The sequence below is a fragment of the Rhizobium sp. WSM409 genome, assembly GCF_057653825.1.
The window spans coordinates 110,362-167,094 of record NZ_JBYGKP010000004.1; the positions used below are offsets into that span (position 1 = coordinate 110,362).

At 58.7% G+C, this 56,733-nt stretch carries 49 protein-coding genes and 9 pseudogenes; 31 read left to right on the forward strand and 27 right to left on the reverse strand.

The window, feature by feature from the left end; all coding sequences use genetic code 11:
* Positions 1–181: 181 nt before the first annotated feature.
* Positions 182–1,188, reverse strand: a pseudogene (locus AC25BC_RS31425) (SDR family oxidoreductase).
* A 318-nt stretch (positions 1,189–1,506) separates the two neighbouring features.
* Between AC25BC_RS31425 and AC25BC_RS31430 the strand changes: the two are divergent.
* The 5 genes and pseudogenes from AC25BC_RS31430 to AC25BC_RS31450 all read left to right on the forward strand — a co-directional run.
* Positions 1,507–2,322: pseudogene (locus AC25BC_RS31430) on the forward strand (SIR2 family protein); the annotation flags it as partial.
* Between the two features lie 228 nt (positions 2,323–2,550).
* A complete protein-coding gene (locus AC25BC_RS31435; protein WP_260686164.1) occupies positions 2,551–2,934 on the forward strand; it encodes a DUF4267 domain-containing protein in 384 nt (127 codons plus the stop codon).
* Between the two features lie 90 nt (positions 2,935–3,024).
* Positions 3,025–3,423, forward strand: coding sequence for an alpha-amylase family glycosyl hydrolase (locus AC25BC_RS31440; protein WP_128439513.1), 399 nt, complete (start codon positions 3,025–3,027; stop codon positions 3,421–3,423).
* Positions 3,410–3,673 carry a hypothetical protein gene (locus tag AC25BC_RS31445; protein WP_003555419.1) on the forward strand — a complete coding sequence of 88 codons (264 nt, stop codon included), beginning with the start codon at positions 3,410–3,412 and terminating at the stop codon, positions 3,671–3,673. Before AC25BC_RS31440 ends, AC25BC_RS31445 begins: the two co-directional genes overlap by 14 nt.
* 758 nt (positions 3,674–4,431) lie before the next feature.
* A complete protein-coding gene (locus AC25BC_RS31450) occupies positions 4,432–4,848 on the forward strand; it encodes a response regulator (RefSeq protein ID WP_041935869.1) in 417 nt (138 codons plus the stop codon).
* Positions 4,849–4,979: 131 nt separating this feature from the next.
* On the opposite strand, the gene AC25BC_RS31455 is transcribed toward AC25BC_RS31450, so the two are convergent.
* The 3 genes from AC25BC_RS31455 to AC25BC_RS31465 form a co-directional block, all read right to left on the reverse strand.
* Positions 4,980–5,111, reverse strand: coding sequence for a hypothetical protein (locus AC25BC_RS31455; RefSeq protein ID WP_017997374.1), 132 nt, complete (start codon positions 5,109–5,111; stop codon positions 4,980–4,982).
* A 79-nt stretch (positions 5,112–5,190) separates the two neighbouring features.
* Positions 5,191–5,478, reverse strand: a complete 288-nt coding sequence (locus AC25BC_RS31460; RefSeq protein ID WP_041935868.1) for a patatin-like phospholipase family protein — start codon at positions 5,476–5,478, stop codon at positions 5,191–5,193.
* A gap of 123 nt (positions 5,479–5,601) precedes the next feature.
* Complete coding sequence (locus tag AC25BC_RS31465; protein ID WP_206642394.1) at positions 5,602–5,943, reverse strand: patatin-like phospholipase family protein; 342 nt, start codon at positions 5,941–5,943, stop codon at positions 5,602–5,604.
* A gap of 341 nt (positions 5,944–6,284) precedes the next feature.
* Here AC25BC_RS31465 and AC25BC_RS31470 point away from each other — a divergent pair, with 341 nt between their 5' ends.
* The 4 genes and pseudogenes from AC25BC_RS31470 (at position 6,285) to AC25BC_RS31485 (ending at position 8,435) form a co-directional block, all read left to right on the forward strand.
* A complete protein-coding gene (locus tag AC25BC_RS31470; RefSeq protein ID WP_128439515.1) occupies positions 6,285–6,593 on the forward strand; it encodes a DUF2934 domain-containing protein in 309 nt (102 codons plus the stop codon).
* Positions 6,594–6,607: 14 nt separating this feature from the next.
* A pseudogene (locus AC25BC_RS31475) lies at positions 6,608–6,742 on the forward strand (hypothetical protein); the annotation flags it as partial.
* A gap of 91 nt (positions 6,743–6,833) precedes the next feature.
* Positions 6,834–7,223: an SDR family NAD(P)-dependent oxidoreductase gene (locus AC25BC_RS31480; RefSeq protein ID WP_281024011.1), complete on the forward strand. Its 390-nt coding sequence runs from the start codon at positions 6,834–6,836 to the stop codon at positions 7,221–7,223.
* A 366-nt stretch (positions 7,224–7,589) separates the two neighbouring features.
* Entirely contained in the window at positions 7,590–8,435 is an 846-nt protein-coding gene (locus AC25BC_RS31485; RefSeq protein ID WP_245459848.1) for an alpha/beta fold hydrolase, read from the forward strand.
* 17 nt (positions 8,436–8,452) lie between these two features.
* On the opposite strand, the gene AC25BC_RS31490 is transcribed toward AC25BC_RS31485, so the two are convergent.
* Positions 8,453–8,674 (reverse strand): hypothetical protein, encoded by a 222-nt coding sequence (locus AC25BC_RS31490; RefSeq protein WP_012760442.1) that lies wholly within the window; start codon positions 8,672–8,674, stop codon positions 8,453–8,455.
* Positions 8,671–9,384 (reverse strand): Crp/Fnr family transcriptional regulator, encoded by a 714-nt coding sequence (locus AC25BC_RS31495; protein ID WP_487778587.1) that lies wholly within the window; start codon positions 9,382–9,384, stop codon positions 8,671–8,673. The genes AC25BC_RS31490 and AC25BC_RS31495 overlap by 4 nt, the downstream gene beginning before the upstream one ends.
* Before the next feature lie 214 nt (positions 9,385–9,598).
* Here AC25BC_RS31495 and AC25BC_RS31500 point away from each other — a divergent pair, with 214 nt between their 5' ends.
* Positions 9,599–9,838 (forward strand): DUF6894 family protein, encoded by a 240-nt coding sequence (locus AC25BC_RS31500; protein WP_128408029.1) that lies wholly within the window; start codon positions 9,599–9,601, stop codon positions 9,836–9,838.
* Between the two features lie 30 nt (positions 9,839–9,868).
* Here AC25BC_RS31500 and AC25BC_RS31505 read toward each other — a convergent pair whose 3' ends face one another.
* The 5 genes from AC25BC_RS31505 to AC25BC_RS31525 all read right to left on the reverse strand — a co-directional run bounded on the left by AC25BC_RS31505 (position 9,869) and on the right by AC25BC_RS31525 (position 16,739).
* The gene (locus AC25BC_RS31505; protein WP_012760439.1) at positions 9,869–10,594 is read right to left on the reverse strand and encodes a Crp/Fnr family transcriptional regulator; all 726 of its coding nucleotides are present in this window, start codon (positions 10,592–10,594) and stop codon (positions 9,869–9,871) included.
* 192 nt (positions 10,595–10,786) lie between these two features.
* Complete coding sequence (locus AC25BC_RS31510) at positions 10,787–10,921, reverse strand: DUF6894 family protein (protein ID WP_432431582.1); 135 nt, start codon at positions 10,919–10,921, stop codon at positions 10,787–10,789.
* Between the two features lie 227 nt (positions 10,922–11,148).
* Complete coding sequence (locus tag AC25BC_RS31515) at positions 11,149–13,275, reverse strand: ATP-binding protein (protein WP_487778588.1); 2,127 nt, start codon at positions 13,273–13,275, stop codon at positions 11,149–11,151.
* The gene (locus AC25BC_RS31520; RefSeq protein ID WP_128407009.1) at positions 13,268–14,758 is read right to left on the reverse strand and encodes an ATPase domain-containing protein; all 1,491 of its coding nucleotides are present in this window, start codon (positions 14,756–14,758) and stop codon (positions 13,268–13,270) included. The genes AC25BC_RS31515 and AC25BC_RS31520 overlap by 8 nt, the downstream gene beginning before the upstream one ends.
* Positions 14,759–15,179: 421 nt before the next feature.
* The gene (locus AC25BC_RS31525) at positions 15,180–16,739 is read right to left on the reverse strand and encodes a phospholipase D family protein (protein WP_128439557.1); all 1,560 of its coding nucleotides are present in this window, start codon (positions 16,737–16,739) and stop codon (positions 15,180–15,182) included.
* A gap of 282 nt (positions 16,740–17,021) precedes the next feature.
* On the opposite strand from AC25BC_RS31525, the gene AC25BC_RS31530 reads away from it, so the two are divergent.
* Entirely contained in the window at positions 17,022–17,333 is a 312-nt protein-coding gene (locus AC25BC_RS31530; protein WP_313903143.1) for a response regulator, read from the forward strand.
* Positions 17,334–17,567: 234 nt separating this feature from the next.
* Here the strand turns inward: AC25BC_RS31530 and AC25BC_RS31535 are convergent.
* The 3 genes and pseudogenes from AC25BC_RS31535 to AC25BC_RS31545 all read right to left on the reverse strand — a co-directional run.
* A pseudogene (locus tag AC25BC_RS31535) lies at positions 17,568–18,398 on the reverse strand (ATP-binding protein); the annotation flags it as partial.
* Positions 18,399–18,574: 176 nt separating this feature from the next.
* Positions 18,575–18,841 carry a hypothetical protein gene (locus tag AC25BC_RS31540; RefSeq protein WP_003555433.1) on the reverse strand — a complete coding sequence of 89 codons (267 nt, stop codon included), beginning with the start codon at positions 18,839–18,841 and terminating at the stop codon, positions 18,575–18,577.
* 172 nt (positions 18,842–19,013) lie between these two features.
* Positions 19,014–20,042, reverse strand: coding sequence for a zinc-dependent alcohol dehydrogenase family protein (locus AC25BC_RS31545; RefSeq protein ID WP_128439558.1), 1,029 nt, complete (start codon positions 20,040–20,042; stop codon positions 19,014–19,016).
* A gap of 106 nt (positions 20,043–20,148) precedes the next feature.
* On the opposite strand from AC25BC_RS31545, the gene AC25BC_RS31550 reads away from it, so the two are divergent.
* The 5 genes from AC25BC_RS31550 to AC25BC_RS31570 all read left to right on the forward strand — a co-directional run bounded on the left by AC25BC_RS31550 (position 20,149) and on the right by AC25BC_RS31570 (position 24,185).
* A complete protein-coding gene (locus AC25BC_RS31550; protein WP_128439520.1) occupies positions 20,149–21,084 on the forward strand; it encodes a LysR family transcriptional regulator in 936 nt (311 codons plus the stop codon).
* A gap of 57 nt (positions 21,085–21,141) precedes the next feature.
* On the forward strand, positions 21,142–22,032 hold the full coding sequence (locus AC25BC_RS31555; protein WP_128439521.1) for a LysR family transcriptional regulator: 891 nt from the start codon (positions 21,142–21,144) through the stop codon (positions 22,030–22,032).
* 177 nt (positions 22,033–22,209) lie between these two features.
* Positions 22,210–23,004, forward strand: coding sequence for an SDR family NAD(P)-dependent oxidoreductase (locus tag AC25BC_RS31560; RefSeq protein ID WP_487778589.1), 795 nt, complete (start codon positions 22,210–22,212; stop codon positions 23,002–23,004).
* Between the two features lie 33 nt (positions 23,005–23,037).
* The gene (locus AC25BC_RS31565; protein ID WP_003555162.1) at positions 23,038–23,811 is read left to right on the forward strand and encodes an SDR family oxidoreductase; all 774 of its coding nucleotides are present in this window, start codon (positions 23,038–23,040) and stop codon (positions 23,809–23,811) included.
* On the forward strand, positions 23,799–24,185 hold the full coding sequence (locus AC25BC_RS31570; RefSeq protein WP_244432293.1) for a hypothetical protein: 387 nt from the start codon (positions 23,799–23,801) through the stop codon (positions 24,183–24,185). Before AC25BC_RS31565 ends, AC25BC_RS31570 begins: the two co-directional genes overlap by 13 nt.
* Here AC25BC_RS31570 and AC25BC_RS31575 read toward each other — a convergent pair.
* Positions 24,154–24,771, reverse strand: coding sequence for a TetR/AcrR family transcriptional regulator (locus AC25BC_RS31575; RefSeq protein WP_003555158.1), 618 nt, complete (start codon positions 24,769–24,771; stop codon positions 24,154–24,156). The two genes, AC25BC_RS31570 and AC25BC_RS31575, sit on opposite strands and share 32 nt — an antisense overlap.
* Before the next feature lie 89 nt (positions 24,772–24,860).
* On the opposite strand from AC25BC_RS31575, the gene AC25BC_RS31580 reads away from it, so the two are divergent.
* Together AC25BC_RS31580 and ligD are read left to right on the forward strand one after the other, a co-directional pair.
* Entirely contained in the window at positions 24,861–25,634 is a 774-nt protein-coding gene (locus tag AC25BC_RS31580) for an SDR family oxidoreductase (protein ID WP_012760428.1), read from the forward strand.
* A 252-nt stretch (positions 25,635–25,886) separates the two neighbouring features.
* Positions 25,887–26,036: pseudogene (ligD, locus tag AC25BC_RS31585) on the forward strand (non-homologous end-joining DNA ligase LigD); the annotation flags it as partial.
* 28 nt (positions 26,037–26,064) lie between these two features.
* On the opposite strand, the gene AC25BC_RS31590 reads toward ligD, so the two are convergent.
* The 4 genes from AC25BC_RS31590 to AC25BC_RS31605 form a co-directional block, all read right to left on the reverse strand.
* On the reverse strand, positions 26,065–26,259 hold the full coding sequence (locus tag AC25BC_RS31590) for a hypothetical protein (protein WP_003555153.1): 195 nt from the start codon (positions 26,257–26,259) through the stop codon (positions 26,065–26,067).
* Positions 26,260–26,722: 463 nt separating this feature from the next.
* On the reverse strand, positions 26,723–26,980 hold the full coding sequence (locus AC25BC_RS31595; protein WP_128439523.1) for a thioredoxin domain-containing protein: 258 nt from the start codon (positions 26,978–26,980) through the stop codon (positions 26,723–26,725).
* Positions 26,981–28,265: 1,285 nt separating this feature from the next.
* A complete protein-coding gene (locus AC25BC_RS31600; RefSeq protein ID WP_128439525.1) occupies positions 28,266–33,803 on the reverse strand; it encodes an ATP-binding sensor histidine kinase in 5,538 nt (1,845 codons plus the stop codon).
* A 773-nt stretch (positions 33,804–34,576) separates the two neighbouring features.
* Entirely contained in the window at positions 34,577–35,215 is a 639-nt protein-coding gene (locus tag AC25BC_RS31605) for a response regulator transcription factor (RefSeq protein WP_128439526.1), read from the reverse strand.
* Positions 35,216–35,781: 566 nt separating this feature from the next.
* On the opposite strand from AC25BC_RS31605, the gene AC25BC_RS31610 reads away from it, so the two are divergent.
* From AC25BC_RS31610 to AC25BC_RS31630, 5 genes and pseudogenes are all read left to right on the forward strand, one after another.
* Positions 35,782–36,177, forward strand: a complete 396-nt coding sequence (locus AC25BC_RS31610; RefSeq protein ID WP_012760425.1) for a response regulator transcription factor — start codon at positions 35,782–35,784, stop codon at positions 36,175–36,177.
* A 481-nt stretch (positions 36,178–36,658) separates the two neighbouring features.
* Positions 36,659–37,174, forward strand: a complete 516-nt coding sequence (locus AC25BC_RS31615) for a hypothetical protein (RefSeq protein WP_245459850.1) — start codon at positions 36,659–36,661, stop codon at positions 37,172–37,174.
* A 57-nt stretch (positions 37,175–37,231) separates the two neighbouring features.
* Positions 37,232–37,413, forward strand: a pseudogene (locus AC25BC_RS31620) (hypothetical protein); the annotation flags it as partial.
* Between the two features lie 137 nt (positions 37,414–37,550).
* A pseudogene (locus AC25BC_RS31625) lies at positions 37,551–38,009 on the forward strand (NADP-dependent oxidoreductase); the annotation flags it as partial.
* A 5-nt stretch (positions 38,010–38,014) separates the two neighbouring features.
* Positions 38,015–38,356, forward strand: a pseudogene (locus AC25BC_RS31630) (HD domain-containing protein); the annotation flags it as partial.
* Positions 38,357–38,612: 256 nt separating this feature from the next.
* Here AC25BC_RS31630 and corA read toward each other — a convergent pair.
* Together corA and AC25BC_RS31640 are read right to left on the reverse strand one after the other, a co-directional pair.
* Positions 38,613–39,578, reverse strand: a complete 966-nt coding sequence (gene corA / locus AC25BC_RS31635; RefSeq protein ID WP_128439528.1) for a magnesium/cobalt transporter CorA — start codon at positions 39,576–39,578, stop codon at positions 38,613–38,615.
* A 313-nt stretch (positions 39,579–39,891) separates the two neighbouring features.
* Positions 39,892–40,137 carry a hypothetical protein gene (locus AC25BC_RS31640; RefSeq protein WP_245459851.1) on the reverse strand — a complete coding sequence of 82 codons (246 nt, stop codon included), beginning with the start codon at positions 40,135–40,137 and terminating at the stop codon, positions 39,892–39,894.
* Positions 40,138–40,177: 40 nt separating this feature from the next.
* Here AC25BC_RS31640 and AC25BC_RS31645 point away from each other — a divergent pair, with 40 nt between their 5' ends.
* The 3 genes from AC25BC_RS31645 to AC25BC_RS31655 all read left to right on the forward strand — a co-directional run bounded on the left by AC25BC_RS31645 (position 40,178) and on the right by AC25BC_RS31655 (position 45,150).
* Positions 40,178–41,620, forward strand: coding sequence for a DUF7125 family protein (locus AC25BC_RS31645; RefSeq protein ID WP_003555124.1), 1,443 nt, complete (start codon positions 40,178–40,180; stop codon positions 41,618–41,620).
* Positions 41,617–42,675, forward strand: coding sequence for a sensor histidine kinase (locus AC25BC_RS31650; RefSeq protein ID WP_012760419.1), 1,059 nt, complete (start codon positions 41,617–41,619; stop codon positions 42,673–42,675). The genes AC25BC_RS31645 and AC25BC_RS31650 overlap by 4 nt, the downstream gene beginning before the upstream one ends.
* Positions 42,676–42,966: 291 nt before the next feature.
* Positions 42,967–45,150: an ATP-binding protein gene (locus AC25BC_RS31655; RefSeq protein WP_128439529.1), complete on the forward strand. Its 2,184-nt coding sequence runs from the start codon at positions 42,967–42,969 to the stop codon at positions 45,148–45,150.
* Positions 45,151–45,436: 286 nt separating this feature from the next.
* Here the strand turns inward: AC25BC_RS31655 and AC25BC_RS31660 are convergent, their stop codons facing one another.
* From AC25BC_RS31660 to tnpA, 4 genes are all read right to left on the reverse strand, one after another.
* A complete protein-coding gene (locus AC25BC_RS31660) occupies positions 45,437–45,733 on the reverse strand; it encodes a hypothetical protein (protein WP_003554972.1) in 297 nt (98 codons plus the stop codon).
* Positions 45,733–47,355, reverse strand: a complete 1,623-nt coding sequence (tnpC, locus tag AC25BC_RS31665) for an IS66 family transposase (protein ID WP_017995947.1) — start codon at positions 47,353–47,355, stop codon at positions 45,733–45,735. Before tnpC ends, AC25BC_RS31660 begins: the two co-directional genes overlap by 1 nt.
* 63 nt (positions 47,356–47,418) lie before the next feature.
* Entirely contained in the window at positions 47,419–47,766 is a 348-nt protein-coding gene (gene tnpB, locus AC25BC_RS31670) for an IS66 family insertion sequence element accessory protein TnpB (RefSeq protein WP_128439530.1), read from the reverse strand.
* Positions 47,763–48,131: an IS66-like element accessory protein TnpA gene (gene tnpA, locus AC25BC_RS31675; RefSeq protein WP_128439531.1), complete on the reverse strand. Its 369-nt coding sequence runs from the start codon at positions 48,129–48,131 to the stop codon at positions 47,763–47,765. The genes tnpB and tnpA overlap by 4 nt, the downstream gene beginning before the upstream one ends.
* 329 nt (positions 48,132–48,460) lie before the next feature.
* On the opposite strand from tnpA, the gene AC25BC_RS31680 reads away from it, so the two are divergent.
* The 3 genes from AC25BC_RS31680 (at position 48,461) to AC25BC_RS31690 (ending at position 51,368) form a co-directional block, all read left to right on the forward strand.
* Positions 48,461–49,726 (forward strand): SMP-30/gluconolactonase/LRE family protein, encoded by a 1,266-nt coding sequence (locus AC25BC_RS31680; protein ID WP_003555120.1) that lies wholly within the window; start codon positions 48,461–48,463, stop codon positions 49,724–49,726.
* A gap of 228 nt (positions 49,727–49,954) precedes the next feature.
* Complete coding sequence (locus AC25BC_RS31685; protein ID WP_128439532.1) at positions 49,955–50,845, forward strand: alpha/beta fold hydrolase; 891 nt, start codon at positions 49,955–49,957, stop codon at positions 50,843–50,845.
* A gap of 163 nt (positions 50,846–51,008) precedes the next feature.
* On the forward strand, positions 51,009–51,368 hold the full coding sequence (locus AC25BC_RS31690) for a hypothetical protein (RefSeq protein ID WP_245459853.1): 360 nt from the start codon (positions 51,009–51,011) through the stop codon (positions 51,366–51,368).
* 71 nt (positions 51,369–51,439) lie between these two features.
* On the opposite strand, the gene AC25BC_RS31695 is transcribed toward AC25BC_RS31690, so the two are convergent.
* Positions 51,440–54,757 carry a DEAD/DEAH box helicase gene (locus AC25BC_RS31695; RefSeq protein ID WP_245459854.1) on the reverse strand — a complete coding sequence of 1,106 codons (3,318 nt, stop codon included), beginning with the start codon at positions 54,755–54,757 and terminating at the stop codon, positions 51,440–51,442.
* Positions 54,758–54,877: 120 nt separating this feature from the next.
* Here AC25BC_RS31695 and AC25BC_RS31700 point away from each other — a divergent pair.
* Positions 54,878–55,285 (forward strand): annotated as a pseudogene (locus AC25BC_RS31700) (transposase); the annotation flags it as partial.
* Positions 55,286–55,487: 202 nt separating this feature from the next.
* Here AC25BC_RS31700 and AC25BC_RS31705 read toward each other — a convergent pair.
* Positions 55,488–55,760 carry a helix-turn-helix domain-containing protein gene (locus AC25BC_RS31705; protein ID WP_003555113.1) on the reverse strand — a complete coding sequence of 91 codons (273 nt, stop codon included), beginning with the start codon at positions 55,758–55,760 and terminating at the stop codon, positions 55,488–55,490.
* A 79-nt stretch (positions 55,761–55,839) separates the two neighbouring features.
* Here AC25BC_RS31705 and AC25BC_RS31710 point away from each other — a divergent pair, with 79 nt between their 5' ends.
* Positions 55,840–56,730, forward strand: a complete 891-nt coding sequence (locus AC25BC_RS31710; RefSeq protein WP_487778590.1) for a LysR family transcriptional regulator — start codon at positions 55,840–55,842, stop codon at positions 56,728–56,730.
* The last annotated feature ends 3 nt before the right edge of the window (positions 56,731–56,733 follow it).

Sequence of the window (56,733 nt, forward strand, 5' to 3'; positions counted from 1 at the left end):
GTTCGGCTGCTTTGGCGGGTGACTGGATGGTCGTGGCATATCCCCTTTCGGGATTCGGTGATCGACATCACCCCGGGATGGGGCGCCATCAGCCAAAGTGGTGAGATCGATCTTATGAAGGGATTGGAGGGACTGCAGGCCGTCAATAGTGTGGTGCTGTCCCTCCTTCGCACAAAGCCCGTCAAGGTTCCGGATCGCGCCACCGCACCCGATGGCGGTGACGGTGCCCATTCAGGCCATAGATGAGAACGGCTCCGGTCAAGGCGATGGCGACAGCTGTGATCGTTTTTGCAGACGGCACACGCTTTCTCACGCGCCAGCCGCCGCTGGTCCCGGTTCCAGCAGCATTTGGTGACATCACGCTGCCGTCGGTGTGAGGCACTGGTTTGGCTTTCTTCCGGATCGCTGCAGCAGTGGCGCCGACGAGACGCTGGACGGGACCGCGTGCAACCGTATAGGCCACCTGACCGGCACGGGCCGGCCACCTAACGGCGACCTCGTCGCGCGGTATAAGAGCAACGCCGACGATGGCCTCGGCCACATCCTCAGGATCGTACAGGAAAGGGGGCGGCTCCAAAGCATGGCCAGTGTAGTTCGCACCGTGCTCGATAATCGGCGTGTCGATGACGGCGGGAAATACTCCGCAGACATGAATGTGGGGCATGCCTACCAGCTCCTGTCTCAGGCTGGCGGCAAAACCTCTCAGCCCGAATTTGCTGGCCGTGTAGGACGCGGCAAAGGGGTTCGGCACCCACACTGCCATGGAGACGACATTGATCAGGGTTCCTCGTTCTGTCGCATGAAGATCGGCAACACGGCGTAAGCACCGGACATCGCGCCAAGCAGATTTACCTCGATCGTCTTGCGATGCAGTTCGAGTGGCGCGTCGTGGTATGAGCCTGCGACGCCAGTGCCAGCATTGTTGATCCACACGTCAATCCCGCCGAACGCGACTTCGGCGGCATCGGCCAGCGCTGCCACTGCATCAGCATCCGTGACATCCATCGGTACTACGATTGCTTGAACACCCGGCGACTGACATTCGCGAGCCACTTGCTGCAAGACATCTGCGCGGCGCGCTGCAAGGCAGACACGAGCGCCACGTCTGGCGAAGGCGAGCGCTGTCGCACGACCAATCCCGCTCGATGCGCCGGTGATGACGACCGATGATCCGCGAAGATCCTGCACGCTTTTGGCTCCCACTTATTTTACAGTATTCGACTGTTTCCAAGAACCCTGTCGCCGGGCTGTGGTTCCGATCTTCGACTACGCGCTGCCGAAGGTCTTCCATTGGCCGATCATCCAGAAGAAAAATGTGTAGTGCCACTCCGCGAATTCGTCGGGATGGCGACTACCTTGTCCCTCACTGTGCTCGTTCCCGTTCGATGGCGAGACGTCGCCGGAGCCAATCAAAGCCACAACGTCGCGAGCTAAAGACCGCGGCTGCGTGCGTTATCGTACTGGAACGGCTGTTACCTGGCTTGGTTCGGCTGCCGAGGAGGATGCATGCAGTACCAAGAGGCAATTCGATCACTGACAGATGCGGTGGCGAGACGGCAGGCGATCCTATTCGTTGGAGCCGGGGTTTCCATGAGCGTTGGTCTTCCATCATGGGAAAGCCTGATTGCTCATATCCAGTCAGACCTTGGAATTGACTGTTCGACCAACGATTGTCATCGAATCTCGTACCAGGAGATTGCGGAGTTCTATCGTCTCAAGCATGGCTCGATTTGTCCGCTCGTCGAGTGGATGAGCCAAGAGTGGCGAGTCGATCCTGATTGTCTGCGGAAATCGCATCTGCACCGCCTGATAGTGGATGCCGATTTCCCGTTTATTTACACCACCAACTACGATGCTAATCTTGAAGCGGCCTATGAGGCGTTCGGCAAACCATACGTTAAGATAACGGGGGCCGCGGATCTGGCCGCAGCTTTGCCGGGCCTCACGCAGATCATCAAGTTCCACGGGGACTTTTCCAATCCCGAGGGTCTCGTCATCACTGAATCCGATTATTTCGACCGGCTGTCATTCGACGCTCCGATGGACATAAAGTTCAGGGGTGACGCATTTGCCTCGACGCTTCTTTTTGTCGGCTACAGCATGACGGATCTGAACATCCGCTTCCTGCTCCACCGGTTATGGAAGACGTGGCGCGATACCGGCCAGGAGCGGGCCCGACCCCCACTCTACATCGTGATGCACGACGCCGACGATGTGCAGAAGCATGTTCTTGACCGATGGGGCGTTACAGTGATCGAAGGAAGGGGTGGAAACGCTGAAGAGTCTCTTTTGCTGTTTCTACAGGAGTTGAAAAACTCTCTTGCGGCTCAGAGGGCGTCCTGTGGATCAGCGGACGCTTTGACTTTCAGCCGAGCCTCGCGACAAACGAAATCCGACAAACTGGTCTCCGATGAACCTCGTTCCTGTTCGACGACAGCCTCTTCGTTGCAAGGAACATCTGTCGCGGCTTTCGATGAGGCTTCGAAAACATGATTGGCGAGCTGGAAATCGATCTCGACGCGATAGCCTTCCCCATCGCATCGGTTCTTCATGAGGTCAGCACTGGAGGGCGAGCCGGATGTGGAAGACCGCGGTGCGTCTGGTCGGGTGCGGCCTGATGGGTCTGGGAATCGTATCATCATGACGCCCGAATTGGCCGCGCCTCTATTTGCGACGAGCAATTCATCCGGTGCCAGTGCTACATACATCCGCGCAATCGCAATTCGCGATATTGTCATCGGCCTCTGCTTGGTGGTTGGTCCTTATTTTTCGATTGCCGGCACAACTATGTCGATCGCTGCAATCAGCGTCATTCCCTGCGGCGATCTTGTTCTTGTCTGGCTCGCGGGTGGCGGGCTGCTTTCGCTTCTCCCTCATGTCGGGAGCGTGGTGTCGCTACTGGCGCTTGCTGCGTGGGGAAGCCGCGTTGCCTGACCCCCAGACGCTTGGTCATAGTACGATGTCGTACAGGAACAGCAACGACAAAAGTGACGTTCGGCAGCACGATATTTGAGGTTCCCAAGCATGATCGAATGGTGGCAACGTGCCGCGATCTACCAGACTTTCCCTCGATCATTCCAGGACAGCGACGGCGATGGAGAGGGGGACATTCAAGGTATCATCCGGCGCTTGGATTACCTCCCCTGGCTCGGCATAGACGCGATATGGCCAGGGCCGACCTACAGGTCGCCGCTCCTCGATAGCGGTTATGATGTCAGCGACTTCCGCTCCGTCGATCCTGTCTTCGGCAGCATGCAGGATTTCGATGCGCTGATCAGTGAAGCTCACGCCCATGGCGTAAAAAGTCATTCTCTTTCAGCTAAAGTGAAGAAGATTGAAGACAGGCAGGAACCTCCAGGCGCGATCAAAGTTCGCGTTGACATAAATGAGAACCCACTTGGAGAAAGCAATGAGCAGCTCTGACACGACAAACGATCACGGCACCATTCAAAAATGGGCAGAAGCGCGCGACGGTCGGCCCTCCGTTGTTCGTACTGGCGGAAAGGGTGGCGTCCTTCGGATCGATTTCGGCGAAAAGGAAGCGGATTTCGAGGAGGTCAGTTGGGAGGAGTTCTTCAAGATATTCGAGGAGAACAAGCTGAGCTTCCTTTACCAGGACAAGACAAAGGACGGGAAGACGAGCCGCTTCAACAAGTTTGTCGAACGTGAGTGACGTTTGTTTGCCCTTCATGAAGTCGCCGTCACCGGCGATAATGCGAGTGCCTGCAGATGCCCTGCGAGGATACCAGATAATGCTTGTTCGATCTTCGCCGGGCTGTCTTGGAGCAGCCGAACGACAAAGACGCGCCCCCTACCGCTTTTGGGCTACCCTTTACGATTAGATCCATGGCGGCGTTCTCCGCCCCGCCCACCGCGCAATCGTCGAGCTGATGCCAGCGCAAGAGGGACGCGTTCTCGAGGTGGGAGTCGGGCCCCGGCTGTTGCTGCTTCAATACCCGGCGCACCTGCAGGTGACCGGTCTCACATGCTCGCCAAAGCACGCCAAGGAATACAGGATCACCGGCTTGAACATGTCGTCCTGCAGGTGGGTGACGCGCAAAAGCTTGATTTCTCACCCGCGAGCTTCGGCGTTTTGGTGCTGCCGTTCGTGTGCAGGGAGCGATAGCGCGAGCAATCGCTCCGGCGTTCGAGCGGATCTGCTGGAGTGCGACATTTTGGTCTCGGCGTCTTTTGCGATGGATCGAGGGCCGAGGCGATTTCGAAGTCAGCGAATGGCGGCCTGTTTCCCCGCTTGGACTGTTGAAGGTGATCAAGTTGACACGGGTGTAGCGAGGTAGGCGAAGCCTGATACATTCTCTGCTTTCACCCAGCTTCACAGCGCGAGGGATCGCACGGTGCGAATTCCGACAATGCCGGACGAGGTCGCCAGGACGGTGTATAACTGTGGCGCTTGCACAGAAGGAGCTGAAAATGACGCTTTTGCCGACGGTGTTGCTGTTAGAGGACGAAGCTTTGATCGCGCTCGACATCCAACAGACTTTGCTGGGCGCCGGTGCGAAAGACATCGTACATCTCACGTCGTGCAGCGCCGCAACTGACTGGCTAGGGATTTACATGCCTGATCTTGTGATCCTCGATATATTCTTGCTCGACGGCGAAAGCACGGACATTGCGAGCCACCTCGTCGAGCGAGGCATTCCCTTTGTGGTCCATACGGCTCGTCGGAAGGTGACGCAGGAGAGCCATCAGGTGTTGCTCAATGGAGAATGGGTTTGCAAACCGGCACGACCTGACGAACTAATCCGGGCAATCGGTCGGTGCCTCGAACAACGGCGCGACAAAGGCGGGCTTGGCTGCCGCGATCTGAATACACGTCACGCGGCTTGATTGTGGCTAGTCGCGACAGTTGAGTCGTAGTTAGACCAAGGCGGCTGTGCCGGCATAGCCTGCGTTGCTGGCGACGGCCTCGAGGCGCTGCGGAACGACTTACAGCAGGTTTTTCAGGTGTTTTTTTGTGGTCAGCTTGTAGATGTCCAGCCGATTTCGCCGTGGCGGCATCTGATCGAGAGCACGATCAGCCGTGTTCCGTCCTGGTAGCCCCGGCCCCAACGCGCACCGATCGACTTCCGGGAGTAATCGAACGTCTTCATCCCGATTTCGCCTGCGGCGTTTTCGCAAGCCAGGGGGATGATCTCGATCTCGGGACCATCCTACCGGCGAACCGGCTTTTCAGCGCGGCAAGCCCATGCTCGCGCTCTTGGCAAAGAGGGGGTCGGTTGTCCGGCCTAGCGCTCCATCAAGCGAGGCCGGGACAGCGCCTTCTGTCGAAAAGAGATCGACGCGAATACACGTCACCGGATCGGTGGGTTCTTCCGATAGCAGGCAAGCTATTGGGAGGTTGGCTGACACTCCAACAAGTTCCCGACCGCCAATTTCGACCGGCGGGTAGAAGATTGGCAGCGCAGTACCTTTCATGATGTGATCGACGTTCAAAGCCACGATATCGCTGTCGAACACGATGTCCTCGCCCTTCATCCAAGGTGGTAACGACCAGAGAGATGCCGCCGCTGCCGATCCGGTCGAACTCGATCAGGCGTTCCAAGGTTTTGCGCTGGGGCTGGGTGTCGAATAGGCTGTCGTCTACGCCCATGAAGGGAAGCGTCGACCACAGCCGGGGAAGCCCGGCTTGTACAGCGCGGGTCGCCCCGTCAGCAATTCCCGCACGGTCACGGTCGAGCAGCTTTTACCAGGCGGCATGAACATCGCCGGACCGTCGTCGCTAACAAGCTGCCAGAACTCCCGCAGTCGCGCCATCCGCTGGTCGAGGGCGTTTCCGGCGATCAAGGCGCCAGTGACTGCTCCTATCGACGCGCCTGCGATCCGCGATGGTTCGACCCGAGCGTGCAGCGCCTGGTAGACTCCGGCATGGTAAGAGCCGAGAGCATTGTTAACGGAAAGACAGAGGCAAGGGCCGATCGTCATTTCGATGCCCCCAGAATGAACGGGAGGTCGCATCAGCCGCCATGGGCGTCATGCCTTGCTGGCCGCGCCTAACATTGTGGACGTGATCAAGCGTCATGATGGTTTGAAGACCTAGGCTTTGAATGGCCTCGATGTAATGAGCAGCGTGCGGCGAAAATGACCCTGAGGATGGATCGGCACCAAGTCATCGTCGTCATTCCCCTGGGCCGTCAAAAACTGCAGACAAACTTGATTTTGCCATTGTGGTTCCAACGAGGGCAGCCTTCGCTGAGCGGGAACATTGGGGCTCCGCAGAAGTTCGCGACCGATCATGAAACGTCACCGCTGTTCAGGAGGATAAGATGGGACAGGAAGGCAGAGAAGATCTCATACGGGATCGCGCCCAGCAGATATGGGAGCGAGAAGGTAAAAAGGATGGTGATCACGAACGCCACTGGAGGCAGGCTGAGCAGGAGATCAGAGAAGAGCAAGTCGGCGAGGAGGGGGCCAGTGATACCGGAAGCCAAACCGGCCGCAAAGCGGGTGGCGCGAAAGGCATCGCCAGCGGCGTGCAGCCAGGCGGGATGTCTCCAGGAGGAGGACCGGCAGCCGGCGCCGATAGCATGGACGTCAAGAATAAAGGCGGCAAAGGCATCTCCGGTCCGAATTAACAAGGCATACTGATATGAATGATGTTACCGAGAACGATGCTGAATTTCTCGAACCAGGTCCAGGCCGGCGGGTCGAGGCGCTCGCCGGTCGCGTCGCTGTGGTCACCGGCTCCGATTCCGGAATAGGCCGCGCAATTGCCGAAGCCTTCGCGCTGGAGGGTGCCGACGTTGCAGTTACCTATCACAGAGGAAGGCGCCTGAGCGACTGCGGCGCAAGTGGAAGCCGCCGGTCCACCCGCGATGATACAAAGTCGCGACGTGCGCGACGAGGCGAGCGTGATGATGTTCATGGGTTCATTCCAAGAAACGCTTGGGTTGCCCGATATTCTCGTCAACTGCGCCGGCATCGGCTGCTCCAAGCCCTTTGTAGAAACAAGGTTCGAGGACTTCGACAATGTCGTCAAGACGGATCTCTACGAAACGTTCTTCTTCTGCCGCGAGTTCGTGCGCCGCGGTCAGGGAAAGCTTGGCGGCAAGATCATCAACGTCACCTCTGTCCACCAGGCGATCCCCAGTCGGGGAAACCCCAGCTTGCGGCGCGGCAAAAGGGGGCTCCTGACGCTCACCAGAAGCCTGGCGATGGAACTGCCGAACAGAGGGTCAACGTCAACGCCGTTGCCCCAGGGCTGATCCGGACGCCAATGACGATGCAGCGCACGGACCATCCGCAAGCGCGGGCTAAGGAGATGCCACGCATCCCGTGGCGCGACTTGCCGTTTACCCTGCTTCTGACCATATGTCACCTGGCAAAGCTTCACTATCGACAGCAGGCTTGAGATGAACTAGGGCCAGGGCGCAAGCGGATCGGTTGAAATTTGGATGTACCCGCGGCTAGGCCGCCTGGATTTTACCTGCGATGGTTCTTGGGTCTCCGGCTGCTGTCCGCTTTCGCACAAAGGCGGAACCGGCGACTAGCAGCCCAGTTTGCTAGTAATGAAACCAACGCAGCCACACGCCCCGCTTCGGGGCTTCGACCGAGTCGTCAACGGACGCAACGTGCATCTCCTGAACGTCGGCGATGACGCCTATCCGCCCGTCGTCCTGCTGCATGGCTGCGGCAGCCTCGCTCAGGAAGTTCTGGCGCCTTTCAGGAAAACGGGGCTGCACATCGTCGCGCCCGATCGGCCTGGCTACGGTTTGAGCGACCCGCTACCACAAAGGCTGCGAGGGCCGCTGGCCCAGTCCCTATGGCTCGAGGACTTTGTCGACGCCCTTGGGTTCTCCAGCCTGACAATCGCTGGCCATTCCATCGGCTGCGCGCCGGCTATTCTTCTGGCGCGGCGGCGGCCCGATCTGGTGAAGTCTCTGGTGCTGATCGCGCCGTTTTGTCGCCCGACACCGGAGCAGGCAATGTTGCTGCTTCGGCTGGCCATCGCTCCTTGGATCGGCGGCATGTTCTCACAACACCTCCTGTATCGCTTTGCCGACTATTTTGGCGAACGAGTGATGCGCAAGGCACATCATCCCAATCCTGTTCCGGACACCCTGGCCGATTTCCCCTATCGACACGCGGCGAGCCCGCAGTCGCTGCGGATGATGGCCGACGAGCTGCTGCAGTTCAATGCCGATATGGCAGCCGTCGGCGATGAACCGATACCATGCGTTACGCATATCATCTACGGAATGGAAGATGCCGTCCTCGATCCGCATTGGCACCTCGACTGGCTTGTCCACAGAGTGCCTCAAGCGAGAATCCGGTTGCTGCAAGGTGTAGGCCACAATCCTCACCATGCAGCATCCGCCGTCGTTCGCTCCGCTCTGCAAGATGCCGTATGGGCTGGAGCGATACCGGGGCGCTGCGAACGCCCGCCGGTTGCTGAGGGTCTTGTACGGACATCGTAACTCGGCTCAATTGCCGTTCATTCACCCGCAATCACGATGTCCGTCAGGTAAGCGCTTCCACCCACTGTCAGGCGGTAGCTTCTTGCTCTGAGGTCATCACCCTTGGCCTCGATCAGGCCAAGCTCCTCGGCAACGAGCGCTGTTTTCAAACCGACCTGTTTCGGAAGCTTGCGCCACCGGCCTTTTCGCAGATGGTCGAGGAGCAGCTTGAGGCGGACCTGCTTCGCCCCTGATGTCACTTGCTTCCAATCAAGCGTTCGTATTCTTTCTCGGGCGCTCCGTAACAACCGCCGGCAATCTCTTCCAGCTTGGCCCGGTCGCGCACGCGTATCCGACCGCGCGTCGCCTTGATCGCCAGCATGCCTTCGAGAATATGCAAGTGGTCTGTCACACCGGAGCGGCGCACGCCCAGCATCAGGGAGAGGAATTCGTGCGTGAGCGCCATGTCGTCATCGCGGATGCGGTCGTGGCACATCAGCAGCCAGCGCGACAGTCGCTCCGCCATATTATACCTGCCGTTTGCCAGCGCCGAATGGGCAAGCTGCAGTTCACAGGTGTGGATGTAATGAAGAAACAGATCTCGGGATCGGGCATCTTCGTCGATCAGCCGGTAGACGAGTTCAACTGGAACCCTGATGCCGCTTCCATCGATCTGCATGAAGGTGCGATTGGGGGTCGTGTCGAGTTGCAGCAGCCGATGTGTGCCACACAATCCTTCCCAGCCGATATGGCCGACCTCAATGGCCTCGTCATCTACTGTCCTTGCAACGATCGACGCCAATCCCGTTTCGAGAAAGAACACGTGATGGGTTGGCTGATCACTTTCGATCAGCACGGTCCGTACGGGCAGATCGACCCGCTCCATTCCGGGCTGCAGTGCGTCGAATGCTTCCCGGCCAAGGGCGGCAAGCAGCCGGTTCTGAACGTCTGATTTTTGAATCTGAGGCATCTTTGGGCTCCAGCGGGGAGGAGCCCGCACTCGAACCCATCAAGTGACAAGAGAGGCATAGAAAGATTATGGCGCAGATTGCCGAAATAGCCTAGCGTCGTCCGATAACCGTGCGGTTTTGACATAACTTAGGATTCGCAACCCGCAGCGTATCTGTTCTCACCAGCCGGCACAGGTCCTGACTGACGTTGGCACATTCCGCGAAAGGCGGTCGATGCCAAGATTCTTTTTCCACATTTTGACGCGAACGAACATCATCAGGGACGAGGAGGGCACCGATCTTACGGACTTGGGCGCGGCGCGAAGCGAAGCGATCAAGGATGCCAGGGGTATGATGAGCACGGCGATCCGGGAGGGGAGGGACCTCTCGCACCGCCACATCGAGATCTGCGACGCGGTTGGTACTCTGCTTCTTAAGGTGGCGTTTTCTGAGGCGTACGAACCAGGCGACTGAGCGTCCTGAGGAGCCTCCTCTCGCCTGAAGTTACAATCTCTTGATCGGAAACCCGATACAGTCCGCATATTCCTGCTCGGGGACACCATAGGAGCCTCCGGCAATGTCCTCCAGCTTTTGCCGGTTCACAATCCTGACGTTTCCGCGGGTCGCCTTGATCGCATGCACGCCTTCCAGAATGTGGATTTCGTTGGTAACGCCCGAGCGGCGAACGCCAAGCATGATCGAAAGAAACTCGTGGGTAAGAGGCAAATCGTCGGTCAGTAGCCGGTCATGGCACATCAGAAGCCAACGCGCCAACCGTTCCGGCATGTTGTAGCGGGCATTGGCAAGGGCGGAATGTGCTAGTTGCAACTCGCAACAATGCACGTAGCGCAGCAGCAGGTCGTTGGCGGCCGGCACCCGTTCGACCATGTTCAGGAATACAGAGGTCGGTAAGGATATTCCGCTTCCCTCGACCTGCATAAATGTCCTGTTGGGGGTTTTCGGCACTTTCAGCAGGGCGTGCGCGCCCGACATGCCCTCATAGCCGATGTGCCCAACTTCGACGATTTCGTCGTCGCTGCTTGTGGCAACGACAGATCCGAGCCCGCGCTCCAGGAAGTACACCCGGTCGTTCGCCACACCAGGGGTCACCAACTCATACTTCAATGGAAGATCGACCTGCTGCATCGCCGGTCTCAGAAGCTCGAATGCTTCGAGAGGCAAAGCCCGCAACAGCAAATTTGAAACGGTCGATTGCGAACAGTCGGGCATCGCCCAGCCTCCGGCGGGAATGAGCCCGATCTCATGTCGACGAAAAACGAGGCGTCAGCACTGGATAGCTTATGCCGCAAACTGCCGCCCCAGGCCAAGAGCGCTCGCCGCTCTGTGCGGTTTTGACATTTGTCCATTGTGGCGGTCCTTGGAGCAGAGACACCAGGGTGGTCGATGACTTTGACTCCCCGCTCAACGACGGGACGCACGGCGTTCAACTATAGTCTCTACCGCTTCGCTACGGGCGCTTTCGATGTCGGTATGCTCAGTGCCTACCAAGTCCGGCATAGAGATGCCGTCGTGAACGTTGAAGAAATGGCCAGCCATCGATCCTCGCTCCTGTGCAGGGAAGAGCAAAAAAAACTCTCAGCCAGCCTCGCCTGTGATAAATGCCGGATGATCATCCCATATCGCATGTCACAAAGTTCTGAAGAAGATCCGACTCTCGGTCACCCCTCAACTCGGCTTGGACCAGAACGACTGCTGCCATCTCGATGATGTTCAAGCGCCCCGGAAGATTACGCGACGATGCCGCGATTCACGTCAAACGCAGTTTACCTAGGCGCTGCCAGTTTTTCTTTTGAGATCATATCGGAGATCTTCTCGGCGAGGACCTCGACCGCAAACGGCTTACCGATCATCGCCATATTGGAACCGAGAAACTCGGCCTTCGCTGTGGCATTCTGCGCATATCCCGTCACGAAAATCACGGGGAGCTCAGGACGGTGCTGACGCGCGACCTCGGCAAGTTGACGCCCGTTCATCCCGGGCAAGCCGACATCGGAGATCAATAGGTCAATCGCGCGTGGGGAGGCAATGATCGGTATCGCTGCGTCCGCATTCGAGGCTTCTACCGCTTCGTAAGAGAGATCGGCGAGAACCTCGCAGATCAGCAGGCGGACTGAATTGTCGTCTTCGACGACGAGCACTGTCTGCCCCTGACCCGCTTCGACGGCCAGGCTCTCACGGCTTTGATCCTGATCACCATTATCCGTTGCAGGAAGGAGCAGCCTGATCGTCGTGCCCTCACCAACCCGGCTGTCGATCTCGACCTGACCGCCTGACTGTTGCGCAAAGCCATAGATCATTGAAAGGCCAAGGCCCGTCCCCTGACCAATCGGTTTGGTGGTGAAAAAAGGTTCAAACGCTCTTGCGACAATCTCCGGCGGCATGCCCACCCCCGTATCGCTGACACCGATGGCAACGAACGCTCCGGGCTTCAGACCTGGCAGGGATCGCGCCTCGATTTCATCAATTCTTCTGGTCGCAGTGGAGATCGTCAGACTGCCTCCGTCCGGCATCGCGTCGCGGGCGTTGATCGCCAGGTTCAGCAGAGCGCTTTCCAGCTGATTGGCATCCGCAACGATCCAACCGGCCTCGGGATCAGCCTCGATGTCGATTGCTATGTTCTCAGGCAAGGTCCGCCGCAGCAATTCCCGCGTCGCAACGAGATGGTCGTTGACATCAAGGGGTTTGGCATCAAGCGTTTGGCGACGGGAAAAGGCCAACAACCGGGCGATCAGCGCTGCTGCGCGGTTAGCCGCGTCCGCAGCGGCATCCATGAATTGATCAACATCGTCCAGTCGGCCGCCGGCAATGCGACGCTTGGCAACGTTGATCCCGCCGATGATCCCTGTCAGCATATTGTTGAAGTCGTGTGCAATACCGCCGGTGAGCTGACCGACGGCCTCCATTTTCTGAGACTGCCGAAGCGCTTCTTCTGCCCGATTGCGCGCCGACATTTCCTCTTCGAGTTCGGCCGTGCGCTGCGCGACCCGCTCCTCGAGCGTCCGATTGAGGTCGTCAAGCGCTTGCCGCTCGATCCTCAACGCTGCTTCCGATGCCGCAAGGGCTTCCTCGGTCTTCTTTCGCTGCGTGATGTCGATGACCGTCCCAATGAAGCGAACTGGTTTACCGCCGGCAAACATCGCCCCACCCTTGGCCGCGACCCAGCGCTCGATGCCGTCTTCGATCCCGATCGTTCGAAATTCGATATCATAGATCCCGCTGCTACCAGGCTGGAGGGCTTTGGCGACAGCGTCGTCTGCCATTTGCCGGTCATCGGGGTGAAGGCCCGCGAGGAAGCTGTCTTCATAGGAAATCGCGCCGTCCGCAAAGATACCGAACATTGCCTTGCACCGGTCGTCCCAGCTCAGCCGGCCGGTGACCGGGTCGAAGTCCCACGTTCCAATCTCTGCAGCGTTTGTCGCCAGCCGCAGCCGGGTCTCACTCTCATCCAGTTCCAGGAGCCGATCGCGCATCAGGAACTGTTTCTGGCGAAGGCGCATTGCGGACGCGACAGCGCTGTGGAGCGAGGCTCGGCCGAGCGGGCGTTCGAGCACGACGCTGTTGATGGCGATGTCAAAGAGCTTTAGGTTCGTCAACTGCGCGTTGGTCGTTCGTCCGGAGCGAGGGGCGGCAAGCAGCACAAACGGCACATCCGACCACGTTGGTTGCTTTGCCAACGCGTCTTTTAAAGGCGTTAGGTCGCCGGACAGAGTCTCCTCAGTCAGGAGAATGACGCCGATATCGTCGCAGATCTCGCTGGACAACTCTTTTAGGTCACGGCAGACAGCGACCTCGAACTGCTGTTCCCGCAAAAGCGCTGCGAGCGTGTCACCGTCGCGGCCGAACGGTGCGCTGACGAGAACACGCTGCCCCTCCTGCTGACGTTCAAGCATCGCTGCGGCGGTCTTCCAGTAGGGGATCCCTGGACCCGAGATATTCCGGCGTCCCGGTCAGCACACCCCGGAACTGCGACAAGGGTTCGCCGATACGCAGACCTCCACGATCGACCCGCAGCTCGCGGATCGCATCCTCATGCATGCCACCGCGGTTCTTCAGCACAGAGATCGCCTTGCGCACACGGCCTTCAGCCTCGAAGAAGCGCAGCAGTACGACCGTGTCGGCAACATAGGAAATGTTGAGGCTTGTCGACATTGTCCCGACGAGTCCGTGCTGTGGATTGAGCAGGAAAGTCACCACGCCCTTGTGGCTGAGATAGGACAGGAGCTCATGCATCTGCAGGATCAGTTGTTGTTCCTGCGGCATCGCCGCCATGTAACCATTGAGACTGTCGATAACGATCAGCCGTGAGCCGCGGTCTTCAACTTCGCGACGTACCCGAGCTGCGAATTCACCGGGGGAGATTTCCGCGGGATCGATCTGCTGCAGGACGAGAGTTCCGTCGTCGATGAAAGCCTGGAGATCAAGGCTGAACGCCTTCGCGCGGGTGAGAAGCGTGCCGATGCGCTCATCGAACTCGTAGACTGTACAACGCTCACCGCGAGCACAAGCTGCATAGAGATACTGCAGCGCCACTGTCGTCTTGCCGCTTCCGGCTGGTCCGGTCACCAGTGTGCAAGTTCCGCGCATCGGGCCGCCGCCGAAGAGATCGTCCAGTTCTCCGATTCCGCTTGCGATCGTTTCGCCAGTGAACTCTGTATGGTGCGTCGCGGCAATCAAGCGCGGATAAACGTGCAGCCCGCCTTTGCGAATGTTGAAATCATGGTAACCGGCGGTGAAATCCACACCCCGTAGCTTCTGGACCTGCAGGCGACGGCGCGCAGCACCGAAATCGAGCGTCAGGCGCTCCAGAGTAATGACCCCGTGACAGAGGCTATGAAGGTGCGAGTCCCGCTCACTGGCATTGCCTGACATGTCGTCGACCAGAATGACGGTCGTGTCGCGACCGGAGAAGAACTGCTTCAGGGCAAGAACCTGTCGTCGATAGCGCAGGGGATCCTGGGATAGAAGACGCATTTCGGATAGGCTGTCGAAGACGACCCGTTTTGGCTGGACCTTCTCGACCTCCTCTTGGATCAGCCGGATCGTTTCGCCAAGCTCCATCTCCCAAGGATGCAGGATAGACTGTTCGCGCCCGTCTCCGAAGACGTCGGATGCCGAACTGAATTCAAAAACGTCAAATTCGCTGATGTCGAAACCGTGCGAGGCCGCGACCTCGGACAGCTCCTCCTTTGTTTCCGACAAGGTGATGTAGAGCGCCTTTTCGCCCTGCCTCACCCCCTCGCGTAGAAACTGTAGAGCGAGGGTGGTTTTGCCGGATCCTGGCGCCCCTTCGAGCAGATAAAGCCGGCGAGCCGGCAGCCCACCGGCCAGGATTAGATCAAGACCTTCATTCCCAGTAGATATAGTGGCAGACAAGTGTCGATCCCGGCCTCTGCGACCTCGGTCGCGTTTTTTGATAAAATGTATGCAATTGTTATCCGGCGACAAGATGCAACGCAATATTTCCGCGAGTACAACGAAGCCTCAGCGATTGCCCTGTTCATCGCTTGACCCAATAGCTTCGCAACCAAGAGTGGCAAGGCGGTTCGCGCAACCACGCAGGAAAACTTGTGCTGATAAATCTGCATTTCTTATAGCTCCGCAGTTTTTCTTATGCGGGCGAACCCTGATCGGATTGCTACCCGCGGAGCAATTTTGATGCCTGCGTCAGTGTGGAAGCCAATACCTCGAATTGATGGCTGGCGAACTGGTAGGCCAATTTGGCATCCGTTGTGCCGCGACACGTTTAGGGTCGCCATGGAGCTCAGGGTTGCCTCCTCGCGAGAATTCGGCACGATTACAGCTGAGATTCGAGAGGCAGCCATTTTATGAGCCACGCTGTCGCGCGCCTCGCGATACCGGCATCCGGCTCGTCGCGGACGAGGGTACGTTTCCCATCGACAACTTTCAGCCACCGCAGGGATCCGTTTTCGAGCCTTAAGGGATAGCTCAGGTCTGTTTCGGTTTCCTTGGCAAAGATCGCGTCCATTTGCGCGACAAGATCCGATGACTTAAACAGCACGCCCATCTCCGTGTTCAAGGAAACGGACCTAGGATCGAGGTTGAGAGATCCTATGAAGCCATACTTGCCATCCCTGGCAAAGGCTTTCGTGTGCAGGCTGGCTTGTTTGGAACCGCGCAAGGAGAAGGATCCCACGTCGGCGATCGATTTCAGCTCGTAGAGCTCAATGCCGGCTTTCAGCAGGGCGGGGCGGTAGCGCGAATACCCCGCGTGTACTGCAGCAACGTCGGTAGCTGCGAGCGAGTTTGTCAGGACGGAAACCTTCACCCCTTTGTCGCGGAGCTTCGTCAGGGCCCTGACACCGCGTTCGCCGGGAATGAAGTACGGCGAGGTGATATGGATGAACTCGGCTGTGCCGGTGATCACAGGAAGAAGCGTTTCCATCAGCATGTTTTGCCCGGTGCGCAGCTTCCCCGCAGCTTTTTCCGGGGGATCGGCAAGAACATCGACTTTATCGACCCAAATGTAATGGTTTTCGGCGACAGCGTCTTCCAGTGATGTTCTGTCTTGAACCCTATCAAGATAAGGCCGGGCACGCTGTTCGAAATCGAGGCGGTCCATGTTGCGTCGAAGCTTCCTCAACTTGTTGGGGCGGCGCGACAGCAACGAGCGTACAGGCACGGCAACCGAACTGTTCCAGTAGTCGTCGAAAAGACGCTCGGTCTTCGCAACGGCTTGACCGACCATCACCAGATCGAAGTCCCTGAAGTTTGCGTCCTCGCCGGCATCGAAATACGGATCGCCGATATTGCGTCCCCCGACCATCGCGATCCGGCCGTCGGCAATCCATGCCTTGTTGTGCATGCGACGGTTGACGCTTCGAAACCGCAAGACCATCTCGAGGCCGCGGCGCAGGACATTCTCTCGCGCCTTCGTGGGATTGAAGAGCCGCAGCTCGATATTCGGATGGCAGTCAATCGCATAGAAGATCTTGTCGGACATGGAGACGCCGAGATCGTCGAGAAGGATCCTCACGCGTATGCCACGGTCAGCGGCAGCGACGACTTCCCGCATGATCAGCATTCCGGTCAGGTCCGCATTCCACATATAATACATGAGGTCGAGGCTGCGGCCGGCGGAACGGGCAGCTAAAAGGCGGGCTGCGAACGCTTCCAGGTTAGAGGTGATCAAAACGAGCCCGCTTGCCGCCTCCCGCTCGTAGCAAAGCCTGGCGCCATATCGATCAAGCTCGGTGTCTGCAGCGGCTATCTTGAGGGCTTGAGAATCCACTTGCTGGACCCGCTTCAGAAACCCGGGATCGCCTGATGCTGCCAAAACCACCCACAGGGCTAGCAGCGCGACAACCGCGATGATGGCAATGCTGAACCAACTCACACGATATCCCTCAGCCGCGACCATGAAGCAATATATTCGATCCGCCCGAGCAAAATAGGGTGTACCGACCTGCGAGCAAGATGCCGCCGAAAGAGGCGCGAGGAGGAGATAGGACCGACTTTCGAAACCTTCTCTACGCCACCTGCTTTCGAGCCGGCCATAGCAGGCGGTCTGAAAATTGCGGAACCCCAATCAAAGCAGAAAGTTATAGGTCGAACGGGAGGCGGGACCTGCGCAATGGCAATGAAGATACTCGTGGTGGAAGACGAACCAATGCTCCTGATGTTGGCGGTAGACATCGTCGAGGAAGCGGGGTTCGAAGCAGTCGAAGCCCGTAATGCTGATGAGGCAATGGTTGTGCTTGAGGGCGACGAAGACATCTCCATCCTTTGGACAGATATCGACATGCCGGGCTCCATGAACGGATTGATGCTTGCGGCCACCGCTCGCAACCGCTGGCCACCCATGGAAATCCTCATCGTCTCCGGTATGAAGCGCCCGGCAAGTTCCGACATACCCGACCGCGGCGTGTTCCTTCCCAAGCCCTACGATACTCACAAGATCACCGAAACTCTGATGAGAATGGCGGCCTGAAGATGGCCGGGCGATCTGTCCGAATCTAGCCGTCGAGAGCGCTACGCACTTTGCGGGCAAGATCGCCGAGTGTCGTGGGTTTCTGCAAGAATATGACGCCGGGGTCCAGTACACCGTTTTGGACGATCGCATTGCGGCTATACCCGGTGGTGAAGACGACAGGCAGGTGGGGATGCTTGCTTCGACCTCGTCTGCCAGCTTGCGGCCATTCATTGGCGCCATGACGATGTCGGTCAACAGCAGGCGAATGTCGGCGCGCTCGTCAACAATCTTGAGAGCCGTGACTGGTCCATCTACTGCAATGACGCTGTAGCCGAGTTCTTCCAGCATCTTGGTGTGGATCTCACGGACACTGGCGTCGTCCTCCACCAGCAAGACGGCTTCGCTCGCGGTCCCTCGCGGCACACTTTCGTCCTTCACGTGGGGCGCGATGTCGTTCGTGCCATAGTCACGCGGCAGGTAGATTTTCATCGTCGTGCCGGTTCCGACCTCTGAAAAAATCTTCAGATGTCCACCCGACTGCCTGGCAAAACCAAAGGCCTGGCTGAGGCCAAGGCTGGTCCCCTTACCGACAGGCTTGGTGGTGAAGAACGGGTCGAACGCCTTCTTGATGATCTCCTGCGGCATGCCGCAGCCGGTATGCGTGACCGCAATCATCACATACTGTCCGGGCGCGACGTCGTGTTCTGCCGCGTAAGCTTCGTCGATATGAGCGTTTGCTGTCTCGATCGTCAGCTTGCCGCCGTCCGGCATCGCGTCACGCGCATTGACGGCGAGGTTGAGCACCGCGTTTTCGAGCTGGTTCGCATCGGCCTTGGTCCTCGTCTCACCAAGGGTCGAGGACAGGATCTCGGCCATGTTAGCAACCAGCTTGTTGGCATCGACAGTGTCAGGAGAAAGCGGTTGCTGTCGCGAAAACGCCATGGCGTCAAGTCGAAGTGTGGAGGTATGGACCAATTGATCTCTCAGACGAGCGTGAAATACCGCTGCGGCCTCGAACCAAGCTCCCGCCCGTGCGTTTCTGTGGTATCTGCAGAGGGCGACTTTACTCATGACAACTGACATTGCGAACCATGTAGCAAGACTTGCGTTCGATTCGACCGTGCTTCGCGCAGTCCAGGCATTGCCTCAGCATCAGCCCATCGCGGCCGACGAGCGTTTCAATGAACTCCTCAATCGCCTTTCCCAGTCAGAGCAAGGATCCTCCCTGCCGGTGCATTCGTCACCTGCGACGCAAGAACTCAGGCACGATCATAGGTAAAGGACGTCAAGAGCGTGGTGACGAAGTTGCTCACCCTTTCCTTGACAACCACTTCCGTCCATTCGTCCGTGCCAAGCAGTCGCAAATCGGTATAGTTGCTGTCGACAGAAGCTTCCTCTATGCGTTTGATATTCCTGTTCTCACTGCCGGCATGATACATGTCCCTGATGACCATGCGCAGGATTTCCTGAATGGCGTTCTGCCAAGGGGTATTGATAGCCTGAAGTTCGTGAGCGTCCTGCGTCATAGGAAGTCCTTCGATCGGGGAAAGGTCAGCCCGCTAATGCAGGAGTTTAACGGGCGCGATGATTTCAAAGGTGGCATCCATCCGGGGCCGCAGCCTGCTACTGCGGCACCGAAGAACGCTGTGGTCGACATGAAATCTCTACGGTACATGGTTCACCTTTTCCGTTGTTCGATCAAAGAGCGAAGTCGACGACGATCTTGCCGAAAGCACCACGGGTGAGGTGGTCCAAAGCCTTCTGGAGATCCGATAGGCCATAGCGGGCGTCGACGATGGGCTTGATCTGAAGTTCGTCGATCGCCATCACAAGCTCTTCCTGCGCGCGTTGATGACCGACGGCAATACCCTGAATGACAGGCCCTTTCAGAAGGAGTGGGCCAACGGAAGCAGACAACTGCCCGCCTTCCAAAACGCCGATCATCGATATGCGGCCACCAGGCGCGACTGCTTCGAGAGCCTTTGCGAGGTGAGGGCCGCCAACAATTTCGAGAACATGGTCGACGCCGCGGTCCGACGTGATGTCGTAGACTTTACCGACCCAGTCCTCGCGAGTTCGGTTGATCACGAAATCGGCAAGGCCGAGTGCCTTCGCCCGTTCGAGCTTCTCGTCGCTTCCGGAAACGAGGATCACGGTCGCACCTTTTGCCTTGGCGATCTGCGCGCCGAAGATCGCAACGCCGCCCGTTCCCTCAATCAGGACGGTCTGGCCCTCCTCGACCCGGCCGAGTTCGACGAGCGCGTACCAGGCGGTGAGCCCCGCGCAAGGAAGCGTGCTGGCCCCGAGCTCGTCGAGTGATGATGGGCCTTTCGTCAGCCATGCCGCCGGAAAAGAGACGTATTCGCTCAAGACACCCGGATAGTGACCGCCAAGGGATTGGTAGTTTGGATGTCGACCGGACCCGAGAGGACGACCATCTTTCCACTCCGGAAAGAATGTCGAGATCACCCGGTTTCCGACCGCGAACTTTTCAACAGACTTGCCCACCTCGACAACCGTACCAGACATGTCGGAGCCAATGGTCATTGGCAGGTTGAACGCGCCCATGCGCCCGGCAATAACGTCCTGGTCGCGATAATTGAGTGCGACCGCATTGACCCTGACGAGCACCTCGTCTGCCCCGACTATTGGGACTGGCACTTGTTCAAGGCTCAGTCCGTCACGGCTGAAGGCCGATAGTTCCCAACGCTTCATGAGGTGTCGCATGCATCTAATTCCTTCCAATTTCTGATGATTGAAGCTATCACCTCGAACAGCGCACCAGTTGCGCCGTTTATGCTCGACTATGGTGCGTGGGATGCTACAATTATCAATGACGATTTCCCTGAGCGACATCCCCGTTTTCGTCTGTGCCGTCGATACCGGAGGCTTTTCCGAAGCTGGGCGACGGCTGAACCTGTCACGCTCTTCGGTCGGAAGGGCGGTCGCCCGCCTCGAAGCAGGTCTGAATGTCCGGCTGTTCGACCGAACCACGCGTCATCAGAGCGTCACGGCGGACGGACAGCTCTTTTACGAGCACTGCCAGCGGGCGATGGCCGAACTTCGTGCCGTCGAGGCCGCGCTGGATTCGGGATCGAGCGCGCCGCGGGGCAAGCTTCGGGTGTCTATGCCTGTTCTCTTCGGTCGAATGTGTGTCGCTCCCATCCTGACCAGGCTTGCCAGAGAAAACCCCGGCCTTGAGCTGGAACTCAGCTTCAGCGATCGTAAAGTCGATCTCCTGGAAGACGGCTTCGACCTCGCGATACGAAACGGTTCGCCGGGCAATGCCGCGGGCACGCGCATCCGTCGGGTCGGCCATGAGGAGACGATGCTTTACGCCGCGCCGGGCTACCTCGATAGGCAAGGCGTTCCGGAAGCTATCTCAGAGCTCGACGCCCATGACACGGTCACGTATTCCCGCGCGGGGCGGGTGCAGTCCTGGACGCTCGAGGTCGAAGGTGTCGTCCATGAATTCAATCCTGTCTCCCGGCTCCGGTTTGACGACATCGACGCCATAGCAGACGCCGCGACAGAGGGTTTCGGACTAGCGTGGCTGCCGTTCTGGCTCGTCAAGAAACGGGTCGAGACCGGTGAGCTCGTGCCTGTGATGCGGCAGATGCCTCCCTATGTATCCGAGGTCTGGGCTTTGTGGCCGGATGGCGCTCACCTGCCAACCCGGGTGCGGGCGGCCATAGATGCACTCGTAACGGAACTGCCGAAGCAAGCATCATCGTCGAACGGCGCTGGGAGGGATGATACATGTGTGTAAAAGTATGTGCAGGAATGGTCGGAAATATCCCAGCCTTCCATACCGTAAAGGCATAAGATGGACCGGCTTTCCGAGCTCAAGGCGTTCCTTGCGGTCGTCGAGACGGGCGGCTTTACGGCGGCCGCCCGCAAAACCGGCACGTCACAGCCGGCGGTCAGCAAAGCGATCGGTGCGCTCGAAAACCGTCTGGGCGTCGCACTCTTCAATCGCAGCACCCGAAACGTCACCTTGACGGATCAGGGGCAAAGATACTTCGACAGGATGAAGCCGTTGCTCGAGGAGATCGACGACGCCAATCGCGAGGTCATAGGCAGCGCGGTCGACATGTCGGGGTCGATACGCATTGCTGTCCCCACCACCCTCGGTCGACTTCATATCCTGCCAATCATTCCGGATCTGCTGTCCAGATTTCCCAAGCTCGAAGTGGATCTGGTTCTATCGGACCTCATGCGGGACATGGTCGAGGATCGGGTCGATTTGGTGATAAGAGTGGGGTCTGTCGAAGAGCCCGATGCCGTCGTCAGACGGGTGGCAAAGACTCCTCTCGTATGCGTCGGATCTCGCCAGTATTTCGAAAAGCATGGTATTCCCACAAAGCCTGCCGATCTTGCAGATCACAACTGCCTCGTCTACGGCGGCTTCAAGGAGTCGGCGAATTGGCCATTCGTCGGTCAAGAAGGTCACTTCAGCGTCGCAGTGCGCGGCAACCTCACCTCCAACAGCATCGAGACGATCCGTGCGGGTGTGCTTGCAGGCGTCGGGATCGGCATGTTCACCAAGGCATCGCTCGTCGAAGAGCTCTCGCATCCTGACGTCGTGACGATCCTCGGCGAATATGTTCAGGGCACAAGGGACATCAGCTTTGTCTGGCCGAAGCGTCGGCTGGTTTCTGCGCGGGTTCGGCACGTGACAGACTTCCTCGCCGCGTCGCTCGAAGGGCGGATCTAGCGGCATTTGAACGCCTTGGCGACCTTCGGTAACAAGCGCCGGAGTGTGAGATCCGCACTTTAAGCTCGCTGCTATTTATTCCAATATCGCATCAATTTCATGCCATTCGTCCGTATTATCGTTATTTTCGCCATGCGCTACAAACAGTGATCGTCACAATTCATCGAGAACACGATCATGAACATTTCACTTGAAGGTCGCAAAGCAGTCGTCACCGGATCCACCGCCGGCATTGGTCGGGCGATCGCACAGGGCTTGGCGCGGGCCGGCGCATCCGTGGTTATCAATGGCCGTAGCGAGGGCCGGGTCTCCACAGCGGTGGCTGAAGTCAAGGCGCTCTTCCCAGACATCGAGATCACCGGCGTGGTTGCGGATCTGGCCACCAAGGAAGGCAGCGCGATTCTTGCAGCCCAGGCGCCCGATGCCGACATTCTTATCAACAACGCAGGCACAGCCAATCCCAAACCCTTCTCCGATCTTACCGATGAAGACTGGCTGAGCCTGTTTCAGCTCAACGTCATGAGTGGCGTTCGTGCAGCGCGCCATTACCTGCCGAGGATGACCGCGCGGGGCTGGGGGCGTGTTGTGTTCATCAGCAGCAAATCCGCACTCGCAATCCCAAGGGATATGATCGACTACGGCATGACCAAGACGGCGCAGTTGGCGATCTCGCGAGGTTTGGCTGAGACGGTTGCGGGGACGGGCGTGACGGTCAATTCGGTGCTTCCTGGTCCGACGAACTCTGAAATCATGGCGAACTGGATGGCGGGAACGGCTCGGGAACAGGGCATCACCCAGGAAGAGGCGGAACAGCAATTCCTGAAGGCCATGCGCCCGACAACGCTCATCAATCGGTTCACGAGCACGGAGGAGGTGGCCAACATGGTCGTCTACATATGCTCGGAGCAGGCATCCGGAACAACCGGGGCCTCCATGCGCGTTGATGGCGGTGTGCTTAGACAGATCGCATAGCTCATTCAGACAAACACACTCAAGGAAGCTATCATGGCAACGGCACAGAACGAGCTGAAGCGTGCGCAATCACCTTCATATGATCTCACTGGAAAACGTGTGGTCGTCGTCGGCGGCAAAACAGGGATAGGGCTCGGCATCGCTCAGGCCGCTCACGCGGCGGGAGCGAGCGTAACGGTCGCCAGCCGGCGCTCGGTTTCTTCAGCAGACCATCCAGAGCTGGCGCCCTTCGAGCAGCTAGTGCTCGACATTAGCGATGAGGACGACGTTCGGGCTTCCTTCAAGGCAATTGGCAATCTGGATCATTTGCTTGTCGCTGCGGGGCCAACCGATGGCAGCTGGGGTGCATTCATGGACGAAGACATGCGAGGGGCGCGCAGCTACGGCAATAGCAAGTTTCTCGGCTCCTGGGCATGTGCGCGCTATGCTGTACCAAAACTCTCCTCTAACGGGTCGATCACCTTTATGACCGGAGGGATCGCGGCCCGTTCGAAGATCGGCATGACGAGCGTCACATCGACTTTTGCCGCAGTGGAGGCACTCGCGCGCTCGCTGGCGCTCGAACTTGGCCCAATCAGGGTAAACGTCATTCGGCCTGGGTTCATCGATACCGACCTTTGGAACTTCCTTTCCGCGACAGACGCCGCTGATGTCCGCGAAAAGGTGCGCGCCAATTTCCCAGCGCGCCGGATCGGTCAACCGGCCGACGTGGGGCACGCTGCGGTGTTTTTGATGACCAACCCCTACGTTACAGGCACTGTGCTTGAGGTGTCTGGCGGAGAGCAGCTCGTCGATTGGCAGTTCTGAGCGGTTTCTTGCCGTTTTCACATTCCAAACCCGAGACGGTTATCATCGCGCATCATACTCGTGCCCCTCGTCACCCCATCACGATTACGGATTTTCCTGGAAGCCGGTTGCCGGCTTCGAGGTCTCCGATCAGGGAAATCGCCTCGGATAAAGGGGCGGTGCGGCTGATCGGTATCGTGAACTGGCCGGTGGTGGCCAGGTCGATGATCTTTTGCAGGATGGATGTGACCTATGCTCTCGACCGTTATACTGTTTTTGAAGAACAGTATAACGCCGGAGTCGAGCTTATGAAGTCCGTCGATCTCATGTATCAGACGATGCTCGCCGAGTTGCCAGCGCTCGTTAGGTGCTACGCTTCCCGGGCCAGGCCGTGAGTGCGATGTCGATCATCCGCTTCAGCCGCGCATTGCAGGCGCCATCGCAGGCCTGTGCGGACATGCCCTGGATAATCGCACCATAGAAGCGCGCGAGCGTATCGGTATCGGTTTGCGCCGGCAGTTCGCCTTCCTCGACGGCCCGGTCAAACCGGGCTTTGAGTGTCTGCATCGAGGTCTCGCGCAATGCCGCCGTCATCCGCGCCACTGACGCATTCTCTTCCGCGTGCTGCAGGACCGCCGTCGAGACCATGCAACCTCGCGGCTTGTCCGGCTGGGTGTCACCATCAGCGATGTCGTAAAGGTAGAGGCTTAGGGCTTTGTGAACCGGAAGGTTGGACGCTAAGATTTCTAACCGGCGGCTGTTTTCACGGGCAATGCTGAAGTCGAGCGACTGACGGTATAATTCCTCCTTTGAGCCGAACATCGAATAGAGAGTCGGCGGATTGATCCCCATGGCCTTCGTGAGGTCGGCCGTCGAGGTTCCTTCGTAGCCGCGTTCCCAGAACAAGCGTGCCGCGATGTCGAGCCCGACGTCGCGATCAAGCACGCGTGGTCTGCCTCGTTTGCGGACTGGATCCGTCATTAAAATAGCAATCCCTATTAAATTGTTGACAGGCGAGCTTCACCGCTTATGATAGCGATCACTACTTAATTTAGCAACGGAGTGACCCCATGTCCCAAAGACTAGCAAACAAGATAGCCCTTATCACAGGAAGTTCGCGCGGTATCGGCCGGGCGGTTGCTCTTGCGTTTGCGAGGGAGGGTGCCGCACTGATTGGCGTGCACTACACCGCCAACGGGGATGCGGCCAAGGCCACCGTACGCGACATCGAGGCGCTTGGTGTCAAGGCTGTCGGTGTCAAAGCTGATCTGAGACAGGGCAAGGAGGCGGCCGACAGTCTCTGGGCGCAGTTCAGCGAAGCCGCGCGTACCGAGACGGGCTCGTCCGCTCTTGATATTCTTGTGAACAATGCAGGCATTGCGCCGGCACTGCCGTTGAAGCAGACGAGCGAAGCTGCTTTCGATGAGGTGATGACGATTAACTACAAGGCGCCGTTCTTCCTGATCCAGGCAGTGGCCGATCACATTCGTGACAACGGCCGCGTCATCAATGTCTCCACTGGGTTTACGCGGATCGCGGCGCCGACCCATCCCGCCTATGCGGCCTCCAAGGGGGCGCTGGAGACATTGACCCTGGCGCTGGCGCCTGAATTTGCAGCTCGCGGGATTACGGTCAATGCCGTGCTGCCGGGTGTAACGGAGACGGATATGAATGCCGAGTGGTTGGCATCGCCGGATGCGCGCGCCGGCGCCGAAGCCCTCTCGGTCTTTTCACGTGTCGGACAGGCGGAGGACGTCGCCGACGTCATAGCCTTCCTCGCATCGAACGATGCGCGTTGGACGACGGGCCAGATGATTGATGCGACGGGTGGCGCCCGGATCTGATCGATCCCGACACTCCGCTATGTTTGTAGCCATTCCAGCTGCGGCAGAGGACGCACCCTTGACAAGGCGCCGGTTGAGGTCCGGCTCCCCGTCAAACTACTAGACAGGATCGCGCTCGCCGAGCGCGATCCTGCCTTCATCCACTCGGCGGGGCGGCTGCCCCAAGCTGGCGGGATCATTGCTCATCGCGCAGAATGATGGAGCGGTCCGGATCGATAGTGGGAATGCATTGCTGCGCGGCCGCCGGCCTAGATCGGCGGCGTTGAGCTGCATCCCTGGAACTGTGAGCCTGGTCAGCCGGAAGTGCCTGGCCATCCGGTGTTCGACCTCGGTCCTGATGTCGAGTTCTCGACTGTCGTCGAAGGCGCCCGTGAAATCCGCGACCGCCTGGAAGAGCTCGGTCGATGTTGCGCTGGGTCACCGGTTGCTCCTAAAACCGTTCAGCAAAACACCAGTGGCTCACTTGGCTGCCACGGTTTAGCAGATCGACCAATTTATTGGCCTCCTCGGCGGTGAGCATGTCCATGACAAACCCATCGATGATGGCCGCCTGTCCGATGACTTTATCGAACACCGTCCAGTAAATGTTGAGGTTCTTGCAAGGGCTGTATCTCTGCGCTGCCATCGTGAACGACCTCCGTGTGGTAACGACTTTCGTCAATTGTGAGCGGTCGATCAGACATGGCTGCCGGGCGTCTCTTGGAAATCTGCGAGGCTCGTGACACCAGTCGGCAGCTCAGCAGAGGAAGAGGGCTCGCATTCAGCGGGTGGCAAATGAACTCTGGCACCACGAAGAGTTAGGCCGCTCGTTGCCTTCAAGAAGGCGCTCACAATAGAGCATTCTTGTACCCGCTAATGAAGAGATGCGTTGGAATCAGGCATGCTATCTTTTCGTATAACGGCGCTTGCATCACTGGTTTATCCACCATGCGCTTGCCGCCGCTTCCTACAGTCCTCCCGGCCTCGTGTTTCCAGTTACCGCGGCCTCGATGAAGAGCTTTCGCGCCAAGGATGACTCAGGTGAAGACCATGGCGAGCCATCGGAGGGCGGACGCAATGGCGGGCGCGACTTCCGCAGGACTGCCATTTCATTCGGCCGTTGGGCTGTGCATCGATATGCGTGGACCTCCATTCGCTCGGCAAAGAATACTGAGGGCATCTTGCAATCTAAGGGCGGCCAGCGCCCGCGTTGCTTCGTCGGCTGGCCATCCGGCTGCCATTGCCGCCGAAAGCAAGGTGGATTCGGTGCGCAGCGCCAGTCTTTCGTAGAGGGGTTCAAGCGCCTCGTGGGCGGTGACTAGGCGCTCGTCTCGAGGCGTGATCGGAGTCGGAGATACCGTCGGCATTCTGCGTCCTTCCCTAAGGGTTTTGGGACCTGAAAACTTGCCATAGTTCCAACGTTTCTGTGAATGGCTAGCGACCCCGGTGCGAGGATGAGCAGCGTGGCGAAGCCTGCACTTGCGAGCAACGTTAAAACAAAGTGCGCAGGTCAACCATCATACTTGTGTATGCGAAAATTATACGGCCGCAGCAGACAAGCGGGAGCTGGGGAGCCATCCCAGGCTCAACCAGTCGTTTTCGAGCGTGTTGCCCTCGGAAAAGGAGCTCGATATCGGCGTCATGGTCGTCTGTCTTTGCCGAGAGCATCTCATCGCGAAGCGTGTGATGGTCGACTTTTCAGCAGAGCCATCGCGCGGCCGGCCTCGAGCAAGGCCTCCTAAACCCCCGTATAAGTCATCCCCTCCCATTTGCCACCCGATCCTAACCTCCGATCAATGGCAGGTCGGGCAGCGTCCTGCTATGGTCAGGGTACATTCTCCCGCGCGGCCATTTCGTCAAGCTCACTGGGAGTTCAGCGGGGTACCTGAATCAAGGACATTCCGGACGGAGGGTTCACCGCCGGCGAGCCCACGGGTCGCACCGTTTGCGTCGTTCCTTGCGTTCTTCCGAGGATTGGCACCATGACATATGAACTCGACCGAATCGAAATCGAGCTGGTCCCGTTGACGCTGTTTCCCAGCGCACAAGGGAAAGCTGGGTCCTGGATTCTGGCCTCTCCGCTCCAGATGCCGCCAGATGGTGCATCACGGCCGAATACGGCCTTTGAAGCTCATTTGATGACGTTTTCCACCAAGCCAAGCCAAGCAATCACGCCTCCTTGGGAACAAGCTTTGCTCGCCTGGAGATCTGTCTTTACCCTATATGTTACTGGGACGCGGTTCGATCTTTGGTGCTACTCCCTCGGGCTTGTCCGTCTTGTGGAGGACCTCGAGAATCTTTGCCCTTCAGAGAGTTCCGCGGCCATGCATTGAGCCCAAGCGATCCGCGTCTTGGAAGGGGTTTTTGGGTCCGTACCCGAGGACCATCGAGCTTGGGGCCTAGACCGTTTTGCTGGTGTGGACATGGTGGTACTGTCCGTCGCGTTCAGCTTACTGCCGCAAGATTTCGTGCGATGCGATGCGCTTGTTGCTTTCGCCACTGCTGCCTCCATTGGCCTGAAGACCGCGCCGTGAAGGTGAATTCAACTTCGGCAGCACCTCAGTCGTCTCGCGATGGAGAGGAGAGGCCCGCCGACGGCGTTCACACTTCGCGGAGAGCACTGTCTGCGTGAGCTTCAGCCAGTCGTTGGCCCTATTTTCCAAACATCGCGATTTGGTCGGCATGGGTTGCGCCAGGGGTTTCGTCTCGTTCTAGAGGCAGGGTGAACAGAAACGCCGCCCCACGAGGGCCATTAGCGGTGGCCCACATCCGACCGCCATGAGCCTCGATGATCGAACGGGAGATCGCCAGGCCCATACCCATGCCGCTGGATTTGGTGGTGTAGAAGGCCTCGAAAATGCAGTCCATACTTTGTGGGTCAAGGCCCGGACCCGAGTCGCGCACCCCGACGACCACATCTCCCGAGGCCTCTGTCCCCGTGCTGATCAGCAACTCGCGCTCTTCCTCATTAAGGCCGATCATCGCCTCGATGGCGTTCATGATCAGGTTTAGGATCACCTGTTGCAGCTGGACGCGATCTCCTTCCACGGATGGGAGGCTCGTCGCGAATTGGGTCCGCAGCGTGACGCCTTGTCGGAGCACTTCATTGCCGGTCAAGGCAATCACGTGACGAATGGCCTCGTTGAGGTCGAATTGCCCCTTGCGAGTGGGTTCCTTCTTGACCAAGGCACGGATCCGGCCAATGACATCGCCGGCTCGATTGGCGTTCTCGACAATCCGGTCGAGCGCCTGAGTCACCTCCTCCAGGTTCGGCGGACGGGTAGCGAGCCAGCGCAAGGCCGCCTGGGCGTTGGTGAGCGACGCGGCGAGCGGCTGATTGACTTCATGGGCGATGGAGGCTGTGAGCTGCCCCATCGTGGCGACGCGGTTAACGTGGGCCAGTTGCACCAGCGCTTCGCGCAAGGCCTCCTCGCTCTCCCGTAACGCCTCTTCGGCCTGCCGGCGCTCCGTCAAATCGAGGACGAAAGAGACACCTTCGTTCCTGCTTTCTTCTAAAAGAGCACCGCCCATCAGCACGGGTAGACGGCTGCCGTCTTTCCGAAAGTACTCCTTCTCGAACGGTTGGACCGACCCGATCGTCTTTAACTCCGCGACGTTCCGAGCATCGCGGTCGCGCCATTCGGCCGGCGTCAGGTCCGTCCAGCATAGGCGACCCGAGGCGAGATCCTCTCGGTCGTATCCCACCATGCGGAGGAACGCGTCGTTGGCCTCAAGGATGCGACCTTCGATATCCCAGATGACGATCCCGATGATGTTGGCCTTGACGAGGCGACTGATCTTGGCTTCGCGTTCATCGAGATCGCGGTACAGCCGGGTATTCTCCAGTGAGATCGCTGCCTGAGAGGCGAGCAGCTTCAGCACTACGATCCGGGTCGGCGCGAAGACCCGAGGGGCGAGGTTGTTCTCAAGATAGAGTACGCCGGCAAGTTGGCCCTGATTGAGCAACGGAACACAGAGAATGGAACGAGCACGGTGGTGACAAATGTAAGGGTCCGCGGAGAATGGATTCTGAGCCATGGCGTCGTCGAGTACGACGCTTTCGTTTGTGCGCAAGACATAATGAAGGAGCGATTGCGGCAGGGTTGTCCCTGTCACGATCTCGTCACGCATCCGCACCACGACCGTTTCGCCGCCCGTCGTGGCCTCCGCGGTGATCCGTGACTCAACGCCACGCGGCAGGATCAACAAGCCGCGCTCGGCGCCCGCCTGCTCAACGGCTGTGCGCAAGACCGTGTCGATCAGCTTTTGAAGAACAATCTCGCCCGACACGGCTTGCGAGATTTTGATAACGGTCGCGAGATCGAGTTGTTCGACCGGTGCACCAATAGTGCTCGTTGGAGCGGGAGCACGTTCTTCCCCTCTCAGGTCGGGACAGAGTTGGTCGAGTTGCCGCACCTTGCCGTCGGCACCCCAGCGCAGATAGCAGCCACGCGCGTTGCGGAGATAAAGACGAGTGAAGTCCTCGAAGCCTCCTCGCGCATAAAAGCGGGCGGCGAGTTCATATGCGAGGGCTTCATGATGAACGAAGCCGTTTGCGCGCGCCGAGCGGATGGCTTGCTCGTAAAGGCGCGCCGCGTCGATATCGCGGCCTTCAAGGCGTGCTATCTCGGCGCCGACCAGCCCGGCTCGGTTCTCGAAGTTCTCCGGGCAATTCTTCGCGTAGATTTCAAGCTGTCGGTGGTGGGCGAGCAGCGCCTCCGTATGCCAGGCCCGCTGGTCAGCTGCGGCAGAGTCGCAGCATGCGGCGCGCGCCAAGGCGCCGTAGAAATGATGCTCCGGCGTTTCTTCGAAATGCGACACCGATGTCCATGGCAGTCTCTGTGCCCGCAATGAGGCATCCACGGCCGCCTCATGGTCGCCCGCGAAGAACCGCGCCTGCAGTTTTCTGACGAAGTAGCAGGTTTCCGCAAGATTCGGATTTTCGGAAAACCGGCGTTCGATCTCACCTTCGTCAAATCCGTCGTCGTCAAAGGAGCCGAATGTCCGTGTCAACCCGCGCAGTGTCCGGACGAGTCCCAGCTGCGCGCTGGCGAGGTCTTCAACGAACTGGAACCGCACCTCGCGCGCGAACGCGAGGCCAATCTCTGCTTGCTGTTGCACGTCGATAAGCGGATCGCCAGCCGCCAGCAGGTTCGAGTTCAAACTGACATGGCTGTATCCGGCGAACGTGAGGTCGCCGCTCTGGTTGGCGATGTCAAGCGCGCGCCGCAAGATGTCGCGGCCGGTCCGGACATGTCTCGTCCACGGTATGACGTGAGCCCCGAAGTCTTTGTAAGTCCTGGCCTGAAAGCGCTTCAGGTCGTGCTTTTCGACGAGATGGCAGCCTAACTGACCGAACCGAAATCCGGCCTCATAGTCGCCGAAGCGCGGCCCGGCAATATAGCCAAGCGACACATAATGGTAGCAGGAGCCGTCGCTGTTACCCCGCTCGAGGCTCAGGTTCACAGCTAGGCAGATTGCCATGCAGGCCAGATTCGCATCCGTATGCCATACCGCCCCAACGAGCCGCGTGAGAATATCCAGGGTCGCGGAGGATGCTGGGTCGCTCATCAACGGAAGATCAATGAGCTCCTCGATGGCGTGGCTCCCGAGCCCCGACCATATCCGGTCATATTCTCGCTGCACCTCCTCGTCGGCCGGATGCGGCGACCAGTCAATGGCGAGATGCTGCCTGAGATAGTCGAGACCGACCGCCGCGGATCGATTGGTCTGACCGAGCGCCGCATAGAGATCGATGCGCAGGCCGGCGACAGCAGCCTGGTCGTCGCAGCAGAGAGCATGATTGGAAAGCTGAGCCAGCCGCTCCTCCGCGTCCGGCAGCGCGCCCAGGTGGAACTCGCATTCGGCTCGGTTCAGCTCAAGCGCGAAGGTCAGATTGGGCCGGCGCTCCCAGGCGTCTTCGGGCAGCAGCTTCGTGCCGGCGACAAAATAGTTGAGCGCAGATGCGTATGCCGTCGACGCCTCGGCGCGCTTACCAGCCAGCAGATTGAACTCGGCCAGTTGCTCGCGCTCCTCGGTTGACTTGATCAGTGCGGCTCCCCGATTGAGCTGGCTGACAATCTCGAAAACATAATCGTCGATCAATCCCGGCGCGGTGTTCGCCGCAAGCAGTCTGCCTATGCGTAGGTGCAACTCGCCGCGTCGCTCCTCCGGGATCAGCGAATAGGCGGCCTCCTGAACGCGATCGTGGACGAACCGGTAGGCGTCCGGCAGCCGCTCGAGTAGCTCATGAGCGACGGCGGGCCACAAGGCCCCGGCGACTTGCTCTTCCGGGATCCCGAGGACGAGTGAAAGCATCGTGGTATCAGCGATGTTTCCAAGACAGGCCAACTGCTGCAACGCCTCCCGCGTTTCGAGTGGCTGGCGCGCGAGCTTGCCGACCATGAGGTGCACAACGTTGTCGGTGTATCCCTTGGCGTGAATGCGCCCGAGATCCCAGGACCAGCATGCCGCGTCATGATCGAAGGTGAGCATTCCCTCTTCGGCGAGCGAAAATAGAAACTGACGGACGAAGAACGGATTGCCGCCAGTCTTGTCGTGCATCATTTGCACGAGCGGGTCTGCACGGTCGGGCTGGCAGTAGAGCGCATCCGCGATCAAGTGCTGGAGACAGCCTTTGGTAAGCGGCGCAAGCGTGATCTCCGCGACCTTGCCGCCGGCGCTTTTGATCGCGTGAAGTTTCCGCATCAGCGGATGGGCGGCGGTTACTTCGTTGTCGCGATAGGCACCAACCAGCATCAGGTATTGCAGATCCGGCCGGGTCAAGAGATCTTCCAGCAGATCGAGCGTCGCTGTGTCAAGCCACTGCAGGTCATCCAGGAACAGTGCCAGCGGATGCTCCGGCCGGGCGAAGACACCAATGAACCGCCGCAGTACGAGCTCAAATCGCCGTTGCGCCTCCGATGGCGGAAGGTCAGCCACCGGCGGCTGGTCGCCGATGATGAGCTTCAGTTCGGGGACGAGATCGACCATCAGCCGTCCGTTCGGTCCCAGGGTCTCTATCAGCGTCTCGCGCCAGGGTGCCAGATCGGCGTCGCTCTTCGCGAGAAGTCCCCGAATAAGGCTTTGGAACGCCTGTGCCAGGGTCGCATACGGAATGTCGCGCTTGTACTGATCGAACTTGCCGGACGCGAACAGGCCGCGCGGCGGCACCAGAACTTTGTGGAGTTCATTGACCACCGCCGACTTGCCGATGCCGGAATAGCCAGAGACCAACACCAACTCCGGCGCCCCGCTCGACACCACGCGTTCGAAGGCGGTGAGCAAGGTCTCGACCTCGTCGTCCCGCCCGTAGAGCTTCTCGGGAATCAGCAGGCGGTCGGGGATATCGCGTTCGCCGAGCGGGAATGCGTCAGTCGGGCACTGCATTTCCCATTGGCTGAGACAGCGGCTCAGATCGTGCTCGACGCCGCCTGCCGTCTGGTATCGTTCCTCGGCCGTCTTAGCGAGCAGCTTCATGACGATGGCCGAGACCGCCGGTGAAACATTCGCCACCCTCTCGTTGGGCGGTGTCGGCTGCCGTGCGACATGGCAATGGACCCATTCCATCGGATCGGAGGCGGAAAAGGGCAGGCTCCCGGTAAGCATTTCGTAGAGCGTCACGCCGAGCGCATAAAGGTCGCTGCGGGAATCGATCGAGCGGTTCATGCGCCCGGTCTGTTCGGGGGCCATGTAGGCAAGCGTTCCGGCGATCACTTCGGGCGGCTCGAGGGCCTGCCGCTCGCGGGAGAGGCGCGAGGCAATTCCGAAGCCGGTTAGCCGCACCTCGACGCCCGTGCCCGCTACCAGGATATTGGCGGGTTTGATGTCCTTGTGGACGAGACCGCGTTGGTGGACCTTGCCGAGCGCAGCGGCGATGCCGATCGCGAGGCGCAAGAAAAGCTCCGTTTCCATTGCCGTTCCGAGCAGCCGGGCGAGCGGCTCGCTGCCCGCGTCTTCGAGCACCAGCATGGTCCGGCCGCCTTCGCGCACCAACTCAAGCGGTCGCGCCGCCCATGCACCATCAAGTTCGTCCTTCAATCCATATTCATGGTCGAGGTGGCCTAAGCTTGAAGGTGTCGGGTACTCGAGGGCCGAAAGGACGACCAGCACCGGGTTCAGCTTGCCGTCGGTACCCCGGCGCCATTCCCGGTGGAACACGCGATCACCGTCCTCCCAAAGAACCTCCAAACTCCCATCTCCACCAACGCCGAAGAAAGAACATGTGCCTGCTTGCCGACTTCGTCATCTCGAGTGGCGCATCTGGCACCGCCACTTTCACTTCGGAGATCCTTCCAGTCAATTTGGCCAGGGTGAGCATATATGACGAACCGCGACCACTCCCCCACCTTATCACATCTCGCCTGATCGTCCCAACAACGAGCGGCCATTGCCCGCCCGTTCGATACGTGGTCCACCTATACGAAGGACCGCCCAGCGGCTGCTGGGCGGTCGGGCGGGTCGTGGACCCGCAGAGCTCCGGATGGAGGGAGCGCCGAAGCTTGGTGGTAGCATCGGGGGGATTCGCCACCTATCTCCCGAGGCAACGAATAGACTCTAGCGATAGACGGGACGATGGGAAATTATACCGTGGTTTCGTCTTTGCGATACTTTGGAATACCCATCGGCGAACTTCTGCCCGGCGGGTCATGTCGGCGAAGTCATCCTGCGCCCCGATAATGACTGGGGCGATGGTCTGAGGTACTCCAGCGCGCATGAACGTGCCGTCAGTTGCGAACCGTTGCCGGTGTTGGAGTCGAAAGTGTCTTGCCGGGACCGAGGCCAAAAAGAAAGCCTCCCGCGGGGTGGGAGGCCAAGGCGGGCCGATCGGTGGCGATCCGGCGTCTGGGAGGAGGGGAGAAAAGGAACGCTCACCATACGGCAGGGCTCCCGCCGGGGCTATTGGCCACCAGGAAGGATCGATTACCAATGAGGAGGAGATGACCTAGGCGCGGCCAAGACCTTTATATCTGCGTTTGTGGCTTTCCCGGAGCGAGCATCAGCTTATCGGCCATACGCGCAAGTTCGGGCAGGGATCTGGTGCCCATCTTCTGCATGACCTGGCTGCGGTGAACCTTCACGGTAATCTCGCTCACGCCTAGATCGCCGGCAATCTGCTTGTTGGGCCTTCCGGTTACCACCAATGCCATCACCTCGCGCTCCCGCGGGGTCAGGCTATCGAAACGCGCTCGCACCGTCGCCAATGCCTTTTCATTTTCAAGCCAGGCCCGGTCGCGCGCCAGGCCGACGTGAACGGCGTCGAGCAGATCCTGGTCTCGGAACGGTTTCGTCAGGAACTCGACCGCGCCCCCTTTCATCGCCTTGACAGACATGGGAATGTCGCCGTGCCCGGTGATGAAGACGATCGGCAGCTGAATATTTTCCCGCGACAGCTCGAGCTGAAAATCAAGGCCGCTTTGCCCCGGAAGCCGGACATCGAGCACGAGACAGGTCGGTCCGTTGGGTCGCCCAGACCTGAGGAAGTCGCCCACCGAAGCGAGGAGATTGACGGCAAAGCCGACGGAGCGCAGCAGACTGCCAAGCGCCTCGCGGATTTCCGGGTCATCATCGATGACAATGATGGTTGCTGGCGCCTCGGTCAATCGTCAGAGCCCTCAAGGTGAATCGACGTCTTGGGATATATACTATCCACCCCCACTGCAGCAGAGGGCGAAGCCCAACCAGCAGAGCGCCAGTCATGCGATGAGAACACTCCTCCTCTCTCCTTCGCTAGTGATGAAACGGAATTTCTTCGAACACCAGAATGCGCGATAATTACCTCGGCCACAAGGCTAGATGCGGGCGGTCCCCAAAAGCGCTTGCGCGTCCTGGAGTCCGCCATGGCGTGCCGATACGCCACATGGCTGCGTCCACCGTCAAAAGGGGACGCGTGCTGCAAGTATCGGGCGGCGCGAGGCAAGCAAATCTCAACCACTTGCGACGCTGTGCCGAGTGATACATCGCGACGATCGAAAGAATTCCTTCGCCGGAGTATCGCAATCAGGACACCGGCACTTTTTGGGCAGATGCCCGCTCGTTGCCGCAAGTCTTCTCTATACGATCGTATAGCTTGCGCCGCCTTTGTCTCCGTTCAATATTAAATCCATCCAGTCGAGCGCGCCACGACGCTAATTGGGATGATGCTGATCGGCGAAGTTGGGAGGCGGCAGTGCCAACCAAGAGACCTCTGATTGCGATCGTCGACGACGACGAGTCGATGCGGGAGGCTATCAAGGGGCTCATGAGGTCAATGGGATTTGATGCCGAGACCTTTTCATCCGCGGATGACTTCTTGAGATTCCCTCATATCCGCCGCACGGCCTGCCTCGTGACGGACGTCAATATGCCGGGAATGAGCGGGCTCGATCTGCACCGCCGGCTGGTCGCGCTGGGCAAGAGCATTCCGACTGTTCTGATCACCGCCTTTCCGGAAAAGAATGTGCGCGTGTCTGCGTTGGGCCCGGACATCGTCGGCTGCCTGACAAAACCGTTTGGCGAACAGATTTTGCTTGATTGCATCCGTTCTGCGCTGGCTCTCAATAGCGAGGGCAAGAGCGGTTCGTGAGGTCGCAAAAGCCAATGGAATCTCACATCAAACGGCTTCGACGAACCCCCCGAGCTCTGCGCTTCGATTCGCCGCAGCAGGTCAAGGAACTTGAGCGAGGGGCGGTACCACTGGCAGGCGCGGGAACGCCGGTGATCGGAGCCCATCCAATCTAGAGCCACCCACCCGCTGTCGGGCATGGTGGCGGCCGAGAAGATCGCTGCAGTGATTTTATCAGGCCGCATCTGGAAGATAGTCTCATGCGACCTGCAACAGGCCGAAGGCGACGGTTTCAGTCGGGGACGGCCTCAAAAGCCTTGACCGAAGAAGGCCGGATGAGGCCTATTTGATCCCAGCACCGCTGCTCAATGCGGCTTACCCAATGGCGGAGTTTGACTAAGTTAGGAAATCCTATTCACTCAGGCCGCGACTCCTTGTTTACGAAGTCGTCAGCAAGGATCCAGCAAGCCACTTTTAACAAAGCCAACACAGAAGGAAACCCGTGGCACTCAAATTGAAAACCGGAATCATGTTGATTGTGGCAATTGCCGCAGCCTGTCAGGCGCGCGCCGAAGATAGTCTCCTGGTCCATGCTTTGACCTGTGAACTGCCCTCTGGGGAGGTGAAGAACTTGCCGGCAGACCTTGAGGCTTCCGTGCCCGGCTTTGCTGCGCCAAAGAAAGAATTCACCTTGCCTTCCATGGATCTCTACAGCCTGGAAAAGCCAATTTCGGCCTTTGGCTATACGAGTTCAGAGGTCTTGATACAGCCGGGGCGCATATTGCTTGCGATTTCTGGCACCAACTTGGACGCTGTGATCAAATCGCAAGAATTGACGGTAGCCGATATGGATATCTTACCTGCGCTGAAACAGGTCGGCCTAAATACAGCGATCGTTGCGTTTCGGAGCGGCCAGGAAGATTTAGCATCGAAGGTATTATTAGGTTGCGAATATCAGATGCCTGAGGCTGCCTGGCCCATCGGCGGATCGGTCGATGATCTGAAGTTGGCCCAATAACCTATCGAGCCTGTCAGTCTATGATATGATAAAAGGATTAAAATATCAGGCTTTGATATGTTAATCGGTCCTATAAAAGCAGGCTACAGTCTGTCTCAACGAGATCGTCTCCCGCTCCGGCTTCAGGACATGAAACCTGACTCCAAACCCAAGCCTGTCAACAAGATAGCCGATCTTACAAAGGCATCTGGATCGGCATTGCGCGCAAGCCGCAATGGCGCTGCCTGATCCTGCTCACGGGGCTTCGCCGAGATAGTTGGCGGTTAGCGACTAAGTGGACAGGCAAAAAAACCGTGCTTCCAGGAGCAGCAAACTCAAGGAGTTCATCATGACACCCGACACCACTAATCCATATCCAGAACAACAGGAGGCATCCATGATGGCGTGGCGCGTCCATGACTTCGGCTCGCCCGAGGCAATGAAATTCGAGCCTGTCCCGAAGCCGGCACCCGGCCCAGGCGAAGTTCTGATCAGGGTCAGGGCCGCTGGAGTGGGTCCATGGGATGGATGGATCAGGGCAGACAAGAGCGCCTTGCCTCAGCCCCTGCCGCTGACGCTCGGCTCCGATCTATCCGGAGACGTCGTCTCGATCGGCGCCGATGTGGCCGATCTTGCGGTTGGGGACCCGGTCTATGGCGTAACCAATCCGAGGTTCATCGGAGCATATGCGCAGTATGCGGTGGCGTCGGCGGAGATGATTGCTCGCAAGCCTGCAACGATCAGCTACGCAGATGCTGCCTCCGTACCGGTGATCGCGGTCACGGCCTGGCATGGCCTGTTTGATCAAGGGCAACTCGTCTCCGGGCAAAAGGTGCTCATTCATGGCGCCGCCGGAACAACGACCTGCAAATCGTCTGGAACGCAGTCGCTCTACACACGACGCCCGGCATACCGGAATTCATGGATCCTGAGATCGCGCTGCTCCAGAGCGGGGCCGGCATGGATGTGGCCGGCCGCGGCTACGATCGGTTCACAGATGAAGAACGGCAGGCTGTTGTCAAAGCTTTTCCGCGTGAAAACCACTTCAAGGAAGGGATCATTGACGCGTTCTATCATGGCATGAAACACCGCCCCCACACCACCTTCGGAACCTTCAATGATGATGTCCTGGCGTTCAAGGACCCGAAGTTTCAACGGATCGATATGTGCAGCATCATTTTAGGTTCAAGGTGGCCGGGTTGAACTGGGTCACCGGCAGGGTGCAGTGCCTTGATGACTTCGTGTCTCGGAAAAAGCACCTCTAGCTCGCCTCGCTCACGAATTCGCGCGGGGAGCTCTTCGACAATCGGATGTCGGCTGTCGAGAGCTCGACAGATTTGCACGACGGAAGTGAGAACGAGGGTCAGGGCGCAACTCGATTTGTTGTGTGGCCGACTTTTCATCTGCCCCCCATGGGCGCATGGGCGGAACCGCCCTTTATGAACTTCTGGCGATCGGGTTACAGCCATCCAGCTTTTCTGAAGCGGGAGTAGAGGATACCACAGACGACGACGATGACGGTCAGGACGACGTAGTAGCCGTACTCTGTCCCTAGTTCCGGCATGTGCTCGAAGTTCATGCCGTATATGCCCGCGATCGCAGTCGGCACGGCGAGAATCGCGGCCCATGCGGCGAGCTGCCTCGTAATGGTCCCCTGCCGCTGCTGCTCCAGAAGGTTGGATGCCTCGAAGACCGATGTGATGATGTCCCGCAGGCCGCCCACGACGCTCTCCACGCGCCGGACGTGATCATGGACGTCGCGGAAGAACGGCTTTGAGTTCTCGTCGACGCAGGGCAGGTCCAGGTGGGTCAGCTTTCCGACGACTTCCGACATCGGCCCCAGCACGCGCTGGAACTTGATGACCTGACGTCTCATTCTGAAAATGCGCCTGATCTGCTCGCGTTCCAGGAAAGAGATCAGGACGTGCTTCTCGAGCTCGAGGACCCTGTCTTCCATGGTTTCCACCATCGGAAGATAGCCGTCGACAACGAAGTCTATAATGCCATGGAGAACATAGTCCGGGCCGTGCTCGAGGAGCTGCGGCGAATGCTCAAGCTGTTCCCGCAGGCCCTTATGCGACTTCGCGGATCCATGTCTCACCGAAATCAGGTGATGCTTGCCCACGAAGATGCATGTCTCGCCATAGGCTATCTTGTCGCCTTCCAAATGCGCCGTCTTGATGACCACGAAGAGTTGGTCGCCGTAGACGTCGACCTTCGGCACCTGCTGCCCGTTCAAGGCGTCCTCCACTGCCAGCGGATGCAGCCCGAACATCATCTTTAGACTGTCCATTTCGTCGGAAGTGGGTTCTGCGAGCCCTATCCAGACAAACTCGCCGTCTCGGGTTACGAAGGACTGGGATTGAAGCGCTACCTCTTCGGCGCGCTTGCCGTTTCGGTAGATGTACGATGCGATGACTGTCATAGGATACTCGGAAGTTGGGGGTAGCAGCGTGGCTATTCACCGCTTCATCAACGCGGAGCGTTGGCGAAGGTTCGCTCCCGGCGCTACAGCCAGCGTAGATCAGATGCTGAACTGTTCGCCGATTTCCACGACCTTGTCTGCGGGAAGCTCGAAGTAGGTCGATGGGTCGACGCCTAGCCCCGACTGCGCGATATAGAGGTCATCCTGCCACCGCGTAACGCCGAGGTCGGGTTGCCCATCAGCGTGCGTCGACCGCGATAAAACGATGTCGCGGAGGCGATCATGGTGTCGCCAATGAACAGCGCCGAACCCGTCAACCCTGCGGTCGCCGCACCAATGCCAGTGACGCGACGAGGCGCGATATCTGCTCGAACAGGCGCATCTTGCTTAGAAAAACGACATCCGTGGTTAGGTCTGAACAATCCGTCATGCGCTTGCACAGCGCCGCCGCTGCGTTTGCGAGGAGGGAACGCTGGCCGATTGGGTCCCAATGCTGTTGATGTTTCGAGAAACCGAAATATAACAGCAACTGCCTCCCTTCCCAGACGATGCCCGCCATCGGTCCCATTTGCGCAACACAATCCTAGCGAAAGACGAATATGACAAAACGGAAAAGGACCTCGATCGTCAGCACCGGGATTGGTGGACTTGACGAAATCCTACGCGGTGGCCTGCCGGCATCCAATCTTTACATGCTGCAGGGCGCGCCGGGATCGGGCAAGACAACGGCCGCGCTACAATTCCTGCGGGCCGGCGTCGAGGCGGGCGAAAGCTGCATTTACGTGACGCTTTCGCAGACAGCTGCGGAACTCGAAGCCATTGCCGTGTCGCACGGCTGGACGCTCGACGGGATCCGCGTCGAAGAGCTGTCCACATCCGGCGCGGTCAACGAGGCCGACGACCAGAGCATATTCTTGACCACTGATCTCCGGTTGGACGAGACCAGAAAAGCCATCGAAGCCGCGATCGAGAAACATAAGCCCCGCCGCCTCGTTTACGACTCCCTACTTGAGATCCGCTTGATCACCGGTGACTCGCCGCGTTTCCGTCGCGAGTTGATCGGCTTCAAGTCCTTCCTGGCGAAACAGGACGTCGTGGCGCTGTTGCTGGACACGCAGACAGCCGGCAACGACCGCAGCGGTGAGGAGGTGGAGGGGCTGGCGCACGGTGTCATTCGCTTCGACAAATCACTGGAAGAATATGGCGGCGTACGCCGCCGCATCGAGGTCTCGAAGATGCGTAGCGTGCCTGTGGCTGACGGCTATCACGATATGGCGATACGTGAAGGCGAGGGCGTCGTCGTCTTCCCTCGTATCACGCCGAGCACAGCGCCAGAGATCGCCAAGCCACAGCTGATCAAGTCTGGCGTGGCCGAACTCGACGAGATGTTCGGTGGTGGTCAGGAGGCCGGAACAACCACACTGGTAATCGGGCAGTCCGGCACCGGCAAATCAACGATGTCATCTCTTTATGCGACGGCGGCGCTGGAACGAGGCGAGAATGTCGCGCTGTTTCTCTTCGAGGAGCGCTTGGAGACGTTCTTCCGCCGCTCCGAAGGTTTGGGCATGGAACTGCGGCAATTCCACAAGGATGGTAAGCTGGTCCTGCGGGATTTTAACCCGAACGAGATTTCGCCCGGTGAATTCGGGCAGATCGTTCAGGAGGCGGTTACCCAAAACAGGTCGCGAGTGGTGGTGATCGACAGTTTGACCGGTTACCTCAACTCTCTGCCGCATCGAGAGAAAGCCGTTCGCGACATCCAATCGCTCCTGAAATACCTCGCCCGGTCCGGTGTCCTGACCATGCTCATCGTCGCGCAGCACGGCCTGCTTGGTCAAAATGTTGGGATCGACGTCGATGTCAGCTTTCTTGGCGACACCGTCCTCCTGCTTCGGATCGTTGAGCACGAAGGCCGCCTCCGCCGAAACATCACGGTGGTCAAGAAGCGTCATGGACCGCACGATCTCAACGTCCGCGAGCTGCTGATCGAAAGCGGCAGCGTAAGTGTCGTGGCCTACAATCCCTTGCCTGATCCGAAATGAACATCGTTACGCCCGAAAGCGAACTGGACTGGGTTCTCGTCCTCGCTCCTTTTCGCAAGGACGCGGAGTATATAGCGGCGTCTCTTCGTGAGCAGGCGGTCGAGGTCAAAGCAGTCAAGGCGGACGAAGATCTGGTCCAGCATCTTGCCTTGTCACCCGGGATCATCGTTATCACCCACGAGGCACTCAGTTCCGAGGTCGTAGGCAAAATCGCAGAACATCTCGCCGAGCAGGCTGGCTGGTCTGAAGTTCCAATCGTCGTTTTGTTGGAGCGCTCTGCGCCAGTCGCGAGAATACGCACCCGATTGCAGGCTTCCTGGCCAGATGCTCGCCTTCTGTTCCATACCCGCCCGATCGCACCGTTGGAATTCGTGAACGCCATCCAGTCGAATATGCTGGTGCGACTGCGCCAGCGCCAGGTTCGCGATTCCATCGAACGGGAGCGAGAGCTGCGTCTGGAGCTTAATCATCGGGTAAAGAACATCCTGGCGAGTGTCAGCTCGATCTTCCGGATGACCAGGCGCGGCGCGGCATCTGTCGATGACTTGGCCGACGATTTTACAAGCCGCCTTCAGGCGCTTTCCAACGTCCATACTGCTGTCTTCGAAGCCGGCGGGGAGGAGGTCTCGCTGTGCGACGTCGTGGGCCTGACGGTTTCTCCGTACAACAGTGATGGCATGAGCCGCATCAACGTCAGCGGCCCTGAGATCACGGTCGGCCGCGAGGCCGGAACCACGATAGCACTGTGTTTGCACGAACTCATAACGAATGCGATCAAATACGGCGCATTGTCAGAGCCCGATGGAACGGTCGAAATCGTCTGGACGATCGCGGAAGCGGGCGGCCCCAAATTAAGCTTGAAATGGATTGAAACGGGCGGTCCGCCGGTGCGTGAACCGACGCGGCAAGGCTACGGCACGAGATATGTTCGCTCAGCGTTCGCGTCCTTGTTCGGATCGCTTCCCGACATCTCCTTTGCCCCAGACGGCTTTCGGTGCAGCGTGAGTGGTCCGTTATCGCGCGTCACGCCGCAAAACCACAATACGGCAGATTAGCATCTATTCAGGCAGCACTTTTCCTGCGCCGCGATTTAACCAGGGTGGTTCACCGAGCGCGAGGCCTTGCCGGGATCCCGCCGCGGTTCCATTGCCCACAGCCCAGTCGAAGCCCGCGGGCCCCAGGCTGCCAATCGACCACTGTCACAACAAATCCATCAGAATCCTATCACCGTACCCCTTTGCGGCGCGTGGCGTGGTCGGACCATCCGACACCCTCTCGCATGAACTCTTCCGAGGCTTTTGCGTTGTGGTAGTTCTGCCGGCAATTCAGGTCAGCCACGAGGCACGATGGAATCCCCAATCAATTTTCCCGCCGAACGCCTTCAACAAATCCTCAACAGCGCCATCGATACCGGGATCATAACCCTCGACGCTGAAGGCAATATCACCAGCTGGAGCAAAGGTGCCGAGAGGCTGCTTGGGTGGTCGCAGGAGGAGATGCTCGGAAAGACGCTGATCGAAATCTTCCTAGATGACGAGGGCGCCCCCGATTTGCTGGCAGCTGAGCTGGAAGATGCTCGACTGAACGGCAAAGGAGGAGGCGAAGGCTGGCGGATGCGCAAGGACGAGGGACGGATATGGGCGGTGGGAGAGACAACGCCGCTCTTCGATGACTGGCGCGAGCTGGTTGGGTTCGTGAAAATCCTCAGGGATCGTACCGAGCAGCGACAAATCGAGATCGCCCTTCGGGAGCGCACCCGAGCTTTGGAGATCCTCAATCGCGCGGGCGCCAGCCTTGCACGCGAGAACGATCTGGAGAAGGTCGTTCGGTTGGTGACCGACGCAGGCGTCGAGCTGACCGGTGCGCAGTTCGGCGCGTTCTTTTACAATGTCATCAACAAGGCCGGCGAGAGCTACATGCTCTACACACTCTCAGGTGTGGCCCGGGACGCGTTTTCGAAGTTTCCCATGCCGCGCAACACCGAAGTCTTTGCGCCGACGTTCCTCGGCCAAGGCATTTTGCGCTCTGACGACATCACCAAGGATAGCCGATACGGAAAAAACGCACCACGCCACGGTATGCCGGAAGGCCATCTCCCGGTCCGAAGTTACCTTGCAGTTCCTGTTATTTCCCGAACAGGAGAGGTTATCGGCGGACTCTTCTTCGGCCACGAGAATGTGGGTGTATTCGATGAGGAATCTGAAAAGGGCTTGGCGGGCCTTGCTGGCGAGGCAGCAGTCGCCATCGACAATGCGCGGCTATTCGACGCCGCTCAGCGCGAGCTGCTTGAGCGGCGGCGCGCCGAGGAGGCTCTAAGGGAGCTCAATGCCAATCTCGAAGATCTTGTCAGGCAAAAAAGGGATGAGCTTACACGCAACGCCGATGCTCTTCGACAAGCACAAAAGATGGAAGCGGTCGGGCAGCTGACGGGTGGTGTCGCCCATGACTTCAACAACCTCTTGCAGATTATTGTCGGCAACCTGGACACGCTGATGCGAACTTTGCCGCCTGAAGCTGGCCGCCTGCGTAGAGCGGCCTCACAGGCGATGAATGGTGCGCGGCGCGCCGCGGCGCTGACCCAGAGACTTCTGGCTTTCGCTCGCCGACAGGCGCTTGACCCGAAGCCCGTTGACGCGAATGCGCTCATACGAGGCATGTCGGAGCTGTTGCACCGTACGATTGGCGAGATCTACCAGATCGAAGTGGTGTTAGCTGGTGGCCTCTGGAGGACAGAAGCGGATCCGAATGAGCTTGAAAGCGCCTTGCTCAACCTGGTGATCAACGCACGCGATGCGATGCCCGGTGGTGGGAAACTGACGGTCGAGACTTTCAACGCTCATCTCGACGAGGCGTATGCCGCAATGCACGCCGAAGTCATTCCCGGCCAGTATGCCGCAATCAGTGTTTCCGATACTGGAACGGGTATGGAGGCCGAAACCCTTTCTCGCGTTTTTGAGCCGTTCTTCACAACCAAGGATCAAGGTAAAGGCACAGGCCTTGGGCTCAGCCAGGTCTACGGTTTTGTCAAACAGTCAAAGGGTCATGTGAAGATTTACTCAGAGGTCGGAGAAGGCACGACTGTCAAAATCTATCTCCCCAGGCTGTTGGCCGAAGGCGCGGAGGAAGAGGTGGCCGAGCGCGCGCCGATCCCTGAGGCGGCAGACGGCGAATTTATCCTCGTCGTCGAGGATGATCCGGATGTGCGGGCATATTCGGTGGAGTCGCTGCGAGAGCTGGGCTACCAAATATTGGAAGCGAAGGATGGCCCTACTGCCCTCCAACTACTGGCGGCCCACGGACCGGTTAATCTGATCTTCACCGATGTTGTCCTTCCCGGGGGGATGAGCGGAGCGGACGTCGTCGCTAGGGCAAGAGAAATGTATCCAGAAATGAAAGCGCTGTTCACCACCGGCTATTCGCGCAATGCTATCGTGCATCATGGCCGCCTGGATAAGGGCGTAAACCTTCTGACAAAGCCGTTCTCGTTCGAAGACCTGGCGGTACGAATAAGGGACGTTCTTGACCTCTGAAATAAAGTTTCAGTATGGATCCCCAGGGCGGCGAGGTGGTGGCTGAAAAGTCTCGGAAACTGCCCCATATTTGGTCCCCGCTTCTGGCGCGGCAACCGGCGGCCTTTGTGTTTTCCGGAGGCCTAGTCAGGCTTCGATCAGCCAATGGCCTTGATGCTGGTAGTCTTCTAGGGTTCCATCGACTGAGACGTCATATGACCAGCAGCGCGCCACGCAGCCCTTAAGCGGTGTTGGACATTGAATTTTAAATTGGCGCCTTTAGATTTTAAATGTAACCGCCCGATTGCTACCGCGGCGATTTTGCTTTGATGCGAGCGACGAGCAGCTCGTCGTCAACAAAGCTGTCGAGGAAGTCGTTCCATTCTTGGGGTGAGCGGCGGGCGTCTTTGAGCATCTGCTCCAATTCGTCCATGCCGTCGTCCGTCAGTGCGGTCACGGATTCGTCGTCTCCGGTGTACACGGAGATGATGCTGCCGTAGCTCAGATTATCATCGTTGGAGACGATTGCCTGAAGAAGTTCCGGGTCCTCTTCGAGAATTTCGGCAACAAATTTGATCGTACGGACGTAGGTGACTGTCGCCATCAGGCTGCCTTTGCGTCGATTGCGGTGATCGTCGACCAGTTCCACGGAAGGAGTTCGTCGAGTCGATTGATCTTGTGATCGTGGATGCGATCGAGCACGTCAGTCAGATAGGCTTGCGGATCAAGACCATTCATCTTTGCCGTCTCGATGATCGTCATGGCGCGTGCCAAGGTCTCCGCTCCCGTATCGGCTCCCGCGAAGAGCCAGTTCCGTCTTCCCACGCCTATCGGCCGCAGTGCCCGCTCGGCGGCATTGTTGTCGATCGCAACGCGACCGTCTTCGAGGAACAGACAGAGCGAAGACCATCGGCTCAATCCGTAGCGGAAAGCTGTCGCCAGATCGCTTTTGCCCGGAATGCGCGTGAGTTGAGCTTCAGCCCAGTGGCGGAATGCATCGACCTTAGGCTTGCTCTGGGTCTGACGCGCGGCAAGCCGGATCTCAGGAGGCTGCCCATTGATGCCACGCTCGATGTCGTAAAGCGCTCCGATGCGATCGAGAGCCTCTCGCGCGATCTCGGACTTGTTTGATGTCCAGATATCGTGGAAGTCTCGTCGCCAATGAGCCCAGCAGGCGGCTTCCTTGAAGCGAGATGTTCCATTCTCTCCAGGCGAGTATAGCTTGCCATATCCTTTGTAGCCGTCAGCCTGAAGGATGCCGCTTGATTGCTTGAGGTGGCGGTGGACGTGCTCTTCTTTCCAGTCAGGAGCAAAATAGTAGACTGCACCGGGCGGGGAAGTCCCCACCCATGGACGTTGATCCCGGACATACGTCCAGATCCTGCCCTTCTTCACACCCTTGCCCAACCCCTTGTCTCGCAGCGAGCGATCCAGCACTCGGATCGGGGTGTCGTCGGCATGAAGGAGGTCACTTGCCATAATCGCCGTTTCGATCCGCTCGATGAGAGGCTGAAGCACCTGCATGGCGCGACCACACCAATCAACCATCGTGCTGTCGGGAATGTCGGCGCCCATGCGGGCGAAGATCTCGTTCAGACGGTACAGTGGCAAATGGTCGTCGAACTTCGAGACCAGAATGTACGCCAAGAGGCCAGCGCCGGCCATGCTGCCCGGTATCGGGCGGCTGGGTGCTGCCACCTGCACCATTTTCTCGCAGCAGCGGCAGGACTTCTTCAGTCGAGAAACTTCGATGACTTTCATCTGCGCGGCGATCATGTCGAGGATTTCGCTGACGTCCTCACCGACAAGACGCAATTCACCTCCGCATTCCGGGCAGCAGGAGCCAGGATCGAGCTCTCGGCGCTCGCGAACCGCCTTGTCCGAGACGCGTGGGCGCCGGCGCATGATCTTTTCAGATGTATCCGCCAAGGGAACAACAGACGCCGCCTCATCAGGTTCATCGATTGGCGCCGTACTGCCTTCAGCGGCGGCGATCAACAGATCCTCAAGCGCTAGTTCCAACTGCTCGATTTCACGCTCAATCTTTTCAGACGACTTGCCGAAGACCTGTTTCTTCAGCTTGGCAATGCGCAGCCGCAGCGTTTGGATTAACTGATCATGCGCTTGCAATGTGGCCGACATCTTCGCGTTTTCCGCCTGCAAAGCGGCAATCATTGCCTTGAGAAAGGCTGGATCGTCCGGAAGATTTGTCGTCGCGCTAGACATGATCCTGACTACCACGAGCCAGGATAAATTTCCATAAAAACCAGTGGTTTCAGTGGGATAAAATCACCCGACACGGGCCGGTGGCGCACCCCAATCAGGACGACGCCAATCGATCCCTTCCCACAACATCGCCAGTTGGGCCGACGTCAGCCGGGCAGTCCCGTCGGATGCAGAAGGCCAAGGAAACCGCCCCTTCTGCAAGATCTTGTAATACAGGCAGAAGCCCTGGCCATCAAAATACAGCAGCTTCAAACGATCGCCACGCTTGCCGCGAAAGGCGAAGACCGCGCCGCCAGTCGGCTTCTGACGCAAAACATCCTGCGCAAGCACGGCAAGGCCTTCTACTCCCTTGCGCATGTCCGTGATCCCGCACGCAAGATACACCCGAACGCCGGTCCCAGGCCCAATCATGCTGCTTCCACTGCCCGGATAACCTGCGTCAGGACGCTGGGGGCCACCGAACTCTCGAAGCGAAGGGTGCGGCCGCAGCTCAATCGTAGCTCAATCATCCCGAAGCAGCTCTCCCTCAATTCAGGGGCATCGTTCTGCACGGCATTCAGATCGACGGGAATGAACAATGCACTCGAAGACACCGAGAGCAGCCCCTTCTTCTTGAGCTCGCTACGCCAGGCGTATATCTGCTGCCGCGTTACATCGTGACGACGAGCAATCTCTGTGATCGTGGCTCCAGAAACCCCAACCGACATGACAATTGCAAGCTTGTCTTCTTCGCGCCACCGCCGTCGACGTTCCTGCCCAAGAATTTCAACGCGCATCGCAATCCTCGCCTAAGACACGTCGCTAACGACGTCGTTAAACACGTGTCTTAGGCCATCAGGGCGCTAGGCGGCAGGCGGTGCCAATCGCGCGGTTACTTTTAAATTAGACGGAATGTGAATTAAGAATGGCCGGATGAAGACCGATCCTACCATGGGTTTCTCGTGTCTGCGTTGATCGTTTGACCGGTAAAACGGCTTCCAAACGCCAGGGATTGATCTGCTGGTCACTCACCGATGGCGGCGCGAACCAGACCGGCCGGGAAGGGTCCCCGTGTGAGGCAATTTGATTGAGCCCGGGTGACCTTTAACCCACACGGAGGCCCAACATGCTCCGGCTCGGCCGCTCGAGGGAAATCAATGAAGCGAAGAGACGGAACCTGAAGGTCAAAACGAAGTTCGGCACCGAAATTCTCCAAAAGGAGCCAATGATGGTACCGAACGCATCCCTTGTTTCGCGCCTCGCCGTTGCAGGCGCGTTCATCTCGCTCGCACAACCTGCAAGCGCTCAAACCTCTGACAAGCTGACGAACAAAGCCAAGGAACTGGTTGCCTCGATTACCGGCCAGACCGACGAGCGCCTGCAGAAGGTCGCAACCTTCGACCATCAACCAACCGGCGTTACCGTGTCCGAAGATGGTCGAATTTTTGTGAACTTTCCACGCTGGTCGGAAGATGTGCCCGTGTCCGTCGCCGAGGTCATGACCGACGGTTCAATCAAACCCTATCCCAACAATGAGTGGAACGCTTGGCGCAATGCCAAGATGTCGGAGATCTCGCCGAAAGATCACTTCGTCACGGTACAGAGTGTCGTTGCGGATCAGAAGAGCTCCCTCTGGGTCGTCGACCCAGCTGCACCCAACAGCGAAAAGACAGTCAAGGACGGGCCGAAACTGGTCCAGGTCGACCTCAAAACCAATGCCGTCAAGAAGGTCTATCCCTTTTCGCCAGACGTCGCTGGACCCGCAAGCTATCTCAACGACGTGCGAATCGCCCCCGACCGCGCCTTTGCCTATTTCACGGACTCTGGCATTCCGGGCGGCCTGGTCGTGCTGGATCTTCGCTCGGGCAGGGCTTGGCGGGTGTTGAGCGGTGATCCATCAACGCAGGCCGAAAAGGATGTTATCGTCGAAACCGACGGCAAACCATTACGCCGTCCGGACGGCCGCCAGCCGCAGTTCAACGCCGACAGTATTGCGCTTACGCCTGACGGCAAGACCCTCTATTGGAAGGCATTGACCGGCAAGACCATGTATCGGCTGCCGACCGATGCCTTGCAGAAGGCGGAAACGGATCCCAATGCGGTTCGGCCCGAGAAGGTCGCCGAGACCGAGCCGACGGATGGCCTTTGGATCGACCAGCAGAACCGCATCTACCTCAGCACGATGGCGAACAATGGCATCAAAATCCTTGGCGCTGATGGAACGGTGACGCCATTGCTCGAAGACAGCCGATTACGCTGGCCGGACACATTCGCCCAAGGACCCGATGGCACAATGTACGTGACCGCATCGCATATTCAGGACTCGCCTTGGTTCAATCAGGCTTGGACCGACAAAACCTTTACTCTCTTCAGATTCGCTCCGCCGAATTGAAAGGCACGTACCTGCTCACGCAAAACACGTTACCGCTTCAACGTGATCCACACTTAAAATAACCGCGCTAAATTTGCCGGCTTTAGCGTAAGCGGAAAGTGGCCCAATCTTGCTGAAATCCAACAGAAGCTGACCAGAGCGGGTCGGGACGCCTGTGACGACGTCGCGACGTCAAGAGGTTCTGGCGCTGAAAGCGAGGGAAATTTGTTCAAGTTGCAGGAAACTCTCGTGAAACGCGTTTCCGCAGGCGTGCTCAACGTTGGCTATTACGAGACAGGGCCTGCGGATGGCATGCCGACCATTCTTCTTCATGGCTTTCCATACGATGCTCATACCTATGACGAGGTGGTGACTAATCTTGCCGGCGCTGGCCACCGCTGCATCGTGCCATTTTTGCGTGGCTACGGTCCAACCCGGTTCTTATCGTCGGAAACGCGGCGCTCAGGCGAGCAGGCGGCACTAGGCGCGGATTTGCTGGCGTTGTTGGACAGCCTCGGTATCGAAAGAGCTATCCTCGGAGGCTATGACTGGGGTGGTAGAGCCGGCTGCATCGTCGCTGCGCTATGGCCTGAAAGAGTAGTCGGCCTTGTGAGCGCCGGTACGGGCTACAACATCCAGGACATCGCTGGCGCCGCCGAGCCGGGACCGCCTGATCAGGAGGCACGTGACTGGTATCAATACTACTTTCACACAGAGCGTGGCCGCAAAGGCCTGGACGAGAACCGGGGCGAGATCAGTCGTTTTCTATGGAAGACCTGGTCACCATCCTGGTCCTTCGATGACGCCACATTCAAGAGAAGCGCGGCCGCTTTCGACAATCCTGACTTCATCGATGTCGTAATCCATTCCTATCGGCATCGTTATGGCGTCATTGGAGGCGATCCAGCTTATGCAGAAATCGAAGAGAGATTGGCACGCAAACCCGATATTGCCGCTCCGACCATCGTAATTTTGGGCGCGGACGATGGCGTCGACCCTCCTCAATCGAATGACGAGGAGGCCAGAAAGTTCATCGGGTTCTACCACCGTCGCATACTGCAGGGTGTCGGGCACAACGTGCCGCAGGAAGCGCCGACCAGTTTCGCGGATGCTATCCGGGAACTGCGCGAGCGGGATTGAGCGGCGTTTGGCCTTGCGATGTGATTGCTCGACCAAGCTTCTACCTCACCAAACGATTTGGCACACTCGGCCGGCCTTATCAATGCAGCTGTGCGATGAGGCGGTTACACGACCGCCTGTCCAAAAGCGATCACCTGCCATTCGCTGTTGGCAGAAATCATTTGTGGGTAGCGGCGAAGACTGGATTGGGTCATCGCCCATCGTCAATATCTTCCCTTCCCTGGCATCGGCTACATTCGTGCTGCAGGCCGGGCTCGTTCTCCTGGGGTCGAATATCGCAACCGCGCCGCCCAATAGAGCCGGACGAAACGCGCCCCCGAGCCTTGCCAGGCCAGTGAACGAACCGGCGCGGCGCGCCTATCCGAACCTTCAGGTCATCGATGAGACGGGACTGATCGTCGCGCCGTTTCCGCAGGCGGCGCTGTTTCTTGCCGGAAAGGCCCTAACGCCGTATAGCCGGGCCGGTGGCTCGGCCGGGTGCCTGACTGATTTCTTCGTCGGCGCGCATGCTGCGGTTCATTAGGTTTTGCTACCAACGCGAGAGGTTGGTCGACACCGGTCATACTTCCCAACTGTCGTTGCGATCTCAGCGGCTCATTGATTTCGGAATTTCGGCCGGTTCGCCGCCGGGACGACCCGCTCGAAGAAAAGCAGTTGCTCCTCGCCAGTCATATTTGAGGCTTCAAATATCAGCCTGTCTACCCGCCGAACCGCCCCAGCCTTCTTAGTCAAAGCTGCAATGACCTTGGCCGGTGTCTTTGGTGTCAGCGTCATCGCAAGGGCTTTTGGCCCCGCCTCGAGTTTGGCGATGCCAAGCCGTCCCGCTGCAAGCTGCAGTCGGGTTGTCCGCAAAAGCAGGAGTACATCCTGCGGCAGTTCGCCAAACCTGTCCTCGAACTCCTCTTCGAGGTCGTCCATCTCGCTCAGTGTGGATGCCCTCAAAAGCTTGGCGTAGAGATTGAGCCTCACCGCCGGATCCGACACATAGTCCGACGGTATAGTGCCCGCCACACCGAGGTTCACGATGGCACGCAGCGGAGTACCCGCTGGTTGTTTGCGCAATCTCGCGACGGCACCTGCAAGCAGCTTCTGGTACAGGCCGATGCCAATAACCTTCATGTGCCCGGCCTGGTCCTCGCCAGCAATGTCGCCCCCGCCGCGCAAGTCGAGATCTCGAAGGCTGATTGAAAGGCCGGCGCCCAGGCGGTCGTTCTCGACGAGGGTCGAAAGCCGCAAGCGCGTTTCATCGGAGAGCTCGGCGTTTTCTGTCAGAAGAGTGGCGATGCCCTGAGCTCCGCCGCGCCCGACACGCCCGCGCAACTGATGGAGCTGTGCCAGCCCGAACCGGTCAGCCTGCCATACGAACATGGTATTGGCGCGCGGCACGTCGAGGCCGTTTTCGATGATGTTGGTGGCGAGAAGGACGTCGCCGTCGCCTTCCGCAAAGCCAACGATTGCTTCATCGATGGCCGCCGCCGGCATGTCGCCATGCGCGACCTTGACGGAAAGTTCCGGAACGATCTTTCGCAGTATCGTCTTGACGACGTCTATGTCCTCGATACGAGGCACTACAACAAAGCTCTGTCCTCCGCGGCGCTTTTCGCGCATAAGGCCGGTCCGCATTGACGCGTGGTCGAATACCGAAAGCGAGGTACGGACCGGCCGGCGTCTAAGGGGCGGGGTGGTCAAGAGGCTCACTTCGTGCACGCCCACCATCGCCGACTGCAAGGTCCGGGGGATCGGCGTCGCCGACATGGCGAGCGTATGAAGAGACGGTACGAGAGTGTTCATCGCCCGTTTTTCTTTCAACCCGAAACGGTGTTCCTCGTCGACGATTACCAACGCAAGATGGGCAAAGCGGACGTCTTTCGCAAGGATCGCCTGAGTCGTGACAATGACGCCAATCTCGCCAACGGCCAGTGCCGCCTTCACCTTTTTCGCCTCCCTCGGCTTGAGCAGGCGAGACAACATGCCGACCGAGACGCCGGTCCCTGCGAAGCGACGCGTAAACGTGGCAAAGTGCTGACGGGTCAGCACGGTGGTCGGGGCAATAACGACCACTTGCCCGCCGGCAAGTGCTACTGCTGCTGCAGCACGTAGTGCGATTTCGGTCTTGCCAAAGCCAACGTCTCCGCAGACAAGGCGATTCATCGCGCGTCCAGTCGCGAGATCGGAGAGGACTGATCTGATGGCTTCGGCCTGATCATGAGTTTCGGTAAATGGAAAACGCCGCGTGAAGGCGGAAAATCCGGCACGGGGCGGAACGAATGCCTCTGCCCGCGATGCCTGCCTGTGCTTGGCGAGCTTTATGAGATGACGCGCAGTCGACTGGATGTCCGCTGCGATCTTTTCACGCTTGTTCTGCCAAGCATCGGTGTGAAGGCGGTCGAGTGTGACGGCCTCGGGTTCGGAGCCATAGCGCCACAGCTTTCCAAATTCCTCCATCGGCACGAGCACCGAATCCCCATCGCGGTATTCAAGGCGAGCGGCGTCGCGACAAACGTTCTCGACGGCTATGCTTTCCAGGTCTCTCAGAACCCCAACGCCATGGTCTTCGTGAACAACGACATCGCCGATCCGAAGCTCCGGCTCGACCAGAAGTGTACTGCAATTGGAAGCCGTGCTTATTCCATCGGCTGCGGCGACGACCGCTATCCTTTCTGTCACGTCGATAAACCCCTGGTCCAACTCACAGGCCAGTTTAAGAACAGTTCCGGGCTCGGCCTTCAGGACCGCCTCCCAGGTATCGATGGACTGGGGCGCCGTCCCGGTTGCTTGTCCCAGACGCCGACAAAGGGCTTCCGAGCCGTTGCCTTTCCCGGAAATGACGACCTTCAGCCCATGTCGCAGGCAGTCCTGCATCCAATTAATCAAGGCTGTGCGAGGGTAGGTGTCGGATGCCTCTGTAGGTAGGTCACCGCCTTCTTCGAGATCCAGTTCGCGTGCCGACACGCTGCTGGCCTGCCGCTCCCATTCGGCGCGGTCGAGGTAGAGCGAACGAGAGGAGGGGGCCTCCACCTCGCCGAAATCCTTGCGGGACTGGCGAGCGTCGTCGACGATCTCAAGATAGCGCTCCACCTGGTCGGTCGCACCCGGAGCGAGAACTACGGTGGCGTCGCCCAAGAAATCGAATACGGTTGGCATGTCTTGATATAGGCGCAGAAGCAAGCGCATCACGGTATCCGAAGTCGGAACAAATTCTTCTGTAATGCCTTCGGTCAGAATAGCTTCGGATGCCGGACCGAATATCACCTTATCGAGATAACTCTCTGTCCGCTGAGACACACGGTCAAAGCCTCTCAATTCCAGAACGCTATCGTCCTTTGAAAGGACGATACGCAGAGGTCCTGGTGCGCCAGCAGGGTAGATGTCAATCACGCCTTCCCGAACTGCGAGCTCGCCGGGATCGTCCGCAACGCCTTCCTCCACATAGCCGGTCCGTTGGATGAAGTCTGAGAATGCGTCGCGATCGAACGCTTTTCCGACGACGAGTTCGAGACGGCTGTTTGCGATGACGGTCGCTGGCGGAATCCGTTGAAGCGTTGCATCGAGCGAGGTCAGAAACAATCGCGGCGCGTCGCTGGGCATGCTCCAGATCCGTAATGCGTCCATCCGCAAACCCATACAGCGCTGCGAAGGCGGCACGCGGTCATAGGGCAGGCAGTCCCAAGGCGGCAAAAAAATAATCTCGATGTCGGGGAAAAGGGCGCTGACGGCGTCAGCAATTTTGGTAGCCGCGCCTTCGCTCAATGCGACATAGCACAGCGATCGTTCCGAACGTCGTAGCGAGGCAACCAGCCTCGTTGCTACCAAGCCGGGCGGCGGCTTAAAACCTTGCATTTTTTGGGCTGCGGGAGGAGATGCGGATGCCTTTTCATCTCTATACTCAACGATGCTCACAGGAACTGCCATTCTCTCGTCAGTGATATTACCAACGTGTAAGAACGGGGTCTTAATCAGCTTGTTCCACTCAGACAGAGGCAGCCTATCAATCCGAAGGCATCCTCAGCGGTTTCGCCCAGTGCCCTCACGCTGAAATTCTTCGGGCTGAAGGTCGGCGAGGTCTCGGGCGGCAAGTTCGAGGAGAGGATACGCGAACTCGTCGAGGCGGACCCCGATCTGGCGGAAATCATGGAGCCCTTCCTCGCTGGTCGACGCAAGCTGCGCGAAGAGTTCGCCAAACCGGACAAGAAGGTTCTCCAGGAGGCAAAGCATGATGAAGTTTGCAAGCGCCTGATGACGGTGCCAGGGGTCGGGCCGGTTGTCTCCCTCGCCTATGTCTCGACGATCGATATTCCCAGCCGGTTTCGCAATTCGCGGGCGGTGGGAGCCGTACTGGGCCTCACCCCCGTGCTCAACCAGTCCGGCGAAAGCAAGCGGGTCGGTCACGTCTCCCTATGCGGGGATGCCATGATGCGAAAGCTCTTCCGTTCCAAGGCATGCCGACTTTTCGATACCTATCAAGGCGGCCAAGCCTAAAGTGTCCATACCGAAGACGTAAGCATCAGATCGTAACTAATACAAGGTAACAATCTCGCGCCAGACTCACGCCGGTCCGCACATCATTTTCCGAGCAAACGCCTCTTTCGAGCTTCGTCGAGACTCCATATTCGAGTACGTTGGCGAAAAAACGCTCCACCTTTCACCTGCCGGTTTCCTTTTGTTTTCTGCCTGAGCGGAGAGGCTTTGGCTTTGGCGCGCGTGGATCAATTTCTGCGAACAAGGCTGAAACGTTCACCGAAAGAACCCGCGCAAACGCCTCGAGCGTAGCGACGGTGACATTTTCCATGCCTCTCTCGACCCGTCCGACATATGAGCGATCGATCTCGGCCTCGAGAGCCAGTCTTTCCTGAGAAAGACCTTTGGCCACACGAAGTCGTCTGAGATTCCAGCCGATGGTTTGTCGAACGTCCATCCCATAACAAACGCATATTCACGGCTTGACAATCGACGGACTGACAGTCCCAAATTAAAGCTGCAAGGAGGACGCTCCCATGGAACTACGCCAGCTCTCCTACTTCGTCGCGGTGGCCGAGGAACTGCACTTCGGCCGGGCGGCCGCCAAGGTGCGCATCGCCCAGCCGGCGCTTTCCAATCACGTGCAGGCGCTGGAGCGGGAACTCGGCTGCGCGCTGTTCATCCGCTCGACCAGACGGGTGGAACTGACCAGGGCAGGGGAGATCTTCCACGAGCGCTGCGTCGGGATCCTCAGCGAAGTCGATGTGTCCGCCGAGATCACCAGGGCGGTGGCCGGCAAGACGATAAGGCAGATCAGGATCGGCACCGTCTATCCCGCCACCACCGGCGTGCTGCCGGCGTTTCTGGCAAAGATCGCCCGCAAGTACCCGGATATCCGCATCCATATATCAAGCGGCAATACCGGCGACATCATCCGCGGCCTGGAAAACGGCCAGATCAATCTCGGCTTCATCCGGCCGGTGGAAAACATCGGCTCCTTGCGCTTCTCCTCGATCGCCCATGAGCGGTACCTGCTGGCGGTGGCGAGGAGCAACCCACTGGCGGAGCAGGCGGAGATTGCCATCGACGATCTGCGCTCGGAGAAGATCATCGCCTTCAATCGCAAGAACCTCTCCTACACCGAGCGGTACTTCAACGAGAAGTTCGAGGAATACGATCTGACCCGCAACATCGCCTATAGCTGCGATGATACCTATTCGCTGGTGTCGCTGGTTTCTGCCGGGCTTGGCATCGGCTTTGCGCCGGAATGGACCGAGGGCCTGCCGAACCGGGACTTCGAACTGAAGGCTGTCAGAGGCATCGACTTCAGGATCGGGCTCGGTGTTGCGTGGAGCAAGGACGACCCAACCGCCTCGCGCGATGACATCGTCGATATCGCGAGGTCACTGGCGCGGCCGGGCAGGTGAGGC

What these genes read in the sequence shown, in the direction of transcription:
- AC25BC_RS31440 (WP_128439513.1), top strand. Translation starts at nt 3,025, where the DNA reads ATGATCGAATGGTGGCAACGTGCCGCGATCTACCAGACTTTCCCTCGA.
- AC25BC_RS31435 (WP_260686164.1), top strand. Translation starts at nt 2,551, where the DNA reads ATGAGGTCAGCACTGGAGGGCGAGCCGGATGTGGAAGACCGCGGTGCG.
- AC25BC_RS31645 (WP_003555124.1), top strand. Translation starts at nt 40,178, where the DNA reads ATGACAAAACGGAAAAGGACCTCGATCGTCAGCACCGGGATTGGTGGA.
- AC25BC_RS31695 (WP_245459854.1), bottom strand. Translation starts at nt 54,757, where the DNA reads ATGGCAGTTCCTGTGAGCATCGTTGAGTATAGAGATGAAAAGGCATCC.
- AC25BC_RS31455 (WP_017997374.1), bottom strand. Translation starts at nt 5,111, where the DNA reads ATGAAGACGTTCGATTACTCCCGGAAGTCGATCGGTGCGCGTTGGGGC.
- AC25BC_RS31580 (WP_012760428.1), top strand. Translation starts at nt 24,861, where the DNA reads ATGTCCCAAAGACTAGCAAACAAGATAGCCCTTATCACAGGAAGTTCG.
- AC25BC_RS31595 (WP_128439523.1), bottom strand. Translation starts at nt 26,980, where the DNA reads ATGCCGACGGTATCTCCGACTCCGATCACGCCTCGAGACGAGCGCCTA.
- AC25BC_RS31575 (WP_003555158.1), bottom strand. Translation starts at nt 24,771, where the DNA reads ATGACGGATCCAGTCCGCAAACGAGGCAGACCACGCGTGCTTGATCGC.
- AC25BC_RS31505 (WP_012760439.1), bottom strand. Translation starts at nt 10,594, where the DNA reads ATGCCCGACTGTTCGCAATCGACCGTTTCAAATTTGCTGTTGCGGGCT.
- AC25BC_RS31550 (WP_128439520.1), top strand. Translation starts at nt 20,149, where the DNA reads ATGACGATTTCCCTGAGCGACATCCCCGTTTTCGTCTGTGCCGTCGAT.
- AC25BC_RS31555 (WP_128439521.1), top strand. Translation starts at nt 21,142, where the DNA reads ATGGACCGGCTTTCCGAGCTCAAGGCGTTCCTTGCGGTCGTCGAGACG.
- AC25BC_RS31710 (WP_487778590.1), top strand. Translation starts at nt 55,840, where the DNA reads ATGGAACTACGCCAGCTCTCCTACTTCGTCGCGGTGGCCGAGGAACTG.
- tnpC (WP_017995947.1), bottom strand. Translation starts at nt 47,355, where the DNA reads ATGTCTAGCGCGACGACAAATCTTCCGGACGATCCAGCCTTTCTCAAG.
- AC25BC_RS31545 (WP_128439558.1), bottom strand. Translation starts at nt 20,042, where the DNA reads ATGCGACACCTCATGAAGCGTTGGGAACTATCGGCCTTCAGCCGTGAC.
- AC25BC_RS31495 (WP_487778587.1), bottom strand. Translation starts at nt 9,384, where the DNA reads ATGCCTCAGATTCAAAAATCAGACGTTCAGAACCGGCTGCTTGCCGCC.
- AC25BC_RS31470 (WP_128439515.1), top strand. Translation starts at nt 6,285, where the DNA reads ATGGGACAGGAAGGCAGAGAAGATCTCATACGGGATCGCGCCCAGCAG.
- AC25BC_RS31515 (WP_487778588.1), bottom strand. Translation starts at nt 13,275, where the DNA reads ATGCTTGAACGTCAGCAGGAGGGGCAGCGTGTTCTCGTCAGCGCACCG.
- tnpB (WP_128439530.1), bottom strand. Translation starts at nt 47,766, where the DNA reads ATGATTGGGCCTGGGACCGGCGTTCGGGTGTATCTTGCGTGCGGGATC.
- AC25BC_RS31510 (WP_432431582.1), bottom strand. Translation starts at nt 10,921, where the DNA reads ATGGCTGGCCATTTCTTCAACGTTCACGACGGCATCTCTATGCCGGAC.
- AC25BC_RS31650 (WP_012760419.1), top strand. Translation starts at nt 41,617, where the DNA reads ATGAACATCGTTACGCCCGAAAGCGAACTGGACTGGGTTCTCGTCCTC.
- AC25BC_RS31530 (WP_313903143.1), top strand. Translation starts at nt 17,022, where the DNA reads ATGTTGGCGGTAGACATCGTCGAGGAAGCGGGGTTCGAAGCAGTCGAA.
- AC25BC_RS31590 (WP_003555153.1), bottom strand. Translation starts at nt 26,259, where the DNA reads ATGGCAGCGCAGAGATACAGCCCTTGCAAGAACCTCAACATTTACTGG.
- AC25BC_RS31480 (WP_281024011.1), top strand. Translation starts at nt 6,834, where the DNA reads ATGATACAAAGTCGCGACGTGCGCGACGAGGCGAGCGTGATGATGTTC.
- AC25BC_RS31660 (WP_003554972.1), bottom strand. Translation starts at nt 45,733, where the DNA reads ATGGCGACAGTCACCTACGTCCGTACGATCAAATTTGTTGCCGAAATT.
- AC25BC_RS31465 (WP_206642394.1), bottom strand. Translation starts at nt 5,943, where the DNA reads ATGACGATCGGCCCTTGCCTCTGTCTTTCCGTTAACAATGCTCTCGGC.
- AC25BC_RS31560 (WP_487778589.1), top strand. Translation starts at nt 22,210, where the DNA reads ATGAACATTTCACTTGAAGGTCGCAAAGCAGTCGTCACCGGATCCACC.
- corA (WP_128439528.1), bottom strand. Translation starts at nt 39,578, where the DNA reads ATGACAGTCATCGCATCGTACATCTACCGAAACGGCAAGCGCGCCGAA.
- AC25BC_RS31450 (WP_041935869.1), top strand. Translation starts at nt 4,432, where the DNA reads ATGACGCTTTTGCCGACGGTGTTGCTGTTAGAGGACGAAGCTTTGATC.
- AC25BC_RS31680 (WP_003555120.1), top strand. Translation starts at nt 48,461, where the DNA reads ATGCTCCGGCTCGGCCGCTCGAGGGAAATCAATGAAGCGAAGAGACGG.
- AC25BC_RS31540 (WP_003555433.1), bottom strand. Translation starts at nt 18,841, where the DNA reads ATGACGCAGGACGCTCACGAACTTCAGGCTATCAATACCCCTTGGCAG.
- AC25BC_RS31640 (WP_245459851.1), bottom strand. Translation starts at nt 40,137, where the DNA reads ATGGCGGGCATCGTCTGGGAAGGGAGGCAGTTGCTGTTATATTTCGGT.
- tnpA (WP_128439531.1), bottom strand. Translation starts at nt 48,131, where the DNA reads ATGCGCGTTGAAATTCTTGGGCAGGAACGTCGACGGCGGTGGCGCGAA.
- AC25BC_RS31655 (WP_128439529.1), top strand. Translation starts at nt 42,967, where the DNA reads ATGGAATCCCCAATCAATTTTCCCGCCGAACGCCTTCAACAAATCCTC.
- AC25BC_RS31705 (WP_003555113.1), bottom strand. Translation starts at nt 55,760, where the DNA reads ATGGACGTTCGACAAACCATCGGCTGGAATCTCAGACGACTTCGTGTG.
- AC25BC_RS31445 (WP_003555419.1), top strand. Translation starts at nt 3,410, where the DNA reads ATGAGCAGCTCTGACACGACAAACGATCACGGCACCATTCAAAAATGG.
- AC25BC_RS31565 (WP_003555162.1), top strand. Translation starts at nt 23,038, where the DNA reads ATGGCAACGGCACAGAACGAGCTGAAGCGTGCGCAATCACCTTCATAT.
- AC25BC_RS31500 (WP_128408029.1), top strand. Translation starts at nt 9,599, where the DNA reads ATGCCAAGATTCTTTTTCCACATTTTGACGCGAACGAACATCATCAGG.